Raw genomic sequence first — 55,536 nt, 5'->3', positions numbered from 1 at the left:
CCCGGAATGTTCGGTTCGCCGATCACAGCGGAATTCGCTGCCTGGCAACAGGATCAAGCGGACAAAGTCGTCGCCGACGCCGCTCGAATCGCACGCGACAGCGTGCCCGGCACGACCTTGGACATCAGCACAGAGGTGTCATTGACGACCGTGGTTCCGACCCTCATCGATCTCAGCAAGCAGGCGGCGATGGTCGTTGTCGGCAGTCGCGGCTTGGGCGCGGCGGGACGAATGCTCCTCGGGTCGGTGAGCACTGCCCTTATTCATCACGCACACTGCCCGGTCACCGTCATCCACGGCCCGGTCAGTGCGGAGTCCACCGGCGGACCGGTGGTCGTCGGTATCGACGGTTCTCCGGCCTCAGAGCGTGCGACGGCGCTCGCATTCGAAGAGGCCTCCTGGCGCCACGCCGAGTTGGTCGCCCTGCACGCGTTCAGCAATACGGAATGGCCGGAAGTCTTGCCGATGCCGTGGCCAGCCTTCGCGGCGGAAGCCGGAGAGACCCTGGCCGAGCGCCTGGCGGGCTGGCAGGAACGCTATCCCGACGTGGTGGTACGCAGGGTGGTCGTGCGCGACCAGCCTGTCCAGAATCTGCTTGCCCAATCCGAATCGGCGCAACTGGTGATCGTCGGCAGCCATGGCCGTGGCGGCTTCGCCGGCATGCTCCTGGGATCGGTGAGCTCGGCCGTTGTTCACCAAATTCATTCCCCGGTGATCGTGGTGCGCAATGACTAGCCAGATCGTTCGACATACTGAGTGGCTCAGTGAGCATGGCACGGCAGCACAACCTCACCACGCTCAGACCAATGGCAGCACGTCAGTGACCAAAGACTCCAGTGCACCGATGCGTCGCCTTGATTGAGTCATTCCCAAGCTCGACCCCGGTACGAGAGGACGCGAAATGTCAGAGCAAGCAACTAAATCGATCATCGTGGGTATCGACGGCTCAGTGCAGGCGCAACATGCGGCATCGTGGGCAGTTGACGAGGCGTTGCGGAGGCACTGCGCGCTGAGGCTGATCTATGCCATCCGCACCGACTTGACCGGCACCCTGTCGGCCGCCGAGTACGAGTCCGAGGTGGATACGGCGAAAGGCGCACTGGCAGCCGCACGTGCCGTGGTCACCGCACGCAACCCGAGCGTGACGGTGCAGACATCCATCACCCGGGGCTCCCCTGCAGGCAGTCTGCTGGCCGAATCCCCTGATGCCGCGCTCATCTGCGTCGGATCGTCAGGCATGGGCCGAATGGGCCGAACCATGCTTGGTTCGACAGCCGCCTCGGTAGCCGACGATGCTGCATGCGCTGTGGTTGTCGTCCACGGTACCGAAAGTACTGCTGCGCAGAATGATCCGTTGCGCTGGATCGTCGTACCGGTCACCCGCCATATGGAAGGCGACCGCACGGTCATCACCGAAGCAGTCTCCGAGGCGCGGTACCGGGGATGGCCCATGCTCGCCGTCGGTACACACACCTCGTCCGGCGGCAACACCTCAGGTGAGGAGCTCGACCACCTGGTTTCCGACTGGCATTGGCGGTTTCCGGACGTGCACATCTATCCAATCTCCTGCGACTCCGGCGTGACGCAGTTTCTCCGGGACAGTCCCGATGTCAATGGACTCATCGTCATGGACGCGGTCCATTCGTCCCAGTTGGCACAGATCATCGATGGGCAGACGCATATCGATCGAGATCTCGCGGTGCTGGTGGCACGCGCGGAGGCCGTTATCGCGGTGGGCGTGGACTCTCAGGGGACGACATGAACATCGGTTGGCTGGGCGGCGCCGCGGTCGTCGAGACCGTGGTTAACCACATCTGAGCACCCACTGTTCAAGCCCACGTTGGGGCATCTTTTCGATCGACATCGCTCACTCTGCGGGTACACGGGCACGTCTAAGACGATGCACTGGAGGCGGCCAGCGATGCCCTCCTACCTCGGTCTCACGCGGTAGATCCGCGATTTATAGCCCAGGGGCGGCCAGCTGGTTGTCATCGTCACGCCCGACTCCGAGGCTTAGGCTCGTTTTGGGAGGAGGTAGCAATGACCTCGAAAGCTGGTGGATTTGGCCCTGCCTGTTGGTGCAGCCTGCATGCAAGCGCTGTTGTCGGGTTTCCCTGGTGATGGCGGGCGAGATGCCCAGCCGAGATGAAAATCACCAGGTCGGGTCGCTCCCGCAGGAGGAAGTCCGTCGGCTGCGAGCCCTGCTGGATCGCCTTCCGGCGTTGATCGGCTATTGGGACAGCGACCTACGGAACGTCTTCGCCAACGTCGCCTACGTCGAGTACTTCGGCGTCACTCCGGAGCAGGCACGCGGACGTCACATCAGCGACATCCTTGGTGAGGAGGTCTATACGCTGAACCTGCCCTTCATCGAGGGCGCGCTGGCGGGGCAGCAACAGCTCTTCGAACGCACCCTCATCGACCAGCAAGGCGTGAGCCGATACACCCAAGCCTCCTATCTCCCCGACGTCGTCGACGGGCAGGTGCGGGGCTTCTACGTCCAGGTCACCGACGTCACTGCCCGGGTGGAGGCCGAACACTCCCGTGACGAGGCCATCCGGCTATTCGAAATCAGCATGACCAACGCCCCGTTCGGCAAAGCCGTGCTGACCACCTCAGCGCACACGTTGCAGATCAACCCGGCACTGTGCGCCCTTCTGGGCTATCAGCCAAAGGATTTGATCGGCAGGGACTTTCGCGAACTCGTCCACCCGGACGACCGCTCGTCCGCTGTCTCCGACCTTGCCCGCCTACAGGACGGCTCGGTGCGAGAAGTGTCTTCCGAACGTCGCTACCTCCGACGCGACGGCACGACAATCTGGATGCAACGCAACGCCGTTCTGGTCCCTGGCGCGCATGGCGGGCAGGACCTCCTCGTCGCGCAGTTCCAAGATGTCACCGCCCGCAGACACGCCGAAGCCGAACTCGCACGGCTCGCGCTGACCGACCCGCTCACCGGACTGCTCAATCGACACGCCCTGACCGTGCACGTCGACCGGTTTCGTGACACCAATCCCGCAGCGCCGGTGGGCATCGTCTTTGTCGATCTGGATAGGTTCAAGTTCATCAACGACAACCACGGACACGTCGTCGGCGACACTGTGCTCGTCCACGCCGCTCAATTGCTGACGCGGTCCATCGAGCCACCCGATTCGGCCTACCGTATGGGAGGTGACGAGTTCGTCGTGCTGTGCATCGACGCAGCCAGTGAAGAGGTAGAAGCGTTGGCCGACACCGTCCGCGTCTCGCTCACTGGTGGTTATCCCACACCTACTACGCCCGTCATGCTCAGTGCCTCGGTCGGATGGACACGTGGCCCCACCGACGACATCGATCTCCTTCTACGTCAGGCTGACGCCGCCATGTACCAGCAGAAGATGAAGCGACGGACACCCGGCGACTGAAGTGGCATGCAACGGAACGCGCCCTTGCCTCACGCCGGCAATGCATCCGACGTCGATGCCGCTACCTATCACTGAACTCCATGAACAACCTCGCCTACAACGACAACGGCTCGGTCACCGCTTGAACACGGGTAGCTTGGTCCTCACCTTGTTCAGCCGGTGTGGACGGCCGCGACGCCTGCCCGGCCTCGGTTTGCGCCGGGTCTGCTGTGAGGATGGCTCCGGATATTCAACATCCTCAGCAGTGGATGAGTTCTGAACAGCGAACGCGCATAGATGTCCGAAGATCACGACCGGCGGGGTCGACAAGATTCCAGTGGCCGGAATGACATTCCGGCGATGAGTGAGCGGAAGCGGGGCCGAGCGACTCCTGTGTGGACCCAGGTTCGACCTTCCGCGACCATCCGCCACGGCGATCCGCCACCTCGGCCGGATAATTTTGCCGAGCTTTGTCGGCTAAACCAAAGAACCCCACCTGAGTGGGGTTCTTGCGGTGGTCCCGGCTGGGATCGAACCAGCGACCTTCCGCGTGTGAGGCGGACGCTCTCCCCCTGAGCTACGAGACCGGGGAACGAGAGGGAAGGTTAGCACGGTGGTCACACCGGCTCCGAATCGCGGCGGCCGGACGGTTTCCACAGCCGTTACCCAGCCCGGGGGCCGGCCCGGCGGTAGCGTCTGGCCGATGAAGCGCCAGGCCCTCGCCGTCATCGCCTCGTGGTCGCTCCTGGTCCTGACCGCCCCGGTGGCCGGTGCCGAACCGGGCGATCTGGTGACGTTCATCTCACCGACAGGCAACGTCGGCTGCATCCTGGACGCTGACTACGCGCGCTGCGACATCATCGACCGGGACTGGAGTCCGCCGCCGCGGCCCGCAGACTGCGAGTTCGACTATGGCCAGGGCATCGGCCTGGCGCCGGGCGAGCGCGCGGCCTTCGTCTGCGCCGGCGACACCACCCTCGGCGGCGAGAGAGCACTCGCCTACGGCCAGTCGATCACCCGCGGACGGCTGAGCTGCGACAGCTCCGAGAACGGCATCTCGTGCCGCGACACGGGCACCGGTCACGGCTTCTCTGTCGCACGTCAGGTTTACCAGCTGTTTTAAGACCGATTGCCGTTCCGTTCCAAGTGATTTGTAGTTCGCCGCATGGTTGGACTAATGTTCCATCCCGCACCGGGTGACGATCTCACCCGAGGCACGCGGATGTAGCGCAGTTGGTAGCGCACAACCTTGCCAAGGTTGGGGTCGCGGGTTCGAATCCCGTCATCCGCTCGAAGGTGCAAAAGGCATCAACCCCAGCGGTGGAGTGGCCGAGTGGTGAGGCAACGGCCTGCAAAGCCGTGCACACGGGTTCGATTCCCGTCTCCACCTCCAAAAGTTGGACCCGGCGCGATTAGCTCAGCGGGAGAGCGCTTCCCTGACACGGAAGAGGTCACTGGTTCAATCCCAGTATCGCGCACCATCATAGCCCCTGATCAGGGGCTATTTTTTTGCCCGCAGCACGGCGGTCGTGAACTACTTGTGAACTGACCTGCAAATAGGCCCACGCTGTCCGGCGCCCACTCCCCTGGCCTGGCCCGCGCTGAATGTTGGTCGCCATGTGCGTTCGCCGCGATCTTCCGCTAGCCTCGGCCGCAACCTAGTGGAGCCCCATCCCCGGACGGCACCACGAAGTGAGCAGCACCCACGGAGCGCGTACCGGCGGCGGGAGCAGGACCAATCCGCCAGTACCAGTAGACACGCATTTCTCTGACTCCGGATCACCCCGTTGATTCGTCGTCGTCTGGAGAAATGCCGTGGCCACACGTACCGCCAAACCCCTTGTCCCCAACCGCGCACAACGTCGTCACCCCGACGCCCGACGCCGCTACGTCAGCCCTACCGATGCGGCGGACTATCTCGGCGTCACCACCCGAACCATTCGGCAGATGGTGGCTGACGGCCGTCTGACTGCCTACCGTTCGGGGCCGAAGCTAGTCCGCTTGGACCTCAACGAAATCGACGCCGCGATGGTCCCGTTCGGCGGTGGCATCTAGTGAGCGTGCTGTTCTCCGACACGACTACGGCCCCGCCGAAGCGAGGCCGTAGCGACGAGTCCATGTCCACCGGTCAGCAGAGTCAGGGGTCTCAGTGCCCAACGTAGTTGACAGCGAGGATTTCGCCGAGCGCCTAGACGTGGTCCGGTACACCCGCAGCCGTGGCTATGGCGGCATCCTGTGAACGCGCAATTGCCACCCAAGCCCGAAGGCTGGCCGGACGGCGATTGGCAGCCGTCAATCGTCAGACGGGCTGTTGCCGACGTGTTCGCAATGGAAGCGCACTTAGACATCGCCGTTGACACGACGCCCGAGCTGGTTGCAGCAGTAGAAAAGCTGAACAGCCAGCGCCACAGCGTTTCTCGCTCGATTGTTGACAATGGCGCGCCTGTGCCGCCCGGAGAGAATCCGGAGTACTCCACCGCGACGGTGAGCGGCGCGATATCCGATATCGCCAACGCGCGGTCAGGAACTCGAAATGACCTGCTGTTCAGGAAAACTGCCCGCGCAGCGGAGCATGCGCCATTCACATCCGAGGCGCGCGACCAGATACGCGCGGCGGCGCGCGATGCCTCAATAATCAACGGACACGCTGACGAGGACGGACTCCGGAAGGTTGAGGGCACCATCGACCGCGCCTTCGCGGCGGCAGACCGCAGCGGGCCTGCCGCAGTACCGGCACGGTCGATACCGCAAAAACACGGCGTAACCGTCAGACCTCGTGGGCATACCCAACAACCGCCTGTTCTCGCGTTGGAAGATGCCGAGGCCGGTTTCTGGGAGTCGCGCGAATCGCTGTGCAAGATTCGGGATTACGCGCTGGCGTGCATGGTGTCACCATGGGGCCTACTCGGCGCAATCCTGATCTATGTGCTCGATTTCATTCCGCATTACGTGGCGCTACCCGGCATCGCCGACGACGACTCACCGGGGTCACTGAACCTGTTTCTCGCGCTCGTGGGTCCATCTGGGGCGAACAAGGGTCGCACCTGCCGTGCCGCACGCCGGTATGTCGGCCGTAGCGAGGTGGACGTCCCGCCGGGCTCTGGCGAAGGCTTGGTGAAGTTGTTTGTGCGGCGTCCGACGTCGGACGAAATCAAACCACCGAAGGACCAAGACAATCCGCCGGTGGTGATTCACCAGGTCGGTGGTGATCAGTTCGTCTACACGCGGAACAATGCCGTTATTGACTGCGCCGAAGTGCAGTCGCTCGCGGCCCTCGGTAGTCGCACCGGATCGACATTGCAGACGATTCTGCGCCAGGGGTTTTCGGGTGAGACCCTAGGTTTTGGCTACTCCGACGAGTCCAAGCGTCTCCTTGTGCCCGCCGATAAGTATCGCCTGACCATGATTGTCGGAGTCCAGCCCGAACACTCCGATGTTTTACTCAATGACGCCGCAGGTGGTACCCCGCAGCGGTTCCTGTGGATGCCCGTCACCGACCGCAGGGTAAGCCGACACAATCGGCCACCAAAACCCAAGCCGACCGATTTAGTTGGTCCTACGGGTTTGTGGCCCTCGGTTTTCGGAATGTGCGACGCGGCGCGCGATGAGATCGAACAGTCCGCCGAGGCGCGCGCCCAAGGCGTTGGGGATGCGCTCGACGGGCACGCCTTATTCGTACGGGCGAAGGTGGCTGCCGCCGTGGCGGTGCTCGATGGTGGCCGAGCCACCATTACCGACGAGGATTGGCGGCTATCGGGATCGGTGATGGCCGTATCGGATCTCACGCGGGCCAGGTGCGGTGACGCCCTCACCCGCGCCGCTGCGAGGGCGAACGAGGCACGCGGCCGAGGCGAGGGTATCCGCGCATCCGTCGCCGAGGAGATGACGCACGAGAGGGCCACACAGCGCGTTGTCGGCGTCCTCGTGCGTGCGACCACGGCGCACGGTCCTCTGACAACTGCGGCCCTCCGCAAGCGGCTTGCCGCGCGCGACCGCCGGTTCTTCGAGGACGCCCTCGCGCGGGCCATGGAATGCAACCAGCTCATCACCCACGAGGACGGCCAGGTGAAAGTCCCATGAGAGCAAACTCGATCCGCCCGAATGCGGGGGTGGACAAGTGGACACGGTGGACATGCCCTGCGCGACCATCCGAAAGCCACTACCCGCGATTGGTCAAATTTACTTACTTACCTGGGGTTTTAGGTTTTGGCCGAGAATCGCCCGAATCGTGTCCACCTGTCCACCTTGTCCACTTTTGTCCACCTCGGCGTGTTCAGCGAACCGTGGCGAGCCGATGACAACTGACGTCGCAATCTATGCCGCCCGTCGTGCGGTGCTTCGCCTACTTGCCAGCGGCCCGCTGGCCGGTGCCGAGCTTCGCCGCCGGGTGAAGGCCACCCACCGACCGGGTCTGGTCTACGCACTGGGCGAGCTAACGGCATCCGGTCAGGTGGTCGCCGAGGCCGTCAACGGCGGCAGCCGGTACACCCTCGTTCACGCCGTGCCGGAACGGGCACCGGAACCGGCCGTCGACCCGAGGATGTGCACCCGGTGCCGGACACGTCGCAGGCGGGCGACTGGCCAGTACTGCGGCCACTGCCTCGCCGCACTGGCCCACGAGGTGCAACGGTGAGCGACCACGACGACGAGCTGACCACCAAGGCCCGGTATGCCTGTAGGCGGTCGGCGCTGGCCATCCTGCGCGCCGCGTTACCCGCCTCAATGTCAACCGGCGAAATTCAGGTCCGGATCTGGTCCAAGTGGCGCTTCGCGCTCGGTGCGGTGCTCGCCGACCTGGTTGCCGATGGGTCGATTCTGCGGCAACCCTCGTACACCGGGTACCGGTACCGGCTGAACGGCCGCCGCCACGGTGAGCGCTGGTGTCACCGGTGCCGCATCCGCCCACCGCTGGACGATGACCGGTACTGCCGCGCCTGCCGAATGGTGGTGGGTAATCCGCCGGCCATTACTGCCCGCACGATTTCGACTGGACTGCAACCCATCACGCTCGACAACGGAGAACATTGATGACGACCAACCCGAACGAACTCCCCCACGACCATCCCCTGCACTGGGCGGCCGGGGACGCGTTCCAATGGCTCCAATGGCAGCAAGAACAGTGGTCACCCGAAGATCTGCGAGCGGCGCGGAAAGTTCTGGCAGTCAGTGAGATTGCCGCTCTGCGCGATGCGGACGGCGTTGGTGCGGTGCTGGCCGCCTACGCCGACCAGCCAGCCCTGGCCCGCGCCGCCGTCTGGATTCTGGCGAAGGTGTTGTATGAGCACCCGGACGGCGCCGGGTTGGCGGTGGCGTGGCTGACCCCGGCGCCGGGCGCCGACGCCGACGCCGACGAGATGCGGTTAACCAATTACCGGGCACGCGCCGAGGCCGTCCAATTCGCGGTGGCGCTGATCAAGCTGATGACCGTTCCCGTCGACCAGATCGGCCAGTGCCATCCGTACTGCTACACCACGAATAGCCCGACGCCAATGCCGTTGCACACCATCGCCATTGTGGCGATGTTGGCCGAGCTATTCGAGGGAAACCCTTTGGCATTGGCCAAGATCCGCAACCAGATCAAAGGATGAGAGATGACATTGCACAACGACATAGGTCCGAGGATTGACGACAACGGGGTCAGGGGTTGGGCTTGCTTTGAATGGCTGCCCGATGCACTGCAACGGGCCGAAGACTCGACTCACGCCGCCGACCGAGCGCGCTGGGAAGCGGGATGGGCCGCCGATAGCGCGCTCACCTGGCGCACGGTGCGCATGGTGGTACCCGGTATCCGTACCGAAGGTGTCGACGCCACGCCTGAGCTTGTCCGTGTCTTCGACCGGGCGGCCACCGAAACGGAGCGAATGCTGCTGGAGCATTTGAGCTATGAGCTTCCCGACGAACTGACTACCCGCGTGACGTTCATCGGCCCCGCGCACAACCGGCGCTGGCCACAACTGGAAAGTGAGACACCGTAATGACCGCCCCCGCGCCCACCACCGCACCGCAGGCTGATCCGGCCGCCCCCGTCGTTACCCCCGATCTGATCGACACCACCGATGGCCAGTCGGAAGACACCGACCCGGCGGTGCGCGACGACCAGGCCGCCGCCGATGACGCGCGCGACGACGCTGCAATCGGCCGGGAGGCAGCGAGGTACAGAGTCCGTATGAGGGAGGCAAAAGATGCTCTAGCGCAAGCCGAGACGGCGCACTCCGAGCGCGTCACCGAGCTGGAGAACGCGCACGCCGCCACCGCGGCGCAGCTCGACGCACAACGTCTGGCGGTGGTGGACATGGCGATCCGGTCGGCCCGTTTTGAACCGGACGCGTTTCGGCCCCACCTGCTTGTCGCGCTCGGTGAGGGCGGGATCGGTTCCCTGGTGGATGCTGACACCGGCACTCTGGACGTGACCCGGTTGGTGGAGACTGTCCGTAGCACGGCAGCCGCGTTCACGCCGAAACAAGCCGCACCGCAGCCCAACCCGCAGCAGGGCAACCTATCGGCCACGCAGCGCGGCATCACCACGTGGAGCGAAGCGATACGCGAGGGCAGCAAGCGGCGGTAACCCTACGTGTAGAAACTCAGCACCGCGCCGAACGCTTGGAAGAACGTACCTACGATGGCTAGACGCAAGTCGATAGCTTCGTTTTGTTTGGCGGTGTCGGCGAATAATTGAAGTGCCGCAGCGCCTTCGGTGCGGGCGCGGTCGTCGCCCTCCCGCAGTTCTTTGCGCGTTGTTGCGTCCCTATGCACCAGCTCGCGGCGCACGTCGCGCACTTCGGTCTCTGCTGACGTCACCATCGCCTGCAAGTTCCTGGCGACCATGAGCAGAATGTCGGTGCGGGCGTGGAGCCGTTCGACGGGGTCGGCCAATTCGTCGGCAGCGGTGAAATCCTGATCAATGATGATGCTCATATTGAATGCTTGCGCCTGCGCCTCTGCGCGGCTGGCGTAAACCGTCGCCGGTATGCCGAGACCTCGAAGTCGGCGCAGAACATCTTTGCGCCACTTACGCAACGAGTCGTTGGCGCGTGCAACGGCATAAAGCACGCCCAAGAACGTGAATGAAGCGCCGATTGCGTTTACCGCATCGGCTATGGCCTTCAGGCCGGTGGGGTCCGCCCGCACGACGACGGCGATCAGTATCAGTGCGGTCGAGATGAGCCCCACTGCCGTCCACAGCGTCCGCGAGGGCATGCGAAAGAGCAGCGAGTCAGTGGTCACCCATCGACGTTAGGACATCGGGCGGCCCGACTTGGTACCTGACACGCGCCGTATTGCCGCCTCTGCGCGCCGGATGTCGCGCCGCGCTTCCCAGAGCATCCCGCCGGTCACCGGGGCCGCTGGCGGCGGTTGCGGTACCGATGCCTGCCCGTCGCGGCTGACGTTGTGGTCGCCGAGTCCGGCCGGGTCGACCACATACTCATGTTCGGGGTCGCGCGGGTGAGAGATGTAGGCCAGCAAGTGCTTTGGCTGGACGCTGGCTGTCCAGAGATGACTACCTGGCTTGCGGGCGAACCGTTCGGCGACGCGGCGCTCGGTCGACCACGCCAAACCGAACCGCCCGGCCTCGGTGGCACCGCGATAGAGCGCTACCGGCGCGTCCGGCCGCTGCGCGCGTGCACCGTTGACCGAGTACCCGGCGCGGGTGAACAGGTAAGCCCACTGGCTGGCCGACATGGCGGTAGCGGGATTCTTTGTCGCCCTCCACAACTGGGACACCATCGCCGGACTGGAGCCGTCAGGGTGGACCATGAGCGTGCGAAACGTGGTGTTCGCACCGATCACCGACGCGCTGGTGTGCATCACCGGCGCGGGCCAAACAGTCGCGGTAGCATGCGTTGACGGTACCGCGATATTGCGCCGCGCCACCGCCGTCAGGTGTTTGCTGACGCCGCATGAATGTTTGCTGGAATCGGAGTCGAGCAAACATTTTCCGGCCGATTTTGACGTGTTTTCACACGTTAGCTCTGAGCTGGATTTAGGGTGTTTCGGCGCCGGATTCGGCAAGCAAAAACACCCTCTGACCTGCAATTATGGGTCATTTCCAGTGCTCACAGGGCTCGATGCGAGCCGAAATCGGGGTTTGCTGGAGTATTTGCGCAGGTCAGAGCGTTGCTTAGCATTCGCAACTAAGCCCCTGACCTGGGGTTTTGAGCCTACCGGGAGCGTCGCGTCCCGCCGCCTTGACGTCCTCCACCAGGGGCGGGTTAACCCCCACCCCCGTTTAAAAGTTTGCTGGATTGCTCACCCGGTTTGCTGGCCACGCGCAAGCGAGAGGCCGCCCACCGAAGTGGACGGCCTCTGCCTCTGACCCCGACGCGTTCAGGTGGACGTCAGGGCCAAGCTCACTTACCAGCCGCCTTCCCACATGGGCACGTTGGCGGCGTATCGCCGGTTGTACGGTGCCAGCGTGGTTTTGTCGGTGCGCGACAACCACACTGACCCGACCACCACATCGGGACTCAGTTGCACTTGGTGCGTCAGCGGGCCGAGCGCTGACCCGAACGATTGGGCACCGTCGGGCAGGGTGCTGGTCGACGCACCCGTGAGCGCGCGGGCGACCACGCGACTGACGACTACCCGGACCGCGTCGGGCACGTCGTCAAGCGCCGTCCAGTCCCGTCGCAGATACCCGGCGACCAACGCGGACGCTTCGGTAAGCAACCCGGCCGCTGGGGTGGTTTCCGACTCGGTGAGTTCACGCCCGAGCCGGGCCGCCACGTCGGCGGTGGTGGCCAGCACTAGCTGCCGCCGTGCTCGATCTTCACCACGGCGGCCGGGTGGGGCCAGCCGAACGCCACACGCAATGTGGTGCGGATGGCCACGCGGTCACTGGTGAAGAACACCGAACCGTCGACGTCCAGCGTGGCGTCCTGCGCCTGTACGACGTAGGACAGACGGCCGCTCTGGTCCTCATCGTCGGGCGCGGTCACGTAGGACGCTGGAATGCCCCAAATTTCGTGATCCTCCACCGCCGGGGAGGACAGCAGCGGTGCTCCGAAGATCTGACGGCGACCGGGCTTGGTCGGGTCCGGCTGCAACAGAGGCTCATTCGAGCCGATCCCGTCGCGCTTCAACCTGGCCAGCGTGAGCACGGTGGTCGGGCTGGCCACCCAGTAGATGATGACGGCCCCGGCCATTTCGGCGAGGCTCTGCGCCTCGGCGAACGCGTCCAGCGTGTTGATGGTCCCGGCGTCCACCTCGGACACGCCCGCCAGCGCACCAAGGCCGCTGGGACCGTTGGCGGTGGTGGTGCCGAAGAACGCGGCGTCGATAGCGCGGGCGGTGTCGCGGGCCAGGGCCTGGCCTACAACGTCCTGCGCGGTGCCGTTAATGCTGTCTGTTGCAAGCTCTTTCGAGATCACCGACAGACCGGCGGCCTTTCTCGGCGTGACGATCAGCTCGGAGATTTCGGCGTCGTCGGCGGGGATCTCAGCGCCCTCTGCGACGAACGCGCTGGTCGGGTCCGCGTTCAGCAGCGGGATGCGGAAGTCGTGCGAGCCGATGACGACAACCTGCGAAACCTGGTACGCGACGGATAGGCGGCCGACCGGCTTGACGACAAGCTCGCCGACCTCTTCGTTGGTCAGGATTCCGGCGGCGGAAGGTGTGTACAAAGGCATGGGATTGCTCCAGACGTGAGGGATCGAATAAGGGATCGACCGGCCAGCACGGCTGGAAACCGGGGTGCTCACCAGGAGCGGCTTACCGCGCGGCCGGGCCTATACAGACCTCGGTGGTGTGCGGTGGGTGTTCACCTGCGCCGCCCGGTGTTGACGGCCGGGCGGCCAGGCGCGAAAGGAAACGTCGAACCCCGCCGCGCAGCTTGGAACACGTCGGTGCACCGATCCTGCCGCGCGGGCCAGGCGCTTCGCAAGTGAGGCGCATGATGGGCGAATGAAGATCAAGGGGAAGACCGCCCGCGCGCTAGCAGATGCGAGTCTGACCGACTCCGCAGACTTGAGGCGCGAGCTAATCCAATACGTGCAGGACCACGTCGACCCCGACGCCGTGAAAGTCACCATCATTATGACGCTGCCTGACGAGCCGCTCGACACGAGCCAGCTGCCGCACCGCGCATGGTTCGAGGTCGGTTACCAGTAGTCAGGCGCGGTACACCCCTACCCCAGCGCGATCTTTGACAACGCCGCCGCGATGGCTTGGTCTCTCCCCTGCGCCGCGTGCTGGTAGCGCATCGCGGCCTGCGGCGTCGAGTGGCCTAACCGGGCCATCAGCTCGGCCAATGTGGCACCCGTAGCCGCCGCCAGCACCGCGCCGCTGTGGCGCAAATCGTGGAACCGCAGATCGGGCCGACCAGCCGCGTCACGAGCGGTATAGAACCGCCGGTAGAGCGTGGAGGGCTGGAGGTGCCCGCCATTCTTCGCCGGGAACAACAGGGCATCGGCGTCGGGGCCGACGTGCTCGGCCAGGTGGTCACGGATGGCGGGTATCAGGTGCGGCGGGATGGCCACATCACGCGCTCCCGCTTCGGATTTCGGCGTGGTGATCTGAAACCCCTCATTAACCCGCACCACAGCCCGGTCGATGCGCAGCACGCCGGTATGGACCTCGGTGCCGTCATCGTCGGTGGTCGACAACAACACGTCCCGGCGGCGCAGCTCGGTCAGCTCGCCGAACCGCAGAGCGCACCACGAAGCGAGCAGAATCATGGCGGCGTACTGCTTGGGCATCGCCTCGGCCAGCGCCGCCAGCTCCGGAAGTGTGGCGGGCCGAATCTTGTGGACGCGCTTGGTCGTCCCAGCGCCGCGAATCACGCACGGGTTGACCCCGATTTTCCCGTCACTGGCCGCCGTGCCGAGAATCGTCCGCAACAGGCCGTAGGCATGCGACCGAAGCGTTGGGGTGCCGGTACCCCAATCGGCGTACCAAGCTCGCACGTCGTCGGGCGTGATCGACGCGAGCGGCAGATGACCGAATCGCGGCACGAGGAACTGATCTAGCGTCCGCTGGTAGTGCTCGCGGGTGCGCTGCTTGATGTCGCGCTGCGCCATCCACACCCGCGCGTATTCGCCGAACGTGGTCCGGCTGACCCTCACCTGCTCGGCCTGCGGCGGGGTCCACGCTTTGGTGATGATCTCGGCGTGGCGCAACGACAGCCAGCCGCGCGCGTCGCCCTTGGCGTTGAACGTGGTGGGTGCTTTATAGCGGCGGCCGTCCGGCCCGTAATACATGGCCCGATACCGACCGGACGGGAGTTGCTGCACCGTGCCGAACGTCCCGGCATCGCGTGTTTTTCGGCCTTCTCCGCGCGTCACTGGCTCATCCCTCTCGCGGTACTGGTCACAGCTCGGCGTGAACTAAACGTGAACTGACGATACCGACAAAGCTACCGTACAGCTCCGCAATATGCCATGTGTGATACTTTGTTTATCCGCAGGTGAGATGCTATTTTTGCTGCTCGCGCAGGGTTTCTCCAGCAAACCCAGATTCTCGTTCAATCCCAGTATCGCGCACCAAGTTTCATGCAGGTCAGAAATGGTATCTAGTTCAACTAGAGAGAATTTGCACCACTTCCGCACCACATCACTCCAGTGCACGAGCAAGAGCGAACTTCCGTAAACACGGAAGGACACAACGCCTTGACCACTCCCCTGATCGACACCGACGCATCTTGGGCGGCATATCCCGTCGACTCCACCACCCGCGCGTGCTGCGGCGGGATCGGCACCCACACCCGCGACTGCGAATGGGACGGGCCGGTCACCACGGTCGAACAGACCGAACCATGGTCGTGGTCGGCCACGGTAGGTACGTGCGGTTGGACACGGGACGACGGCACCATTTTCGAGGGCGTCACTTACAACGGTGAGGTGATCACCCGGGAGACCGCGCGACTATTGGGTGAAGCTCTGATCGCGGCGGCCGGCCAATGAGGGCGGTGTTCGCGGCGTTGCTAGCCCTGGCAACGGTAAGCCTCGTGCCATACTTCGACGGACTTTCGTCCATGCCGGTTATGGGAGTAGTGCGATGAGCGCGAATGAATCGATCCTGGCCTACGAAGAGTCAGGGCCTTTCGATCAGTGGGTGGCGCAAAGCAACCCGGGACGACTCCCCTTCGTTCAGCCGAGGGCTGACGTGCCGGACCATTCCGACGATGGCAGCCACCATCTCAAGTGGACCCTATGGCTGAGCGCCATCGCTAAGAACCGCGACGGAAGCGTTGAATACTACTACTGGCACAGCCATCCCGTGATAGCGCGCAACAAGACCGAAGCGATCGAATCTGCCCAGTGGCTGATCGACCGCCACCCCGCGTTACTGAACTTCCAGTAACAGCCTCAACTCGAACCACCCCCGGCAGCCCCTACGGCCGGGGGTGGTTCTTGTTTTGCAGGCTTTTCTTTTTGCTTCTACTGCCGCTTCTTGCCGGAGAGATGTCGGCCCAGCAGAATTTGGGCGTCCCGCGCAGCGGCTTCTTCACGGCTTCTCTGCGCAGCCGCCCAGCCGATGCAGTAGAGCAGGATGGCGGCGATGACCACGGCGACATATATTCCCGGCGTTCCGCCAATCAGCGCTCCCAGGATTACGGCCAAGGCGTACACCGGGAAGCCAACCACCATGGCGACAATCCCCATGGCGACATTGCCTTTCCCGGGCTTGACCGCGACATCGGCCAAGTTGCGCTGCGGTAGCGGCTGCGACTTATCGATGAAATCGCTGCCCATCCGCTTCGACGGCTCAGACGGCTTGGCCGGCCCCCACTCGGAGCCAGTCCAGTAGCGGTCAACACCCGAGGCGTCGGGATACCAGCCAGGGGCAGGTGATTCGCTCATCGGTTTCTCCTTCGGTCCATGCGATGCTCAGTAAAGCTGAACGCGCCCCGCAGGGAACACGATTCTCAGATCTAATTGAGCCGCGCACAGCGCCGGCTGTCCAACTGCACACGCGGTTCGGTGTCCCGCGCATAGACGGTGCCGCCGGCCTCCCCCGCGTGATAGGCAATACCTGTGAAGGTCACGCGCATCAAAATTCTCGAATTCCGAAATCTGCACGATGTCGACATGCAGATTGAGCCAGATGCTCCACTGGTATGCCTAGTCGGGGAGAACGGCACGGGCAAGAGCGCGATTCTTACCCTTCTGTCGGCCGCTGCACACAGTCTAGGAATTTCGGCCGGGCTGTACCCCCAACGTGATGTTTTCTCCGAGCCTTGCAAGGTCGAGATCGACGTTACCGTTTCACTCGACGCTCCGACATTGGAGAACGTTTTTTCCGGCGCCGGAATGCAGCAAAGTATAGATACGAATAGTTCGGAATGGCTACAAGCGAAAGAGACCTGGAGAGGTCAGCTCAAACTTGTGGCGGGAAACTTCCCTGTAGGACCAATGGTTTTCGCCAAGGGAGTTGCAGATAATTTGTCAAGAAGCATTGCCGATTTTGCCGTCTCAAACCTCAGATCCCGCCAGGAAACTCAGCACCTATTCCTTGATGCAGACCGGTCGTTTATTGGCTCATCGGCACAAGGAGAGCATCATTCGCTAGTTGCGCAAGACTGGAACGATCCGACAGTCACCATGAATTATGCATTCCAAGATTCCCGAACACTCTACACCTCGTGGTTGCAGTATCTTTATGCGCGTGAGCACGCAGACGGGGCAAACTTCCAGAAGGCAATGCGGGCAGCCCGCGATACCGGTGGTGTAGAACCAGAGTGGGCAGATTGGATGGCCGAGTATCGTGAGATGCTATCTTCCATACTGCCCCATCTCCGCCTCGCTGGGATGGGCGATCCCCAATCCGGACACAATGCGCAAACTCCGATATTTGAATCCGCCGGAGCAAAGCTCGATTTTTCGAGGCTGAGTAGCGGCGAGCGCGAGATCGCGTTTTTGGTCGGTCAGATCGAACGCTTTAAATTGAAGCGCGGATTGTTCCTGCTCGATGAACCCGAGCTGCACCTCAATCCGGACTTGCTGCGGAGTTGGCTGCAGTTCGTCCGCGACACAATAACTGATGGCCAGATGTGGATTGCCACCCACAGCATAGAGGCCGCAGAAGTTGCGACTCCTGAAAGCACGTTCGTGTTGGAGCGGAACTCTGCGACCGGAGCGGTTTCGGTCAAGAGGCCGGTCGCGAGCCGCCCTGTCCTACTACAACTCTCTGCCGCCTTGGGGTCTCCCGCGTTCGCGATACACAAACGTCGATTCGTCTACATCGAGGGCGAGAACCGAGGTGTCGAACGCCAGCGGTTCTATGACCTGATCGGGGACGCGAAGACGAACCGTTTTATCGAGGGCGGCGGGTGCCGCGACATTCTCCGAACCCTTGCCGCCATGAAGCTTCTCGCCTTAGAGACAGACGAGCAGCTAAGGGTGGGCGGCGTGATTGATCGAGACTTCCGCACTGACGCAGAAGCGAAGAAGCTAGAAACTGACAACGGCGTTCACGTTCTTGGTTGCCACGAGATTGAGAATCTCTACCTGCAACCCGACGCGGTATCCAAACTCCTTGCCCGTCAGGGCCGAAGCCAAGATGACCCAATCGTGGTGATCCGCGATTCTACCGACCAGGTTGCCGGGCTATGGGTTGTCCAACGCGCGCTTGCGCTCATACCCGGTTCCACTAAGCCCGCCAATGTGGGTCCGACCTGGGCCATAGTTAAGTACCCTCAACTCATTTCAGATTGGAATGCTCTGAAGACCGCGTCTGTGGCGACAGTCGGCACAGCCTTCCCCGATTGGGAAGCGCATCTTGTGACCGCCCACGCAGAGCTGAATCAGAAACGGCAGGCCCCTGACTGGTGGCGATACTGCTTTGGGAAGCAAGCTATTAAGGCCGTCATGCAGAACTTGGGCTTGAACTCGGTCTCGGCCTTTCAGCGTAGTGTCCACACCCTATGGGCCGATGGCGATGTCGCCGTTCCAGATGACCTGCGGAATCTGCGGAGTTACGTCAGTTCTCTTAGCCTCTAGTTGACGCGCTTCGCGATCACCGTCACCTTGAACGGACCGGCGGTGTTGTTAAACGCCCGGGGCAGACCGTCGATCTGATACGTCACCCCGTCCACCACAACCTCATCCCCCGCCTTCGCGGCCAGCACCGCTGACACTGGTGGGCACGTGGCCTTCCAAGGGTCGGTCACTACGTCGCCGGTCTCGCTGATCGTCTCGGTGGCCGGCAAGGGTCGCCAGTGGCACCCGGGGACATCCGTACTGACGCGGACCTTGGCCGGTTTCTTGTACCTGTCCAACACTGTCGGGTCTTCGGTGACCGAAACAAACTTGATGGTGGTTTTGCCGAATGGCCTCACGCGACCGCCCACAGCTTCCGGTAGTCAGTGATCATCCCGGCCACGTCGGCGTCGACCTCCTGACCGGTGGTGGCCGACCAGTCGCGCTGAATGTCGTCAACGCGTTCCGACGACAGAGGGCCGGATGGGTTGGTGCGCCGCTCCAAGTAGCGGCCGGCCTGGATCAGGGTTGCCGTCTTGACCGCTTCCGGTACCGCATTCCATCCCCACACCGCGGTAACCGCGACCTCGGGGCCGGCGTACCCGGCAACCTGAATCTGAGTGTACGGGCGCCCCTTGGGGTTACCCGGGTACAGCGTAAAAGTGGGAGCCCCTGTGACCGTGAGATCGATGTCAAACGTGTCATCTATGTCGACAATGGTTGTGCCGCGGTAGAAGTCGGCCGGGTAGTGCCACGTTTCGGCCGCATCGGTCGCTCCGAACTGCCGGCCTGTGGCACGGTCGATTGCGCGACTGGCTGCGTCGATGGCCAGGACCAGTTGGGGGTCTTCGTTGACCCCCAACCAGCCGGCCAGGTCGGCAGCGGTTGCGTAACTAGGCTGCCAACCCACGATTACGCTGCGTTCTTCAGAACGGAGTACGCGCGCGGCTGTCGGACCACACCACCAACGCGAACGTGTGCGGTGTAGCGCACCTGCCCCGTGGATGCGGCCGATGCTTCGTCAACGATGAGGCGGATACCGCGGACCTTGCGAATCCAGTAGCCGGTCTTCACCGAGCCGAACACGCCGAACTTGCCGGCGACGCCATCGGTGTAGGTGGCGAAACCCTGGTCGATAACCACGCGATGGCCCAACAGGGTGCCACCAATGGAACCTTCAAGGCCTGCCGATGCCTGCGGGGTCCACAGCGGGCGACCCGTCGAATCCTCCAGCTTACGAATCTGCTCCAGCGTCGAATCATTGAAGATCCACACCGCGTCTCCACGGTAGGCCGGGTCGACGTCATGCAACGCCGAGATCAGTTCGTCCTTGTCGATGGTGGCCGCGGTGAACGTCGATTCGGTGGTGGTGTTCGTGGTGATGCCGAACGGCTCACCGGTACCGGTACCGCTGACAAACGACTTTGCCAGCCCGCGGCCGAAGCGCTCGGCAATTGCATCGGTCAGCCAGGTAGCGACGTCGATAGCGCCATCCTGCAGCAACTGGAACGACACCGCCAGTGGAGCCTGGCCGGCGCCGCTGGTGGTGAACGTGTGAGTCTTGAACTCGATGTTGCCCAGCGTGAGGTCTGCGCCGCCACTGGCCGGCGCGGTGTTCTCGGCTACCGGGACCGCAGCGTTGGCGGTGTCGTCGCCGGTCGGCAGCAGGGTGGTGCGCCCATCGTCGGTGCTCTCGACACGCGCCTCATTTTCGACCCCACCAAAGGCTTTCAGGCGGGATTCGATCTGTGCGAGGAAGTTGTCGGGCACCAGATAGCCACCGGCTGCGTCGGTGCCGACGCTCTGGGCGCGCAACTCCTGCAGGTCGGCGTTCGCGACGCCGGAAGTCAGGTACGCGTTAAACGCGCGCTCGAGGGTGTCGTCGGCCTTCGGGGTCGTGACGTGCACGCCGGCCGCGACGCTCGCATTGGGGGCGACGTAGGCGGCCTGGCGCGAGCGCAGTTCCTGAGTCTTCTGGGCGGACTTCAGATCAGCCTCGAGGGTCTCGTATTCGGTGACCTCTTCGGCAGTCAGAGAACGGGTTTCGCCCTTGTCGGCGATGTCCTGCAGCTTGGTCAGGATCTCTTCGATAGTCAATTACTGTCCCTTCGTTAGGGTTACGTGGCGGGCCACGATGAGTTGGGTCCGACCGTCGATCGTCGAGTCGGTCGGTTTACTGCGGAGTGAAACCGACGTGCCGTCATAGGCCGGATAGGTCACCACGGAGACGTCGAGTAGCTTGGCCACTTCGACATGGGTACGAAGGTCTCGCCCCTCGTGAGTCGTCCATTCCTGTTGGTTCGGAATGAAACCGAAGCTGCAGCCGGTGATGAGGCCGCTATCCACCATGGCGCGGACATCGTTGCCTAGGGTGGTCTCCGGTAGGTCAAGCTCGAATTCGAGACCGTGGCTATCACTGGTGAGCTTCAGCGTCCCATTGGTCGTGCGGGCCAGCAGGTGGTTAGGGTCGTGATTGAGCAAGCCCCGCACATCAGACCTCAACACCGACCGAAACGCAGTAGGTGCAACCTGTTCCAGGTAGTACCCGATGTCCGTGATCTGCCGGTAGACCGCGGCATAGCCACCGAGCGTGCGGCCGGTAATGGTGGTCTGCAGGTCCACAAACCGGCGTTCGATCTCGGTCATTCGGCGGACTCCGGTTCTTTTGTGGGGGTAGTCGCGCTGGTCAGCACGTCCCCACCGTCGGTAGGTGGAAGGTTGCGAATCTTGCGGGCCTCGTTGGTCGTCAGAAGGCCGCCCTTGACCTGTTCGAGTAGCAACTTGATCTCGGTTTCGGGATCGGGTTGGACGAACACGGTGTAGTCGAATTCCGCCTTGCGATCAGGCGGCAGAAGCCGCGACAGACGCTGTTGGATACGGGTAGTCCACAATTCGAGGTTGTACCGGGCGAGGCCGCGATTCTGCTCTGAAACACCTGTGCCCCAACTGGTTTGCTTCTCCGTTTGGGCCAGCAAGTGTGGCGGCACGCCGTACCAGCGGGCGACCTCTTCAATCTGGAACGCTCGCGACTCCAGCCATTGGGCATCCACGGGCGATACCGACCACGGGTGAATGCTCACCTTGCGGTTGATCAGTGCGATCTGGCCGGCGTTGGCCTCGCCTGCGGCTTTGCGGTCCAGGCCCTCTTTGACCGCCTTGGCCTCTTCCTCGGTCATCGCTTCGTCAACCGTGGCGATAGCGCTCATCAGTGCGCCGTCCTTGAACAGGCGCGCCGCGGAGCGTTCCCCGGCGATGGACGTGGCGAAGCTCTGGCGCGCCAGGGTCAATGGCGACAAGCCCTTGACGCCATCCGTGGACAGCGCCGGAATGTGGACCATGGAACGGTCATCGAATAGCTGAGTCTTACCGTCGCTCATGCTGACCCGGTAAACCTTGGTGCCATCCTTCAGTTGCTCTACCGACACCGCGGATGGGTGGATCGGTTGCAGCCCGAGCACCTGGCCGGCACCGCCATAGATGTGGGCGCAGTAGGCATTGCCGTGAAGCAGCAAGTGGGCCAGGACCGTCTCTGTCCACTCGTAAGGCGTCAGACCGGTAGGGCCGCCCGGTGAGTCCAGCCACGATGGGACGCGCGATCTCGTGCCGTCTGGGCCGTCCTGCAGGGTGCGCAGTGGCAGCGTGGCGATAGTGCCGGCGATCAGCGAGACGGAGCGGTAGACCGCCGATAGGCCCAGTGCCGAGGTCTCTGTTACCGAGACGCCGGCCAGCGTTGGGGAACTTCCGAACAAGGCGAACGCGCCGGGATCGGCAATGCTGATCGAACGCTGTTCTGCGGGTGGTTCAAAAGGTGGATCGGGTGCGCGGAACATGCGCGGTAGAAAGTTCAAATGTGTTCTCCTATAGTACGAAAGCGGGGGCGCGTTTGGGTGCGGGCTGGCTTGCGCGGGCGTGCATCATGGCCAGCGCGGCGGCGGCGTCGATCTTGCCGCGGGACTTCTGTTTCGAGAGCATGAAGCCGCGTTCGTTGGGCCGCATTACGGCGTTCAGAATCTGTCGGGTGTACAACTCGTCGCCGTCGTGCGAGATGTCACCTTTGACGATGGCCTCATACAGCGCGACGTAAGCCGGCGACATCCGCTCAATCGACTGCGGAAACTCCACCATTGGGAGCCCTTCGTCGGCGAGCATCTGGCCGGGGATCTCGAATAGCCGCGGGTCGTAAGCGCATTCCTGTAGGTCATACAGCGCGTGCAAATCCCGCAGGTACTGCATAACCTCGGCCAGGTCGATTGACTCATCCTTGTTGGGAATCCAAACGCGAGCCTTGGTGTGCAGCTTCCCATCTGGCCGGCGTTGACCGATTACCACGGCGGTGGTGTCCCTCTTCAGACCGATGTCGATACCCGCCCACGTTGGCTCATCCGCTTTAAACCGATGGTGGCCGGTGAGGGCCGACCACACGGTGCGACCATCCGGACCGAGCCAGCAGTCGGTACCGTCAACCCAGCAACCCAGGTGGAATATCTGGAAGTGAGAAAGCGGTGACATTTCGATCGCCACTTGCAGCGCGTCAATGGATTGATAGCCGGCATCTAGTGCGGGACAGGCAATCCGCCACGTCTTCTCGTCGCGCGGGTCCAGTCCTTCAGGCGCGGCGTACTCGGTGAAGCTGAAACCGGGCGGGCGCTTGCCGTCCATCCACGCCTCACGCAGATGCCACAGCGCGGACTTCTCTTTATCGAATCCTGGCGTACCGATGCCGATACACACGGAGCGGGATCGCTTACCAGAGGCCAACACCATCGACGACCACGATTCAACCGGCTGGAATCCGATCTCATCAGTGACGCTGATTGGCCCCGGGTCGGCGCCCTGCAAGCCATCGGGGTCATTCGATACGGGGAAGCAGACGCCGCCGTTGTAGCCGACCGTGAAGCGGGAATCGCCAATCGCGGAGAAGATGATTGCGCGGTCCTCCAGTAGAGGTTCCGCGCGGACCATCGCCACCGCAACGTCGTACACCGAGCGCTTGGCCTGCTGCACGGTTGTGGCCATAACCGGTACCTGCGGGGCGCCGTCCTCGTACTTGTCGAACGTTGCCCACACCGCCAGGGCGGCGAGCAGGGTGCTCTTACCCTGACCTCGGGGGCAGGCCAAGATGCCTTGCCGGACACCGGGGGCCAGAACGTCGGCGATCCAGTCCTTTTGAAACTGGGCCAGAACTAGCGGCTTGCCGAATCCATGCCCCTTCGGGCTCCTGCAATACGTTTCGATGAATCTGATTGCGCGCTTGGCGACATCCTTCTCGCGCCACCGATACCACGGCGGTTCGGTCAGATCTTTGTATCGCGAGCGGGCGTTGCCGTTCTTTGCGACGGCTGCCATTTGTACCTCAATCTCAAATAGAACCGCCCGCCGGCTGCATGGGTATGCAGTGCCGGCGGGCGGTTGGGAATCGCTTTCTAAGCGTGCAGAACCGGGCCGCGTCGAACAGGTACAACAGGTTCCGAACTTTTGCGCCCTGACCTGCGGTTATGCAGTCAGTGAGTCGTTTAGTGTGCTGACCTGCGGTTAAGGCCGATGACTGACCGAACGACCGATGCATGGCCATTCATTGCCATGCATATCGTCGCGCTCGGTCAGCACCACCAATGTCTGCGACAGAACCGGCTCTCGCCGCCACCGTGCGGATGAGGCACGTAAGGGCGGTCGATGTCGGGAACCACAGTCACACCAGGCCCCGGTGTTGCAGGCGCAGGTGTGACGGGTGGGGGCGTAACAGGCAGCGGTGGTGGTGTCACCGTCTGAGTCACCGTGACCGGTGGTGGTGGGGGCGCTTGCTTGCGTGGCGAACTGCAGAGGCTCGCGAATGTTAGGACGAGCAGCAAGCACAACCCGCCGCCGGCCAGCACGCGCTTAGTCGGAATTGAACTGGGCGCCTTCGTGAGTATCGGCATTGCAGCCGTCGGCACCGAGAACGTCGCCGTTGTTGCGTACTTGGGTGTCTCGCGCACCTTGCGCCAAGCTCCCCATTTGTCGCCGTGCCAATAGACCTCGCGGGTTGGGTCGCCGGAGGGGTCGGGGTACCAACCCGCTGGCGGCATACTCATAGCGAATCGGCAGCTTACCTGTCGCGCTTGCTGGAGTTGCAGCGCCCACAGGCCGGGATGATGTTGCCCCGTTGATGGGTGCCGCCTCGGGACAGTGGAGTGATGTGCTCCCACGTGGTGGCCGGTGCACCGTTGCACAGGATCTGCATGCGGCACGTCAACCCGGTTGGCCGGCCAAGGGCGCGGTACTCCCTGCTGTCATACCCGGCATTGCGCTTGGCCCGGTGGCAGGTGTGACAGCGGCTAGCTTTGGTGAGCCGACCACAGTCAAGACAGGGCCGCTTGATCATTCGTCGGGTGGTGAGTTGAACATGTCCGCCACCCGATTCCAGATGTCGTATTTCGGCGTTGCCCCGTGTTCGTCGTCGGCGCTGCGCCCACTGACTAGGCTCTGCACTTTCGCCGGGTCATCGGTGCTGACGATTTTGGCGATACGGGTTGTCTTGCCCAGCTTGCGATAATTGACTCGCCGCGCCTCGATCGAGTTGATAAACGTGCCTTCATCCCGTGGGGCAAGGTCTTTCGCTGTCTCAGCTACCTCATCGGCGATGTCGTACAGGTTGGCGCGCACGTCGGGGTTCTCAGCCATCGAGGCGCGTAGATCGTTCAGAAGCTCTTTGGGCACCCCGTAGTGGAGTGCCCGCCCGTTTCTGATTGTCCTTAGCGGCGCGAGTCGATGCAGAACACCAACGGGTCAGAGCCGCCCGTGCTGATGTAGCCGCAGCCACGACCACAGGACGCGAACCACACGCGCTCATTCCCGAGCCAGTCACACAGACATATCGGGCACTCTCGCCACGTCCCCGGTGCGTAGCCGTATGCAGCGGCGGCTGTATCCTTGAGTGTCTGGATCTGCTTGGCCGTTCTCATCATCATCGCGGCATGTTCGCTTCGTAACCCCAAGCTGACAATTGGCTGGCCAGATCGCCGGCGGAGAGCTTCGGATTCTCGGCGCCCGACATGTGTTCGATATTGATCAAACGGGCCACCGCTCTGCGGATTGCCCTGCTGCCCGTTCTGCTGCGGATTGCCCTGCTGCTCTTGGGCTTTCTTATTCGCAGCCTTATCCGCCTGACCGGCGCCACCACTACCGATCGCAGGAGCTGCGCCAGCCAGTGAGCCCGCAGCACGCCAGAACCACGAGTCCTTCATCGGGTTTTTGCCCGTGTCCGGATTCGTGGGGAAGAACGTGTCCAGCGCACCCTCGGCCAGAATGCCGGCGCCCTGGCCGGCGAACTTGATGGTCCGGTTGATGGCTTGCATGGCCGTCTGTGCAGCCGCCGAAGCGGCCTGGCCACCGGGCATCATGCCGCCGGCGCTCATCGCGCCCTGGATAGCAGCGCCGAGCGCACCGCCACCGATACCGAGGCCACCGCCACCCTTGGGCTGCCAACCCGGGTCCTGGTAGTCGATCCCCTGGGCTTGGTACGGCATACCGAAAGGCAACCCCTGGGGCATCCCCATACCTGGACCGCCACCGCCACCACCGGGGAGTGATCCGGGGGCGGGTAGCGGGTTGTTAAGTCCTGGATTGGTATTGGCCGGCGAGTAGATGTCCACGGGGCTAGGTGCTGGCCCTGTCGACGATATGGACGGCACTACCGGCGGCGTCGCCACAGGGCGGTAGTAGTGAGACGTGAACGACGGATCATCCGCGCCAGTGCCACCCACACCACCCTGTGCCGCTGCGGCATTACTACCCCAGTTGAACGGCGTGCCGCCAGGCAAGGTGGCCTGCATGTGATTCGGGTTGAAACCAATCCGGAAGTCACCAGGGCCGCCCATGCCGGGTGCGAAACCCATGCCAGGCAAGAGCTGGCTGGCGTTGTGTGTCGTGAGCGACCCGCCCACCGTCGACTTGCCATCCATCAGGTTGACGAGATCTTCAACGGCGCTTGAGCAGTCAGCGAGACCGCGACTCAGATCCTTTGTCGCGTTGTCGTATGACCCGGCGGGAACGTGAGACAGCAGCGCTTGATCACCGGGATATCCGCCACGCGTGCCGTTGGCCGACACGTTCAGCCCCTGGGCAGCGGCGGTGGCTGTCTGGCTCGGACCACCGAACAGCATGCCGAGCGCGCCATATGCGCCGTTGCCTTGTCCCGCAATCGGAGCCAGCGCACCCATAAGGGGCGCTGCGGCCAGCGACGCGATGAACTTCACCAGGTTGTCCGCTAAGCCCGGAAGACCCTTCGAGAACCCGAGATCCTTGTCCAGGTTGGCACCGATGTCCGCCAGGTTGCTAGCCGCGTCACCCACCGTCTTGGTGAGCTTGTCCGTCGCAGACGTGGCGGAGTCATGCAGCGACATCAGCGCCTTGGTCTGGTCCTGCTGCGCCTTGAGAAGATCGTTGCGCTTGGCCACCAGGTCGCCCTGATCGTCAACGTTCGCCTTCTCCAACGTGTTGACGTCAGACTGCAACTGCGCCACGTGCTGCTGAGCATCCAGGACACTCTGCGCAGCACCAAAGGTAGACGACGTGACCGGAATGCCGTTCTGCTGCAGGAAATCCTGCGGTGCCGGCCCAGTGTTGGGCAGCGTGGGTAGTGTCAGTTTGTCGCTCTTGCTGCCACCGCTGCCGGCCAGTGAAGGATCGGTCAGCTCGTTCGGAGTGATCTGCGTGGGCGGGGGCGGGGGCGGTGGCGCCGCCAGCGGATACCACGCCTTGTAATCGACGCCACCGGGCAAGCCGCCACGGAGGATATCGAGCGGATTCCCGCCAGTCACAGCGGGTGCGCCGTTGACCGGCAACGTGATACCACCCTGAACGCCAGGTCCCTGAACGCGTGGCCCCGTGATCGGAACCCCGGGGGCACCGGGAGTCAGCTTCGGGGTGTCTGCGAGTAAATCGTTGAACGCCTTCGGGATTCCGGAGAACCAATCCGCGAAGTTCATGGACTGCTTGACTTTTGCCCACATCGACTCGATGTTTCGGCCGGCCGTGGCCCACTCGTTTTGGCTGGCTTTCAGTGCGGTGTCAGCCGCCGTCTGCGTCGCGTTCTGCACATCCTTGATGGAGCTAGCCGCGGTGGACAAGTCGATCTTTTTGAAGGCCGCGCCGAGATCTTCGGCTTGTGTACCCATCAGCGCCACAGCGATTTTCGATTGAATGAGCGGATCTTGTATTCCGCGAATCCTGTCGAGAACTTGGTCGAACGCATCCCGTGCGACGGTGCCACCCTGCGCCAGCTTGTCGGCGGTGTCGGTTGCGTTCAGTCCCAATGCCTCGAAAGCTTGCGTGGTTTGCTTACTGCCGTCCACGGCGCGGATGCTGAATTCCTTGAGCGCGTCGGCAACCACGTCGGTGTCGCGCGCACCGCCTTCCAAGCCCTGCTTAAGCAGACCAATAGCGTCGGCGCCAGTCAGGCCAAGCTTGCGAAACTGCGTACTGTATTCATCGATTGTGTCCAGCCAGTCGCCCGAGACGTTCAAGCCTTCACGCTGGCCAGCGGTGATGATGTCGAACGCCGCCTTGGCATTATCTGCAAGACCAGTCTTGATGAGCTGGCCAGCGGATCGCGACACGTCCGGAATCTCTTCACCGAGAATCTGTTTGATCGTCTGCAAGCCTTCGATTACCTCGGTTTGCTTGCCGGTGCCGTCGGTGGCCTTGAGTAGTCCGGACTGGATTGCAGTGGTGGCCGTGGTCATGTTGTCCGCGATGGACTCGCCGAAGTTGGCCGTCCAGGCATCGCCGGCAGCCTTTGCCACACTTGCCATCTGGGCGTCGTTAACGCCGAGCTTGGATTGATTTAGCTTGATGTCAGCCTGGAACTGCATAGCTTCCTGGATCATCGGCTGGATGGTCTTGACTGCGATTGCACCGGCAGCGATGATCGCGCCGGCAATCGGACCGCCCTTGCCAGCCAGGCGCATGATGCCGGCCGCACCGCTGAACCCATCTGCGAACTCATCGCCCGCGGACTGACCGGACTTCCGAGTCTGGCGAGTATCAATGTCAACCTTGGGGCGCGCGCGCTTCTCGAAGGTCATGCTGAACTCGCGGGCGGCGGTGGTGGCTGCGCCAGCGAAGTCACCCTTGGCAATCGATGCGGCGGCACTGTCGCCGCCGGCCTTGCCGGCTTTGGAACCCGCCTTGTCGAAGTCTGCCGGGTTCATCATCTTCGCGGGATCGACCCGCACGCCATCCATGGCCTTTGAGATGGCATCGGCGGCCCTGCTCGCGGTCTTCTGACTACTGGCCAGCACCTGCTGTTCGGACTTCTGTAGGGCGCGTTCGTCAACCTTGGCGGTGACGGCAACGCCGACTGTGGGCGTTTTTGCCAATGGATTCCCCTTTCGGGCATGCCAATTGCCGCCGCGTCAGGACGCTCTGAGAGCGACGACGGGGCGGTGATGGTGTGAATAGATGGGCGCGGGGATTCAGCGCCTCAGAAAGTTAGGTCCCCTGCCGCTGCCGACCGCCTCCCGCGGCGCGGATTAGTTGGCACTCGACGGCCGGCTGTCGTAATTCCACGACACGGCAGGGGTGTTTTGGCGAGAAAGAAAGAACTCGCCAAGCTTGGGGGCCGGGGAGCGGTGAATAGGAGGTCCGCTCAACCCGGCGCCCGGGGGTCCGCTGCCCGCGGGAAGGATGGGTCCCGGGCAGCGGAAGTGTTTAAGCGGTAATTGATTCGGCCGCGTCCACCAGGGCGTCGGCTACTGCCAGGGCGTCGTCGGGTGCGAACAACACACGAGTGCGACGGCTGTCCGATGTGCGGTCAAGAACAATCAGCCGACCACTGCGGCTCACTTCGTAAGGTCCCCCTGCCGTTGCGGGGACCGTCGTCATCGACTGACCCACTTCGCGGGTGTCACGGACTTCGGACCCGTGGGCGTTGCGGTCACGTGGATGATGTGCGGCTGGCCGTCGATGTCGATACGAGCGAAGTAGCCGGTGGCGTCGGCGGTCAGTTCGACGACGTTGGAGTCGAACGCAATGGTTGGTCTCATAGATCCTCGTAGTTCGTTAGTAATGCTAAGTTTTGGCGGAACCCTTGCGCTTGGCCGACCAGAGACTCACCAGGGATACAGCCATAAACCCACCGCGATAGCGGCCACCTCCCGGGCGGCGAAGCCGATCCGGCGCGTAGCTCCAGCCTGCCAAGGTGATTCGGTAACGACTAGAGAAGACCGTTCTTTGTTCACTTCACGCGACGGTTCTTTAGAACCTCGTATTGGTAACCCTGATAGGTGGTCACCCGTGACGGCAAACTTGCAGGGATTTCTTGGCTTTTTGAAGGGAAGCTTCCCTTCACCCGTGACGGGAAACTCTCAACTCCACGGATCTTCTCGCGGCCCCTGGTCGGCATGCTGATTGCGGCCGACTGGATTGTTCGCGCGCCTGGCTGGCTTTTGGGCTGACGGCGTCTTGGCTGACGGAATGACGATGTCGTAGGTCGACGGGCTATCGCCGTGCCGGCCGTTGTGACCGCGCTTGCGTTCGATCAGCCAGCCTTTGTCACGGAGTTCCTTGCGACTGCGCTGCAGTGTCGACACGCTGGTTTGCAGATACTCCGCCAACCGCGCCTCACTAACGCGCGAGTCTCGCCCATTGGCGTGGGTACCAAACTTGAGTTGAGCCATCAGCACCGTCCGCGCATTCAGGGACAGGTCAGACCCGTCCATCGCGTTCAGGAGCTGGATGGCATACGGAGGTTTACGCTCGGTCAATTCCTGTCGTCTCCTCAACCCGTACCGGGTCATCAAGATGGGTGTTCAGATCGCGAATGAGCGATCTGATTTCATCGCGTTGGAGCGTGACGTACGACCGGCCTTGCCTGATAACGACGCCACCGGCTTGACGATTCTGCAGACGATATGGCGTGCGGCTCACGACTGAAATTCCAGCGTTGCCGGGTCATAATCCGGCGCCGGCCGAATACCTTTGACCGCGCATTCTCGCAACGTCACGTAGTCGGCATGCTGCAGCACCGCAATAGCTTCAGATCCGGCCAGCCCGCGCGATTCCGCCGCGTGCAGTAGGGCCATCGCAAGCCGCTGCCGGCGCCGGTATTTCTTCTGCCGCTCGCGGGTCAGGGTGGCGTTTTCACCACTGACGTAATAGTCATAAGTCACATGCGGTCTCCTTTTCGAGACGATATCCATACGGGAAATGATCAAAAAATAGCGAGGCGTATTCACCCTCTGTCTATACGGTATTTAACACCCCATAAGAGGTGCAAATGTCAAGCATTCACTGAGTGAATTACGCCACATTCTTTAGCCGCGGTATCGCACCATTGGCGAGTCTTTTCGCACGGTCTCGCGCGTTATCAGCATCGGCCTCACATTTAGGTGAGCAATACTTGGGTGGCCGGCCTTTACCGCGCCGGTATTCAAGGCACCCGTTGCAGTGGCAGTACGTCCATATCCACGGCATCACGCGATAAAGAAGCGGATCGTCATCGAGTACCGCCTCCATCGCAGGATTGGTACTGCGCCATTCCCGAGGCCCATCGAATTCACAATCTGACCACGACCGCTTGATCGGCAGAGGCCATGACTCCGCGCATGTGCGGCACACCTCCGCGATATCCGTGGGAAGCGGCTTGCGCATTTTCTTCCCACCTACCAACACGTAGTCGCCCTCATCGAGCCACAGCTCGCCCACGTGCCCGCGCGACACCAGCGGCGACTCGGGATCAACCTCGACGTATTCGCCGTCATCGTCTGCGAGAAATTCGCGTTCGGGATCGGTCTGCGCGTGGTCGTGAGTGTCGGACAGATACTCCGGCCGGCCGGCGGTGCTGTGGCGGTCCATGGCCGCGAGCCAGATTCGCGCGTCGGGATCATCCTCAACGCCAACGCCCTGGTCGAACCCGGCGAGGAGTTCGCTCACTGGGCCTCGTGTTCATCGAGATCGACTACCACCTCGGCAATGGCGGTCACGCGGCGCGAACGGGCTGCCCGAGCTTCTCCACCGACTCACGCTCCAGCCGCAACAGCCGTGGACCCACTCGGTTTGCTTTGAGCAAGCCACGAGAAATGTAGCGCCGCACCGTCTTTGGGTCTACATTCAGGTATTCGGCGGCTTGCTGGATGGTGGGTCGCGCAGGTAGGTCGGTCATGGATTCCCCTGTTTTTGGGCATGACTCAGCACCGGAACGGCTGAGCCTGGGATTGCGCCGGCTGCAAGGGGTTGTATGTCCCCCAGCGTCACGCCTCGGTCGCTATGTCCAATCGTAAGCCCGGGGATGGCCCCCTACTTCTAGGTTGGGTTCCCGATTTCGGGAACTGCCTGTGACGTGCGTCATCGCTCGCCCACCATCGCCGACAACGCCGCCGCGATCTGCTTGTCTCTCCCCTGGGCGGCGTGCTGATAACGCATTGCGGCACCGGGAGTTGAATGTCCAAGGCGGGCCATCAGTTCGGCGATGGTCGCCCCAGTTTGGGCAGCCAACACGGCCCCGGTATGCCTCAAGTCATGGAACCGCAGATCTTCACGCTTCGCCGCCGTGCGGGCTTTGTACCAATGTCGGTAGAGCGTCGACGGCTGCAAGTGCTCCCCTGTTCGCGCAGGGAAAATGAGCGCGTCCTGTTGCTTGCCGACGTGACTGACAAGGTGCTGCTTGACGGCAGGGACGATGTGCGGAGGGATCGCAACATCACGGATGCCCGCGTCTGACTTCGGATCGCCGACCTTCCAGCCACCGGCAGTGCGCACCGCTTGCCGCCTGATACGGATTACTTCCTCATCCACGTCGATGTCTTTGCGGCGCAGCTCTACTAGTTCGCCGAATCGCATCGCTGTCCAGCTCGCCAGCAGCACCATCAGCCGCAAGTCCTCGGGCATCGTCGTGACGATGGTTTCCAGTTGTTCCAGCGTTGCCGGCCGCGTCTTCCCCTTGCGCGCAGCCGTCGCCGCCCCAGCAATCGAACACGGGTTGCGATCGATGATCCGATCGCGCACCACGGCATTCTCAAGGATCGTCTTCACTAGGGAGTACGTGTGTGCTCGTGACGTCGGCTTGTCCGTCAGCATCTTGGCGTACCACTTATCGACGGCATCCATCGTGATCGAGACGACGGGCTTGGTGCCGAACGTCGGGTAGACGTGTGCCTCTAGAAGTTTCTCGTAGTGGTCGCGCGTCCGGGGACGCAACGCCCGACCCCGGACCGTCCGAGTGTCCATCCACGTCACCGCGTAATCCTTGAACGTGACATCCGCGGCTTTCTTCGCGCGCTTCTGCTCTGCGGTCCCTGGTGGGCTCCACAGCTCCCGGTCGATCTCGCGTCGTCGGTCAGTCAGCCATGCCTCGGCATCTTCCTTGACCGCAAACGTCTGTGGATGCTCGTAGAGGATTCCATCGGGTCCGGTGTAGCTCGCCTTCCAGCGACCTGAGCGGAACTGTCGGAGTCGCCCGAAGCGGCGGCGGGTAGAGCGGGGATCTTTCGCCATCAGATCACCCGCGACGCGATACAGTTATCGAGGCGGATCGGAGTACTGTTGCACCACTTTTGCACCACATCAGTGTATGCCAGTGCCTACTTGTGTCTAGTCGTGCGACGCGATACAGTTCCGCTTATCAGCAGGTAAAAGCCTGTTGATGCAGGTCAAACAACTACATACGGAAGTTTGCTCAGACGGTTTCAATCCCAGTATCGCGCACCACAGTTCACACAGACGAAGCCCGGTTTCGACCGGGCTTTTCTCGTCTCCGCGTAAGCAACCCTGCCGCCACAGAGCTCACAGCCGCCACAACCGCCCCACTGGTGGGCCTAGAAACGTCCGGAGGAGCCTCCTGGACAAGCGAGGCCCCTCCGGGCGGTGCAGACAGATGAAGCGGCCTCAGTACAGCACCACGTCCGTGCTCTGGCTGAGGTAGTTCGGCGAGCACGGCGCGTTGGCGATGCACATGATGTAACTGCCGGTGGCGTTGGCCCGCATGTTCACGTGCCACGTCTTCCCGCCGTGCAGGGTCGAGATGACGGCTTCGGTCTGATGCCCACCCAGCACCCAGTTGTCGACGTCGAAGCCCATCGACTTGCCGGGCTCGGCGACGTAGCCCAGGTTCGGCCCACCGGTCGCCGGGTCCTCGTTGTAGGTGATGAACCGGACGGGTACGCCCGTGTAGTTGGTCACGGTGAAATGAGACGTCTGGCCGGTGATGGGATGAGCGCCCGTCGGCACGGCCCCGTGGGCAGGTGCGGCATTGGCGGCGCCGGCCAGGCCGACGACGAGGCCACCGACTGCGGCTACCGTGGCGACGGCGGAGGTGATGCGGGTCTTGTTCATGATTGAGCTCCTGATGATCGGTTGTGTTCTCGCTGTGTTGCGATGAACCAATCTTCTTCTGCCACAGATGCTTCGGGTGTCCACCAACCGCCCTGCAGGTCGGGGGAAATCATGTTCCCCCGATCAGGGGACAAATTCGATTGCGTGACAGCCTCATCCACGAGAGGGTGGATCCATGACAGATCTCCTCGAGGTGAGCGGCCCCGCGTCGCTGGCTGCCCTGGTGTCTGCCGYCGCCCCCGACCAACCGCGCCCGCTGGGCAGAATCGCAAGTTTCTGGCTGGACGACCAAGCGGTGTTCGCGGTCGCGCAGTTCGACACGACCACCGACCACGACTCGTATGTCATCTGCGTGCAGCCGACCAGCGTCGGCCGCTACAGCGACGTGCGCCGCCAGTCGCGGCGCATGACGCATCACTTCCGCGCCAACGGGTGGGCGGTGCGTCACGCAACCGCCGAAGACCGCGCGATCGCCTGAGTCAACAGCCGCAGAGGTCAATTTCGCGTAGCAGGCTCGGATCGAAGAGCTCAGCCCCCCGCAGTGCTCAATCGGCGGATGCACCCTAAAATGCGAATTGACCTCGGCGTCAATGCCGATCCCTGCCGGAATTACCGGCCACGCTGGAGACGAACAGAGTGAAACATCGCGCGCCCTCGACCAAGAGCGACCTTCGGTATCGACTGTGGCTCTTCGGACGTGAGATGCGTGAGCGTCAGCTGCACGCACACCCCGCGATCGGGTACGCCTTGATGGGTGCCCTGATGCTGGTGACGACGTGCGCGGTCATCTACACGCTGGTGTACACCTGAACGCTTGGGCCACTTCAGTTTCCGCCGCGCCGGGTGACCAACGCTACGCCGACGGAAACCTCGACGTAAGAGCGTCGGCCAGCCGTCCGAGCGTCGCGATCTCAGCCTCTTTCAGCTTGATGGCCCGGTGCAGCCGGCCAACACCGAAGTCGCTGCCCTCGCCTTGCACCCGGGCCAGCGCCGCGCGATGGTGCACCAACTCCTCGGCCACGGCGGCCCGCAATTCGTCGAGCAGGCCCCGGTAATACTCGGCCTGGTGCACATCGGCGAGCTGAGCGACCGAGGTCTGTACGGCGTACGCCGCGGACGAGCGCATCTGCATGCGTGCACCGTCGCACTCCGATGTTGCTCAGACACAGCCGCCGCTTCACGACGGTGTCACGATTTCTTCACTGCAACCGCCGCACCGGCGTGAGCACTATCGTGAGAACGTGCGAAACCCGCGCCGTCACTCCCCCGGACAGACCGCCACCGCGGTGGCCGAACTCGTCCTGCCCGAGGCCGTATTCAAGACATGCCCGTGGCAGCCGCGCGAACTCGTCGAAACCGGGCTGCGGCAATGGCTGCGGTGTTGCGGCGCCGCCTTGCGCGACAGCCAGCTGATCGGCATGCCGTCGCACGCGGTCGACGAGGCCTGGCACGGCCTGATCCTGTGCACCAACCGCTACGCCACGTTCTGCGACCGGGCGTACGGCCGTTTCCTGCACCATCACCCCGACGGGGACTCGCCCGCCGGCGGTGATCCGATGTCAGAACAGTTGCGCCGCACCGTCATTGCCTGGTCCTTGGTTGCGGAGCCGGGTGAGCAGTGCGTGCTGTGGGACCTGGACCGCCAGGTCGGGGTTGAGCACCCCTGGGGTGTAGACCCGGCCCGGGTGCACGAGATTCAGAGCGCGCTGGCCGCGCGCTAACGCCGCAAGCGCCACGCGTAGATCGCGATGCCGAGCCCGATCAGCGCCGTGATCGGCCCGATGATCGACCACGTGGTGGTGTTGCTCATCGGGCTGCCCTGAAGCGCCCCGAAACCCTGCAGTGCCCAGACCGTCCCGAAGAAGGCCAGCACCACGCCGATACCGATCACCAAATAGCGCACGTCTCCACAGTAGGCCCGAACGAGAGTGCCGGGTGCCAGACTGCAGCCATGACAGAACGCATCGAAGTGAGTCGCACCATCGCCGAGCCCGCCTCCGCCATCTTCGCGGTGCTGACAGATCCACACGGACACGTGGCGATCGACTCCTCCGGCATGCTGCAGGACGCCGAAGGTGAACGGGTGACCGCGGTGAACGACGACTTCACGGTGCACATGGACCGGGAGTCGCTCAACGACTTTCCGCTGGGCCGCTACGACGTCACCGTCCGTATCACCGAGTTCGACGAGGACAAGCTGATCGCCTGGACCATCCTCGGTCAGCTCAAGCCGCAGATCGGGCACGTCTACGGCTATCGCCTGGAGCCCGGTGCCGAGGGCACCGTCGTCACGTCGTTCTACGACTGGTCGCAGATCGACCCGAAATGGCGCGAGGCCGGCATCTTTCCGGTCATCTCCGAGGGCGCCCTGCGCGCCACCCTCGGCATCTTGGAGCGAGCGGTCCGCCGCGGTTACCCACGCGGCTGATCGTCAACTTTTGGTTGACGCAATCGAAAAGTCAACCTACGGTTGACGCATGAGCGACACCACCTCATCCGTCAGCCTCGACACCCTGATCAAAGCCATCAAATCGGTGCACGACGACGCGCTCGACCAACTCACCGACGCCATGCTGGCCGCCGAACACCTCGACGAGGTGGCCGATCACCTCATCGGCCACTTCGTCGACCAGGCCCGCCGCTCGGGCGCCTCATGGACCGACATCGGCGCCCGGATGGGCGTCACCAAGCAGGCCGCGCAGAAGCGTTTCGTACCCAAAGCCGACACCATCGACCCCAATGAAGGGTTCGCCCGCTTCACCCCGCGCGCCCGTGCGGCCATCGTCGCCGCCCAGGACGCCGCCCGCGACGCCGGGAACACCGAGATCACCCCCGACCACCTGATCCTCGGCCTGCTCGTCGACGAGGGGTCGCTCGGCATCGCCGTCATCAAGGCCCAGAACATCGGGCCCGCCCAGATCCGGGACGCGGTACGACTGCCCGCCGACACCGGCGAGAAGCTCCACCTGGTCCCGTTCAGCGGGCCAGCCAAGAAGGTGCTGGAACTGACGTTCCGGGAGGCACTTCGCCTGGGCCACAACTACATCGGCACCGAGCACATGCTGCTGGCCCTGCTGGAATCCGAAGACAGCGACGGTCCGCTGCGCAGCGTCGGCATCGACAAGGTGCGTGCCAAGACCGACGTGGTCACCCTGCTGTCCTCGCTGCCGGGAATGAATCCGGGCACCGCGGAGTAGAAACTGCTATGACACTCAACGACGCGGCGAAGGCACTCATCGGAGCGGGCGTCGACGCCACGCTCGTGACCATCAATCCGGACGGCAGCCCCCAGGTGTCGGTGGTGTGGGTTGCGTGGGAATCCACCCCCGACGGTGACGAACTGGTCGCCGCGCACCTGTCCGACAGCTACAAGAAGGTGCGCAATGTGCGCCGCGACCCCAATGTCGCGGTGACCATCCTGGCTCCGAGCAAGCCCGGCCAGCAGCGTGGGTACCTGTCGGTGAACGGCAGCGCGCGCATCGTCGCGGGCGGCGCGCCCGAACTGCTCAAGAAACTGGCCACCGAACTTCTCGGCTCGGCCGAACACTTCCCGCCGCCGAATGCACCGGAGGGGTTCCTGACCCGCATCCGCGTCGAGTCGATCGGCGGGCAGGGGCCCTGGGTGGAGTAAAGCTCCGTCGGGCGCGAAGCCATGTGCCAAGATGCCAAGCATGCTTCGTGCGATGTCGGCAGTGATTGCTGGAATGACGGCGGTACTGGCCTTCGGGCTGGCGCCACAGGTTTCGGCGACCCCTCAGTTCACCGATGCCGTCACCCCGATCGGCAATCTCGGTGACACGCTGCACGTGCAGTTCGAGGACTTCGCCGCCGACGTCACCGTGCACGACGTGGTTCCCACCGATGTGCCGCCGGGCTGGACCTGGAACGGTTCGCCACGCTGGCGGGCCACCGGTGGCCCGTGGAAGGCGCCGGTGACGTTGCACGTCCTCTCCGCACCCAACCCGTACAAGCTCGCGATCGCCACCACGTTCAACGGCGTCACCCCCTACGCCGACGCCTACGCCGCCAAGCACACCGACGCGCCGGACTCACTGGAGACCGCCCTGCTCAATGCGGCCCCGGGCTCGACGATCAACGGCGCGGTGTACTGGGACGTCTACCGCGGCCTGGTGACCAACGTCGTGATGCTGAACCCGCAGACGGGAAAGCACTTGGCGCAGTGGAACATCTGGCAGCCGGGGTCCGCGCTACCGTAGGACGCATGCGCGTCGAGCCGGCCACCCCGCAAGACCTGCCCGAACTGGCCGAGGTCGCGGCGACCACCTTCCCGCTGGCCTGCCCGCCCTCGGTATCCCCCGACAACGTCGCGGCCTTCATCGCCGAGAACCTGTCGGCAGAACGTTTCTCGACCTATCTCGACGATCCGGACCGGGTGGTCCTGGTGATCCGCGACGAGGCCCGAATCCTGGGCTACGCCATGCTGATCCAGGGGGTCCCCGACGATCCGGATGTCGCCGCCGCCGTCACCCTGCGTCCGGCGGTGGAGCTGTCCAAGATGTACGCCCTGCCCGACGTGCACGGCGCCGGGATATCGGCGGCGCTGATGGCCGAGGTCATCGCGCGGTCCGCGGCACTCGGGGCGGTCTGCCTGTGGCTCGGCGTCAACCAGGAAAACCAACGGGCCCAACGCTTTTACACGAAGTCGGGTTTCACTGTCAGTGGCACGAAGACATTCCGGCTGGGCGGCCACGTCGAGAACGACTACGTGATGGTGCTGGACTCAGCCGGCTTGGGCGGCGGCGGTCAGCGCCAGTAGCCGCGACGTCGCGCGCAGGTACTTCTTGCGGAACCCGCCTGCCACCATCTCGTCGCTGAAGACGGTGTCCAGCTTGGTTCCCGAGGCCAGGATCGGCACGCCCGCGTCGTAGAGCCGGTCGGTCAGCGCGACCAGCCGCAGCGCCACGCTCTGATCGGTGATCGGGTGCACCCCGGTGATGAACACCTCGGTCACGCCGTCGATCAGCGCGTGATAGCGCGACGGGTGCATGGTCGCGAGGTGGGCGCACAGCGCGTCGAAGTCGTCCAGCGTCGCCCCCGCCACCCCGACGGCCCGGCCACGCACGTCCTCGTCGGACAACGGTTCCGGAGCGGGCGGCAACCCACGGTGACGGTAGTCGGGACCCTCGACCCGCACGGTGGTGAAGATCGAAGCGAGCGTGTTGATCTCACGCAGGAAGTCCTGCGCAGCGAACCGGCCCTCGCCCAGTTGCTCGGGCAGCGTGTTGGAGGTGGCCGCGATCGAGACACCGCGCTCCACCAATGCCGAGAGCAGCCGGGAGATCAACGTGGTGTTGCCCGGGTCGTCCAGCTCGAACTCGTCGATGCACACCACCACGTACTCGGCGAGCAGGTCGATGCACTCGGTGAAGCCGAACACCCCGGCCAACTGGGTGAGCTCACCGAAGGTCGCGAACGCAGTCGGCGCCACCTGGGCACCGGAGAGCGCGTAGTAAGTGGAGGCCAGCAGGTGGGTCTTTCCGACACCGAACCCACCGTCGAGGTACACCCCGACCCCGGGCAGCACCTCCCGCTTGCCGAACATCTTCTTCTTGCCTGCGCGCCGGACCAGCGCCTGCTCACAGAACGAACGGCACTTGACGACGGCCTCGGTCTGCGACGGCTCGGCCGGATCCGGGCGGTACGTGTCGAAACTGACATCGGCGAACGTCGGCGGCGGTACCAGCCGCGCGACCAGCTGTTCCGGCGTGATCTTGGGGTGCCGATCCACCAGACCTTCGACCCCTGCGCCGCTTTGCATGTCGTGCACCCTATCGACGTGCTGCAATGATCCCCATGCCGGATGCCGCCGCTGGGACGGAACTCACAACACTGCAACCGGCCGGTGGCGCCACCGACGAGCAGTACGCCTACCCCGACGGGCTCACCGAATGCTGGGTGCGGGCCAACTTCGTCACCAGCCTGGATGGGGCCGCCACCACCGACGGCCGCTCTGGCGGGCTGGGCGGCGCCGGGGACCGGACCCTGTTCGGGCTCATGCGCTCACTCGCCGATGTCATCGTCGTCGGCGCGGGCACCGTCCGCACCGAGAACTACTCGGGCGCTCAGCTGGGTGCAGCAGAACGCGCCGGCCGCCAGCACCGTGGCCAGGCCGAGGTTCCGCCGATCGCGATCGTCACGAACTCGGCGGCGCTGGACAACGACCTGCTGGTGTTCACCCACACCGAGGCGACCCCACTGGTACTGACGTCCCACAATGCCGCCGTCGGGGCTCGTAGCCGGCTGTCCGGGCAGGCGGCTGTCCACGACTGTTCGGCCGGTGACCCCGACGCCGTGGATCCGCGCGCCATGCTGGCGACGCTGGCCGGGCTCGGGCTGACCCGGGTGCTCACCGAGGGTGGGCCCAGCCTGCTCGGCACCTTGATCGCCGCCGGCCTGCTCGACGAACTGTGCCTGACCATCGCGCCGTTCGTCGTCGGCGGCAAGGCCAAGCGGGTCACCGACAGTGCGGTCGAGGCACTGCACCGCATGCAGCGCCGCCACGTACTCACCGATTCGGAGGGCTACCTGTACACGCGGTACAGCCGTGCGGTGCACGGGTAGACCCGGTGACCATCGCTAGTGTGGTCGCCATGCGTTCCCTCGCGGCCCTGAGTCTCTCGGCTGCCACCTTGCTGCTGACCTCGTGTGCCCCGCTGCTGGCCGCAAACCCGCGCTACGCCACCGACGCCGGCGCAGGCCCGCAGGGCCAGCCCGCGACGACCAGTGCGGTCGCGGGGCCACCGCCGATCGCGGCGCCCAAGAATGATCTGACGTGGCGGGACTGCACCGCCCAGCAGTTCAGCCAGGCGTCCGTCCCGCCGGTGCCCGGCGTCAAGCTCGATTGCGCCGCCTTCGACGCCGACCTGGATTCGATCAACGGCGCCAGCGGCAACCTCAGCATCGGGGTGGTGCGGGCCACCGCGCCCACCACCCCCGCCGACGCCGGCCCCTTGGTGATGACCACCGGGACCGACCTGCCGTCGTCCACGCAGCTGCCGGTGTGGCTCACCCGCAGCGGCACCGATGTGCTCAAGACGCATCCCGTGGTCGCCGTCGACCGCCGCGGCACCGGCTTGTCCGCGGCCATCAGCTGCCGCGACTCCTATGACCGCCAGGAGATGATCGACCAGGCGCAGTTCGAGTCCGGCGACGATCCGGTGGCCAACCTGAGTGCGATAGCCCAGACCGCCACCACCAGTTGCACCGACACCATCGCCCCCGGCGACTCTGCGTACGACAACGCCCACGCCGCCGAGGACATCGAACGACTGCGCAGCACCTGGGATGTCGACACCATCGCCCTGCTGGGCGTCGGCAACGGCGCACAGGTGGCCCTCGCCTACGCCGGATCGCATCCGAACAAGGTCTCCCGACTGGTGCTGGATTCGCCGTTGCCGCTGGCGATCAACGCCGAGGCCACCACCGAGCAGAAGGTCAAGGGCCAGCAGGCCGCCCTGGACGCGTTCGCCGCGCAGTGCGCCGCGGTCAATTGCCCGCTCGGTCCGGACCCGAAGGGCGCTGTCGACGCGATCCTGGCATCGGCCCGGGCCGGTGACGGCGCCGGGGGCGCCTCGGTGGCCGCCGTCTCCGACGCGATCAGCACCGCGCTGGCCTTCCCGCGCGGTGACCGCGTCGCGGCGACCAACGCGCTGGCGGGTGCCCTCGCCGCGGCCCGCGGCGGTGACGCAAGTGGCCTGAACACCCTGATCAGCCAGTCCGATTCGATGCGCCAGACCGACGGGCAGTTCGTCAACGGCTGCAGCGACGCACTCAACCGGCCCACCCCGGACCGGGTCCGTGAACTCGTCGTCGCCTGGCCGAAGCTGTACCCGCAGTTCGGTGCCGTCGGCGCCCTGCGGATGGTGAACTGCCTGAGCTGGCCCAGCGGCACCGCACCGAAGGACCCGAAGGATCTGAAGATCCCCGTGTTGCTGCTCGGGGTGCAGAACGACCCCATCTCTGGCAACGAGGGCGTGGCCGCGGTGGCCGCCACCATCATCAACGCCGGCGCCACCAGCAAGCGGGTGATCTGGCAGGGCATCGGCCACGGGGCCACCATCTACTCGCCGTGCGCACTGCCACCGGTGCTCGGATATCTGGACACCGGCAAACTGCCGGGCAACGACACGTTCTGCCCCGCCTGAACGGAGCCCGGCGCACGCCGGTGTACGGTGCGCTGGTGGCGCCAACCGATACCATCCTGAGCGTCTTTCGGCCTCGCACGTCCGCCCCGACCACAGCCAATGTGGTGCGGACGGCACTGTGGCCGATCGCGATCATGTCGATCATCCACCGCAGCTACGTGCTCACCACCAACGGCTACATCACCGACGATTTCGGCGCGGTGTACCGGGCGGTTTCGAACTTCCGGCGGCACTGGGACATCTACAACGAACACTTCAATTACGTCGACCCGCACTACCTGTATCCGCCGGGCGGCACATTGCTGTTGTCCCCGTTCGGGTTTCTGCCGGAGTTCGCGTCCCGCTTCTGGTTCGTCGCCTTCAACTCGGTCGCCATCATCATCGCCGCCTGCATCCTGGTGCGGCTGTTCAAGTTGTCGCTGACCTCCGTCGCGCTGCCCGCCCTGCTGCTCGCCATGTACTGCACCGAATCGGTGACCAACACCCTGGTTTTCACCAACATCAACGGCTGCCTGCTGTTGGCCGAGGTGCTGTTCTTCTACTGGCTGCTGTCCGGCAAGGTGAGCCACCAATGGTGGGCCGGTGCGGCCATCGGCCTGACCCTGGTGCTCAAACCGCTACTGGCCGTGCTGCTTCTGCTGCCGCTGCTCAACCGGCAGTGGCGCGCGCTGGTGACGGCGTTCGCGGTGCCGCTGGTGTTCAACGCGATCGCCTGGCCGCTGTCGGCCGACCCGATGGGCTTCGTGCGCAACACCGTCCCCTACATCCTGGAGACCCGCGACTACTTCAACTCCTCGATCCTGGGCAACGGCATCTACTACGGCCTGCCCATGTGGCTGATCCTGCTGCTGCGGGTGCTCGCGGTGGTGCTCGCCGGGCTCAGCCTGTGGCTGCTCTACCGGTACTACCGGGTGCGCGATCCGCTGTTCTGGATGCTGACCTCCTCTGGTGTGCTGCTGATCGCCTCGTGGCTGGTGCTGTCGCTGGCGCAGGGTTACTACTCGATGATGTTGTTCCCGTTCCTGATGACGGTGGTGCTACCGAACTCGGTGGTGCGCAACTGGCCGGCCTGGCTCGGTGTCTACGGCTTCCTCACCATGGACCGCTGGCTGATGTGGCGCTGGCCCACCACCGGACGGTTCCTGGAGTACATGAAGATCACCTACGGCTGGTCACTGTTGCTGGTGGTGGTGTTCTGCGTGCTGTACTACCGCTACCTGGACGCCAAGGCCGACGACCGGCTGGATTCCGGTATCGATCCGCCCTGGATGACGGAGCGTCCTGCGCGCGCTAGCGTGGCGTCATGACCGAGTCTCCGCGGATTGAACTCACCGACGACCAGTGGCGCGAGAAGCTGACCGCGGCGGAGTTCGCGGTGCTGCGGCGCGCGGGCACCGAGCGTCCGTTCACCGGCGAATACACCGACACCAAGACCCCCGGCGTGTACGAGTGCCGGGCCTGCGGGGCCGAATTGTTCCGCAGCACCGAGAAGTTCGAATCCCATTGCGGCTGGCCGTCTTTCTTCGACCCGAAGGACTCCGACGCCGTCATCCTGCACCGCGACGACTCGCTGGGGATGACCCGGGTGGAGGTGGTGTGCGCCAACTGCCACAGCCACCTCGGCCACGTCTTCGAGGGCGAGGGCTACCCGACGCCCACCGATCAGCGCTACTGCATCAACTCGATATCGCTACGTCTCGTGCCTGCCGGCGCGCAGTGAGCAGGTCCAGCATCGCCGCGGCGGTCAGCGGCTCGCTGTACAGGTAGCCCTGCGCGTAGCGGCACCCGTAATCACGCAGTAGTGCAACGGTTTCGGCGTTCTCGACGCCTTCGGCGACCGTCGTCAGCCCGAGCTCGTGCGCCAAGGCGATGACGGCCCGCACGATCACCCCGGCCCGCTGGTCGCCATGCACCGCGCTGACGAACTCGCGGTCGAGTTTGAGCTCGTCGACCGCCAGGTCACGCACGTACGACAGCGTGGAGTAGCCGCTGCCGAAGTCGTCGATGGCGACGCGCACACCGTGCCCGCGCAACGTCTCGATCACCGTCCTGGTCCGCTCGACGTTGTCCATCAACAGATCCTCGGTCACCTCGACCGTCAGCGTCTCGCACGCCAGGCCACGCTCGCCGAGTGCCCAGACGACGCGGTCGGGCAGGCTCAGGTCGGCCAGCGACGGGGCGAACAGGTTGACCGCGATCGGCACCTCGAAGCCGTGGTCACGCCACCGCGCCGCTTGATCCAGGGCCTGGGTGACCACCAGTTCGGTCACCGAACGCATCAGCCCGTGCTCACGGACCAGAGCCAGGAACTCGTCGGGACCGAGCAGTCCGCGCTTGGGGTGGGGCCAGCGCACCAGGGCCTCGACACCGACGATGGAGTCGTCGTGCAGATCGAACTTCGGTTGGTACATCAGGGTGAGGTCGTCGTTGTCGATCGCCGCCCGCAACTCGCCGAGCATCTGCAGGGTCGCGGCCCCGCCCACAGTCGGACGGGTCTCCAGCCCCGCGGCGGCGCGCTGCATCTCCGGGGAGAACACCCGCACCTCACGCGCCCGGGCCCGCTTGGCCGAATACATCGCCACGTCGGCGCGCTCCATCAGCGCGTCGGCCGAGCACTCCGGGTCGTCGGCCGACGCGATCGCCAGGCCGGCGCTGGGGCGCAGCGGCAGGTCGTGCCCGTCGATGGAAAACGGCTCGTCGAACGCCGCCGCGATGCGCCGCGCCACCTCCAGGGAGTGGCCGGCATCGCCCTCCAGCAGCACCGCGAATTCGTCACCGCCCAGTCGCGCGACCGTGTCGCTGCTGCGGGCCGCGCCCAGGATGCGTTCGGCGGCCCGGGCCAGCAGGATGTCGCCCGCAGGGTGACCCAGCCCATCGTTGACGAGTTTGAAATCGTCGAGGTCCAGCGACAGCACCGCCACCGACTGCTTGTCCCATCGGTGCAGCAACACGGCATGGCTCAACCGGTCCTGGAACAACGCCCGGTTGGCCAGCCCGGTCAGCGAATCCTGCATCGCTTGAGCCTCGACCGCCGCCAACAGCCTACGGTTTTCCTGCACCACGATGGCCTGGCGGAACAACACCGCAGAGACCAGCACAACGAACGCGGCGATCACAGGGGGCAGGTCCGGCACCCACGCCAGGTTGGACATGGTGGTTGCCACCGCCAGTGTCAAGGGCACGTATGGCACCCACAGCGCGATGGTCGACGGGACCCCACCTCCGTCGACGCCACCATGCGGAAGCCGTGCGCTCAACAGTGCCCCGACACTGATCAGCAGCAGCCCGAACGCCCACCCGAGATCGACGACACTCACGGTGCGGTAGTCGTTGTGCGAGGTCAGGTAGGCCCACCCGGAGTCGGCGACGTAAATCAACCCGATGCCCGCGGCCAGCAGCACCAGCGGGGTGCGACTGCCACGGCGGGCCCGGGCAAGGACCATCAACGCCACGGTGACCACCACGAGATCGGCGAGCGGATAGGCGATCGACAACCCGACCTCGAATGTGCTCACCGCACCGACCGCGAACATCCCCCGGACCACGGAGAACCACGAGATCACGAACAGCGACGCGGCGACGATCACCCCGTCGAGCACCAGGCGGGTGTTCGTGTAACCCGTCGCTCCGACGGGCATGATCAGCAAACCGATACATACGAACACCGGCATCAACAGGTAGCCGGCGTCGGCGATCGACGGATACGGGGATGTGTTCAACCACCACTCGTAGTACGCCCACGCCGCCGACCCGGCAGTCCAGCCCGCGAGGCCGATACCGATGCAGACCCACGCCGCCCGCTGCCTTCCCTGCGAACGCCACGCGCCGTAACCCGCACAGGCCGCGGCGAACGCCGACAGCACCACGAAACCGAGATCATCGACCGCCAGCACCACGTCGGGGCCGCCCCATCCGGCGATCAGCCACACGCACAGGGCGACGGTGGACACCGTCGCCACGCTCGCGACCCATGCGAATCTAGGCATTTGAACGCCTAGGCTAGCAAACTTTCACCCATTTGCCCTTGTCGGACGACGACTGGTCAGGGCAGGCGGGTCAGCAAATCCTCGACGCCAACGCGCGGACCGGTGAAGAACGGGGTTTCCTCCCGGACGTGGCGACGGGCATCGGTGTAGCGCAGCTTCCACATCAATTCGACGATGCGACCCAGGTCCGGACCCTCGAAGGCCAGGATCCACTCGTAATCGCCGAGCGCGAAGGCGGGCACGGTGTTGGCCCGCACATCCGGGTATTCACGGCCCGCCATGCCGTGCTCGACCAGCATCTTGCGGCGCTCGTCGTCGGGCAGCAGGTACCACTCCAGGGACCGCACGAACGGGTAGACGCAGACGTAGTCGCCCGGGTCCTCACCTGCGATGAACGCCGGGACATGGCTCTTGTTGAACTCGGCCGGGCGGTGCAGAGCAACCACGCTCCAGACCGGATCGCTGATCTTGCCCAGCGTGGTGCGCCGGAACGCGCTGTAGGTGGCCTGCAGGTCCTCGACGCGCTCGGCGTGGGTCCAGATCATGAAGTCGGCGTCGGCCCGGAAGCCCGCGACGTCGTAGAGTCCGCGGACCACGACACCCCGCTCCTCCTGCTGCTTGAGGAAGGTGGCGGTCTCGTCAGCGACAGCCGCACGACTGTCGCTGTCCTCGCCCAGCACCTCGGGCTGCACGGCGAACACCGAGAGCATCATGTACCGGGTCATCGAGTTGAGCGCGTCGTAATCGAGCTTGGCCATAGAGCTATCGTGCCACGCCCGGGCTTACCAATTTCCCGGCCGCCCGGGTCGCGGCCGCCACGCACGCGGGCACCCCGATACCGTCGAGGTAGGCACCCGCCACCGCCAGCGTCGGCGGCAGCCCGGCGCGTACCTCGGCCACCAGATCGGCGTGCCCGGGCCCGTACTGCGGCATCGCATCGATCCACCGCGCCACCCTGCAGTCCACCGGATCGGTGACGATGCCGAACAGCCGGTCCAGGTCCTCCAGCGACCAGCTCAGCAGGCGGTCGTCGCCGACGCTGCGGGCCAGTTGGTCGCCGTAGCGACCGAACGACAGCCGTACCAGTTCGACGTTGCCGCGCCGCCCCCACTTCCGTGAGGTGAGCGTGATCGCCTTGGCGTGCAACGGTTCTCCGCCGGCGACGAGCACACCGGACTGCTCGGGCAGCGGCGTCCCGCCGGGCAGCGCCAGGGCGACGACGGCCGACGAGGCCACCGCGACCCGGCGCGCGGCCGCCGCACTGCGCGGCGCCGCATGCTCGATCAGCCGGCTCAGCCGCGGCGCGGGCACGGCCAGCACCACCGCGTCGGCGCTCCAGTGCCCGCCCTCGTCGTCCACCAGGTCCCAGCCGCGCGCCGAGCGCAGCACCCGCTCGACGCCGACCTGCATCCAGCGCACGTCGGCCCGCCGGGCCAACTCGTCGATGACGACGCCGTAACCACCGGCGACCGCGCCGAACAGCGCGCCGTCGCGGGGTGGCGGTATCGCCTCGCGCACCGCGTCACTGAGGCTGCGTGCGCCACGATCCAAGGCGGCGCCCAGGGTGGGTACCGAGGACCGGATCCCGATGGTCTCCGCGGACCCGGCGTACACCCCGGCCAGCAGTGGCTCGACCGAACGGGTCACCACCTGCTCGCCGAACCGGTCCCCGATCAACTCGGCGACCGACGGGTCCGCACCGGTGCGCCAGCGCAGCGGCCGCCCCGGTTCGGCCGCGATACGGGCCACCGTCGCGTCGTCCACCAACGTCGCCACCGAGGAGGCCTGCGCCGGGATGCCCTGCAGGGTGCCGGTGGGCACGGGATGCAGCTTGCCCTGGGTGAACAACAAGGGACGCGCCCCGGTACTGGCGACCTGCCTGCCCGCCAGGCCAAGCTCGGCCAACAGGGCGGGCATCTCCGGCCTGCGCGCGATGAACGCCTCGGCGCCGAGATCGACCGGCACCCCGCCGACCTGCTCGGTGCGCAGCACCCCGCCGAGCCGGTCGGCAGGGTCGAACAGGGTGATCGAGGCGTCCGGGCCGGCGGCGACACGCAATCGGTAGGCAGCAGTCAAACCCGAAATGCCGCCGCCGACAACGCAGTACGCCGATTTCACAATGAATGCACCAGCTCCACCAGGTCGGTGACCACACCCGGATCGGTGGCGGGCAGCACACCGTGACCGAGGTTGAAGATATGACCACCGGCGCCCGCGGCGATGGCCGCGCGGCCATCCTCGACGACGGCGCGCGCCGCGCGTTCGACCACCGGCCGGCCAGCCAGCAGCACGACGGGATCCAGGTTGCCCTGCAGCACGGTGCCCGGCCGCACGCGGGTGGCGGCGGCGGCCAGCGACGTGCGCCAATCCACGCCCACCACACCCGCCCCGGCCTCACCCATGGCGCCGAGCAGTTCGGCGGTGCCCACCCCGAAGTGCGTCATGGGTACGCCTTCACCCTTGAGCGCGTCGAACACCCGGGAGCTGTGCGGGAGCACCGAGGCCCGGTAATCGGCCAGCGACAGGGTGCCGGCCCAGGAGTCGAACACCTGGATCGCGTCGACACCGGCGGCCAGCTGCTCCCGCAGGAAGGCGATGGTCAGGTCGGTCAGCGACGTCATCAGCGCATGCCAGGTGTCCGGCTCGCCGAGCATCATGGCCTTGGTCTTCTCGTGGTTGCGGCTGGGCCCGCCCTCGACCAGATAGGACGCCAAGGTGAACGGCGCACCGGCGAAACCGATCAGCGGCACGTCGCCCAGCGCCGATACCAACAGCTTGATCGCCGCCGAGACCGGCGCCACCTGGTGGGGCTCGAGCGGTTTGAGGGCGTCGACGTCGGCGCGGGTGCGGATCGGGTGGTCGATCACGGGGCCGACGTCGGGCACGATGTCCAATCCGACACCCGCGGCGCGCAGCGGCACCACGATGTCGGAGAACAAGATGGCCGCGTCGACCCCGTGGCGGCGCACGGGCTGCAGGGTGATCTCGCAGACCAGCTCCGGGTCGAAGCAGGCGTCCAACATCTTGTGGTTGGCGCGCAGCTCCCGGTACTCGGGCAGCGAACGACCTGCCTGGCGCATGAACCACACGGGTATACGTGTGGGCGTGCGGCCGGCGGCGGCGGCGAGAAAGGGCGACTCGGGCAGGTCACGGCGGGTATTCATCGGGTCCCATGTTGCCACGGCCCAGAAATCCGGCGCGCCTGCGCACCCCTTGGCCAGGTTGGGTCTAGCGTCAATTGGCGTGACATCCGCCGAACCGGCCCAGTTCCGCACCGCGGTCGCGGCGATGAMCGCCGCGACGGTGCGGCCGGAGATCGAGCTGGGCCCGATCAGGCCCCCACAGCGACTGGCCCCGTTCAGCTACGCGCTGGGCGCCGAGGTCCGCCACCCCGAGACCGCGATCGTCCCCGAACGTTCCGAAGGGGATGCGTTCGGCCGGCTGATCCTGCTGCACGATCCCGAGGGCGCCGAAGCCTGGGACGGCACCATGCGCCTGGTCGCCTACATCCAGGCCGACCTGGATTCCACCGAGGCCGTCGATCCGCTGCTGCCCGAGGTCGCGTGGAGCTGGCTCGTCGATGCCCTCGGAGAGCACGCCGAGGCCGTCACCGCCCTGGGCGGCACCGTCACCGCCACCACGTCGGTGCGCTACGGCGACATCTCCGGCCCGCCGCGCGCCCATCAGCTGGAACTGCGCGCATCGTGGACCGCCACCAACCTCGAACTCGGTCCCCACGTGCAGGCGTTCTGCGAGGTCCTCGAGCACGCGGCCGGCCTTCCGCCGGCGGGAGTCACCACCCTGGGCTCCCGTACCCGCGCCTGATGACCGACCCTGCACCGGAGCCCGAGGCCGACGAGCCCGAAGCCACTCCCTTACTGGCGCCCGCCGACGGCGTGCCGGCGCTCGCGATCTATCCCAGCGATATCGCCCGCGCCGCCGAACAGTTGGCCGGCGGCACCGGCCCGTTCGCCATCGACGCCGAGCGGGCGTCGGGATTCCGCTACTCCAACCGGGCCTATCTGGTGCAGATCCGGCGAACCGGGGCGGGCACCGTCCTGATCGACCCCGTCAACCACGGCGGCGATCCGCTGGCTGTGATGGCTCCGGTGGCGCGGGTGCTCGGCACCGACGAATGGATCCTGCACGCGGCCGACCAGGACCTCCCGTGCCTCGCCGAGCTCGGGATGGCGCCGCCGAGCCTGTACGACACCGAACTGGGTGGTCGGCTGGCCGGCTTCGAGCGGGTCAACCTCGCCGAGGAGGTCCGCCGGCTGTTGGGGCTGGGCCTGGTGAAGGGCCACGGCGCGGCCGACTGGTCCAAGCGACCGCTACCCGCCGAATGGCTGAACTACGCCGCACTGGACGTCGAGGTGCTGGTGGAACTGCGCGCGGCGGTCGCCGCCGTCCTCGAAGAGCAGGGCAAATCAGACTGGGCCGCACAGGAATTCGAACATCTGCGCACGCTGGAGGCGACTCCGACCCGGCGCGACCGGTGGCGCCGTACGTCGGGCATCCACAAGGTGCGTAACCCGCGGACACTGGCCGCGGTGCGGGAGTTGTGGACCACCCGTGATCACATCGCCTCCCGGCGCGATATCGCCCCCGGCCGGATCCTGCCGGACGCGGCGATCATCAGCGCCGCCACCGCCGATCCCGACACCATCGAAAAGCTCACGGCGCTTCCGGTTTTCGGCGGCAGCCGGCAACGCCGCAGCGCGCAGGTCTGGCTGGATGCGCTGGCCAGGGCGCGTCAGGATCCCGACCCGCCGACGGGGACCGAACCCGTCAACGGTCCGCCTCCGACGTCGCGGTGGTCCAAGCGCAAGCCGGAGGCCGCCGAGCGACTGGAGAAGGCGCGGGCCGGACTCACCGAACTGTCCCAAACGGTGTCGGTTCCCGCCGAGAACCTGCTGACCCCGGATACGCTGCGCAGGTTGTGCTGGGACTGGCAACCGGCTGCGGACGTCGGTGCCGCCGTCGACGAGTTCCTGGCCCAAGCCGGTGCCCGCCCGTGGCAACGTGAGTTGACGGGGCCGGTGCTGACGGTGGCCCTAACCCCCGACGTGAGCTAAAAACGCCTCCAGCACCGCGGCGGGCGCCTCGATCTGCGGCCAGTGCGCGATGTCGTCGGCGAGCAGGTACACATCAGGATTCGGGATGATCTCCGAATAGCGTTGCGCCATATGCCGTCCCGAGTTCGGATCGGCCGGCCCGTCGATGAAACGCATGGACACCGACGTCTCCCGCATCGCCCGCACCCAGCGATTGCGGTACACATACCGGTCATTGACGAACCGGCCGAGTTTGTGCGTGACCCGCTTACCGTCGTTGTAGTCCAGGATCTCGTGGAACTGGTCCATCATCGTCGGCGTCGGTTTGGTGTGCACGCCGAACATCTCGTTGATGGTGGGGTCGAACAACCGCCGGGACAGTGGGCTGCCCTGCAACGGACTGATGAGGTCGCCCAACGGGGTTCGCGACAGCAGCTTCTGCATGAGCCGGGGCTCGTAGGCCTCGACGAACAGTCCCCCGTTGAGCCAGGTGATCGAGTGGATGCGCAATGCGCCGTAGACCTGATCGCCCCGTTCGTGGCGAGCCAGAAGTTCCTGACCGACGGACACCCCGAGGTCGTGGGCCAGGATGTGCGCCGACTCGACACCCAGATGAGCCAGCAGCGCCTCGTGCATGTCGGCGTGGTCGGGCACCGAATAGCCGTAACGCACCGGTTTGTCGGAGAACCCCATCCCGATCATGTCGGGGGCGATCACCGTGAACCGCGCCGTCAGCTCCGGCCAGATCTGGGCCCAGTCCCAGGAGTTGAACGGATACCCATGGATCAGAAGCAGATTCGGACCGGAGCCCTCATACCGGTAGAAGATCTCGAAACCCAGGTAGTCGAACGACTTACCCGCGGCTTTCCACTGCGCAAGTTCGGCGTCCATGGCCCGGGATCAGTCGATCTGTTCCCGGACGTGGTCGCCGACCGGACTGCCCAGCGCCGCCACCCATCCGGTGATCTGGCGGGCCAGATGCTGATCGGTGAGCCCGATCTCGGTGAGGATCTCTGAGCGCGACGCATGCTCCAGGAATTCCTGCGGCACCCCGACGTCGCGGCACGGCACGTCGATCTCGTTGCGGCGCAACGCCGCCGAGATCAGCGAACCGATGCCACCGTTGACACCATTGTCCTCAAGGGTGACGACGAGCTTGTGCGCGGACGCCATCGCGTGCAGCGCCCGGGGCACCGGGATGACCCAGCGCGGATCGACGACCGTGACACCGATGCCTTGCTGCTGCAGGCGTTCGGCGACGGCCAGGCCCATGACGGCGAACGATCCGACGGCGACGAGCAGCACGTCGGCCGACAGACCGTCTGCGGGCACCGCCAGCACGTCCACCCCGTCACGCCGCTCGACTGCCGGAATGTCTTCGCCCACTGCGCCTTTGGGGAACCTGATGGCGGTCGGGCCGTCCTTGACGTCGAGCGCTTCGCCGAGTTCCTCGCGCAGCCGCGCCGCATCCCGCGGGGCCGCCACCCGGATGCCGGGGACGATGCCCAGCATCGACAGGTCCCACATGCCGTTGTGGCTGGCGCCGTCATTGCCGGTGACACCGGCGCGGTCCAGCACCATGGTGACGGGCAGCTTGTGCAGCGCGACATCCATCATCAACTGGTCGAACGCGCGGTTCAGGAAGGTCGAGTAGATGGCGACCACCGGGTGCATGCCACCCATGGCCAGCCCGGCCGCCGAGGTCATGGCGTGCTGCTCGGCGATCCCGACATCGAAGAAGCGGTCGGGATAGTGCTGACGGAAGGAGCTCAGGCCCGTCGGACCGGGCATGGCCGCGGTGATCGCGACGATGTCGCGGCGCCGGGCGGCCTTCTTGATCAGCTCGTCGGAGAACACCGCTGTCCAGCCGGGCGCGGCCACCGACGTGGGTTGCCCGGTGTGCGGGTCGATGACACCGGTCGCGTGCATCTGCTCGGCCTCGTCGTTCTCGGCGAACGAGTAGCCGTTGCCCTTGCGGGTGACGACATGCACCACGACGGGGGCGTTGAAGCCGCGGGCATTGCGCAGGGCCGCCTCGACGGCGCGTTCGTCGTGACCGTCGATGGGGCCGACATACTTCAGGCCCAGGTCGGTGAACATGACCTGCGGGGACAGCGCGTCCTTGATGCCGGCCTTCACGCTGTGCATGCACTGATAGCAGAGCTCGCCGATGAGGGGCACGCCGCGCACGGTGTCGCGGCCCTTTTCCAGCAGTTTCTCGTAACCGGGCTGCAGCCGCAGGGTGGCCAGGTGATCGGCAAGTCCACCGATGGTCGGCGCGTAGCTGCGCCCGTTGTCGTTGACGACGATGACGATGGGCCGGTGTGCGGCGGCGATGTTGTTGAGCGCCTCCCAGCACATGCCGCCCGTCAGTGCACCGTCACCGACGACGGCGACGACGTGGCGGTTGCGGTGCCCGGACAGCTCGAAGGCCTTGGCAAGCCCGTCGGCGTAGGACAGCGCGGTGCTGGCGTGGCTGGACTCGACCCAGTCGTGCTCGCTCTCCGCGCGCGACGGGTAGCCGGACAGGCCGCCCTTCATCCGCAGATTCGCGAAGTCCGCGCAGCGGCCGGTGAGCATCTTGTGGACGTAGGCCTGATGGCCGGTGTCAAAGATGATTGGATCGTGCGGGGAGTCGAAGACCCGGTGCAGCGCAAGGGTCAGTTCGACCACACCCAGGTTCGGGCCCAAGTGACCGCCGGTTGCAGCAACCTTGTGAATCAGGAATTCACGGATCTCACCGGCCAGATCGTTGAGCTGTGACTGGGAAAGGTGCTGCAGATCTGCGGGTCCGCGGATCTGTTCAAGCATCCCGTCAGTTTACGCACGCAACACGTGTCAGTCCCGTCGAGACTGATAGATGTCGGGCACGCCATCGTGGTCGTCGTCGGCGGTCTCGAGCGCATGGATGCGTCGGTACGCGGCGTTGCGGCTGACGAGCACCACCGCGGCCAGCGCTCCTGCCAGCACAGATCCGCACAACACCGCGATCTTGGCATCGACGTCGGCAACGCTGCCGTCCTCGAAAGCCAGTTCCCCGATGAGCAACGACACCGTGAACCCGATTCCGGCCAGCAAGGCCACGCCGAGCACATCTCGCCAGGCCAGTTCGTCGTCGAGGCTGGCCTTGGTGAATCGGGCCAACAACCATGTGGTGCCGAACACACCGATCGGTTTTCCGATGACGAGCCCCGCCATGACGCCGATGGTGACCGGATGGGTCAGCGCATGACCGAGGCCGCTGAGCCCGCCGACGGTGACGCCGGCGGCAAAGAATGCGAACACCGGGACGGCGACGCCTGCCGACAGTGGCCTGATGGCGTGCTCGATCTTCTCGGCCGCGGCGTGCCGTCCCAGCGCCGGCACGGTGAACCCGAGCAGCACGCCCGCCACCGTCGCGTGCACGCCACTCGCGTGGACCAGCGCCCAGGCGGTGACGGCCAGCGGGATGAGCAGGAGGGGATGTCGTATCCCCTTCTGCACGGCGAGGCCGAAGAGCGCGATGGGAATCAGCGCGGCCAGCAGCGGCCCAGGCGCGAGGTGCTCGGTATAGAAGGCGGCGATGACGATGATCGCCAGGAGATCGTCGACCACGGCGAGGGTGAGCAGGAACGTGCGCAGGGCCGTCGGGAGGTGGGTGCTCAGCACGGCGAGGACGGCCAGCGCGAACGCGATGTCGGTGGCAATGGGTACCGCCCAGCCGCCGAAGTTGTCGCGGTGGTTCATGTTGACGGCGATGAAGGTGGCTGCGGGGACGATCATGCCGCCGACTGCCGCGGCGATCGGTAAGACCGCGCGGGCGGGATCGCGGAGGTCGCCGGCGACGAATTCCCGTTTGAGTTCGACGCCGACGACGAAGAAGAAGATGGCCAGCAGGCCGTCGGCGGCCCACGCGCTGACGGACAGATTCAGGTGCAGTGCCTCCGGGCCGAGCACGTAGTCGGAGAGCTTTTCGTAGTTGGGCGCCCAGGGCGAATTGGCCCAGATGAGCGCAGCGCCGGCCGCGACGAGGAGCAGAACGCCGCCGATGGTCTCGCTGCGCAGAGTCTCGGTGAGCCGCTTGGCTTCCGGCCATGAGCCGCGGGTGAACAGTCTGATCATGAGGTGATCACGTTATCGCGGGAACAACGCGGTATACATTCACATTCGAACGGCACAACAATTGCGACGCCCGGGGGGACGGCCATTGGTGACATTCAGCGAGCTTCGCGGTGCCAAGCCCCAGCTATGGCTGGATGCGGCCAACGACCTGCGTAGCGCCGCCGAACAATGTCAGCGAGTCGAGGATGACATCCACAGAAATGGCGTCCAACCACTCACGACGGACTGGCCCGATCATGTCGGCAAGCTGGCCTCGGATGTTCTGACGAAGATTGCCGACCGGGCAAATGTGTCGTCGATTCTCGCACGAGCCGGCGTCGAGCCTGTGGACGCGTTGTCGCACGCCGTCACGATCGCGCAGAACGAACTCGAGAACGGAGTCCGCTTTGCGGAGTCCAACGGGCTTATCGTCAACCCACAATCCGGCAGTGTCTCGCTACCCGCGACCCTGCAGGATCACGATCCCATGGAGTTGATGCTCCTGGCCGGCCAGGCACAACAGCTGATCGACGACGCCGTGGAAGCAGCCACCCAGGCCGACGACATCTGCGCCGGCGAGCTGCGCGCCGTCTCGGCGAGCGAATCCAACCCTGAGACTACCGTCGACCAGGCCAAAGAAGTTC

Annotated in this window: 61 protein-coding genes and 4 tRNA genes (2 of these 65 only partly in view); 32 read left to right on the top strand and 33 right to left on the bottom strand. The window is 64.9% G+C overall.

Features of this window, described 5'->3' with window-relative positions; all coding sequences use genetic code 11:
- The 3 genes from AC1DY7_RS10845 to AC1DY7_RS10835 all read left to right on the top strand — a co-directional run.
- Positions 1 to 735 carry the 3' portion of a universal stress protein gene (locus tag AC1DY7_RS10845; RefSeq protein ID WP_477493810.1) on the top strand. 162 nt of this gene lie to the left of the window's left edge, so only the last 735 of its 897 coding nucleotides appear in the window; the start codon falls outside the window, past its left edge; it ends in the stop codon at positions 733 to 735.
- Between the two features lie 166 nt (positions 736 to 901).
- Positions 902 to 1,762 carry a universal stress protein gene (locus AC1DY7_RS10840; RefSeq protein WP_477493679.1) on the top strand — a complete coding sequence of 287 codons (861 nt, stop codon included), beginning with the start codon at positions 902 to 904 and terminating at the stop codon, positions 1,760 to 1,762.
- Between the two features lie 358 nt (positions 1,763 to 2,120).
- The gene (locus AC1DY7_RS10835) at positions 2,121 to 3,404 is read left to right on the top strand and encodes a sensor domain-containing diguanylate cyclase (protein ID WP_477493809.1); all 1,284 of its coding nucleotides are present in this window, start codon (positions 2,121 to 2,123) and stop codon (positions 3,402 to 3,404) included.
- Between the two features lie 494 nt (positions 3,405 to 3,898).
- Here the strand turns inward: AC1DY7_RS10835 and AC1DY7_RS10830 are convergent.
- Positions 3,899 to 3,970, bottom strand: a tRNA-Val gene (locus tag AC1DY7_RS10830).
- Positions 3,971 to 4,086: 116 nt separating this feature from the next.
- On the opposite strand from AC1DY7_RS10830, the gene AC1DY7_RS10825 reads away from it, so the two are divergent.
- The 11 genes from AC1DY7_RS10825 (at position 4,087) to AC1DY7_RS10775 (ending at position 9,948) form a co-directional block, all read left to right on the top strand.
- On the top strand, positions 4,087 to 4,506 hold the full coding sequence (locus AC1DY7_RS10825; RefSeq protein ID WP_477493678.1) for a DUF6636 domain-containing protein: 420 nt from the start codon (positions 4,087 to 4,089) through the stop codon (positions 4,504 to 4,506).
- Between the two features lie 95 nt (positions 4,507 to 4,601).
- Positions 4,602 to 4,674 (top strand) — tRNA-Gly (locus tag AC1DY7_RS10820).
- Between the two features lie 28 nt (positions 4,675 to 4,702).
- Positions 4,703 to 4,776 (top strand) — tRNA-Cys (locus tag AC1DY7_RS10815).
- 13 nt (positions 4,777 to 4,789) lie between these two features.
- Positions 4,790 to 4,864, top strand: a tRNA-Val gene (locus tag AC1DY7_RS10810).
- 334 nt (positions 4,865 to 5,198) lie between these two features.
- Positions 5,199 to 5,438 carry an excisionase family DNA-binding protein gene (locus AC1DY7_RS10805; RefSeq protein WP_477493677.1) on the top strand — a complete coding sequence of 80 codons (240 nt, stop codon included), beginning with the start codon at positions 5,199 to 5,201 and terminating at the stop codon, positions 5,436 to 5,438.
- 180 nt (positions 5,439 to 5,618) lie between these two features.
- A complete protein-coding gene (locus AC1DY7_RS10800; RefSeq protein ID WP_477493676.1) occupies positions 5,619 to 7,463 on the top strand; it encodes a hypothetical protein in 1,845 nt (614 codons plus the stop codon).
- Between the two features lie 214 nt (positions 7,464 to 7,677).
- Positions 7,678 to 8,016, top strand: coding sequence for a hypothetical protein (locus AC1DY7_RS10795; protein ID WP_477493675.1), 339 nt, complete (start codon positions 7,678 to 7,680; stop codon positions 8,014 to 8,016).
- Positions 8,013 to 8,411: a hypothetical protein gene (locus AC1DY7_RS10790; protein WP_477493674.1), complete on the top strand. Its 399-nt coding sequence runs from the start codon at positions 8,013 to 8,015 to the stop codon at positions 8,409 to 8,411. The genes AC1DY7_RS10795 and AC1DY7_RS10790 overlap by 4 nt, the downstream gene beginning before the upstream one ends.
- On the top strand, positions 8,411 to 8,971 hold the full coding sequence (locus AC1DY7_RS10785; protein WP_477493673.1) for a hypothetical protein: 561 nt from the start codon (positions 8,411 to 8,413) through the stop codon (positions 8,969 to 8,971). Before AC1DY7_RS10790 ends, AC1DY7_RS10785 begins: the two co-directional genes overlap by 1 nt.
- A gap of 3 nt (positions 8,972 to 8,974) precedes the next feature.
- A complete protein-coding gene (locus AC1DY7_RS10780; RefSeq protein WP_477493672.1) occupies positions 8,975 to 9,358 on the top strand; it encodes a hypothetical protein in 384 nt (127 codons plus the stop codon).
- Positions 9,358 to 9,948 (top strand): hypothetical protein, encoded by a 591-nt coding sequence (locus AC1DY7_RS10775; RefSeq protein ID WP_477493671.1) that lies wholly within the window; start codon positions 9,358 to 9,360, stop codon positions 9,946 to 9,948. The genes AC1DY7_RS10780 and AC1DY7_RS10775 overlap by 1 nt, the downstream gene beginning before the upstream one ends.
- A gap of 2 nt (positions 9,949 to 9,950) precedes the next feature.
- Here AC1DY7_RS10775 and AC1DY7_RS10770 read toward each other — a convergent pair whose 3' ends face one another.
- From AC1DY7_RS10770 to AC1DY7_RS10755, 4 genes are all read right to left on the bottom strand, one after another.
- On the bottom strand, positions 9,951 to 10,607 hold the full coding sequence (locus AC1DY7_RS10770; RefSeq protein ID WP_477493670.1) for a hypothetical protein: 657 nt from the start codon (positions 10,605 to 10,607) through the stop codon (positions 9,951 to 9,953).
- 9 nt (positions 10,608 to 10,616) lie between these two features.
- The gene (locus tag AC1DY7_RS10765; protein WP_477493669.1) at positions 10,617 to 11,063 is read right to left on the bottom strand and encodes a hypothetical protein; all 447 of its coding nucleotides are present in this window, start codon (positions 11,061 to 11,063) and stop codon (positions 10,617 to 10,619) included.
- A gap of 672 nt (positions 11,064 to 11,735) precedes the next feature.
- Complete coding sequence (locus AC1DY7_RS10760; RefSeq protein ID WP_477493668.1) at positions 11,736 to 12,128, bottom strand: hypothetical protein; 393 nt, start codon at positions 12,126 to 12,128, stop codon at positions 11,736 to 11,738.
- Positions 12,128 to 13,081, bottom strand: coding sequence for a phage major capsid protein (locus tag AC1DY7_RS10755; RefSeq protein WP_477493667.1), 954 nt, complete (start codon positions 13,079 to 13,081; stop codon positions 12,128 to 12,130). Before AC1DY7_RS10755 ends, AC1DY7_RS10760 begins: the two co-directional genes overlap by 1 nt.
- 202 nt (positions 13,082 to 13,283) lie before the next feature.
- On the opposite strand from AC1DY7_RS10755, the gene AC1DY7_RS10750 reads away from it, so the two are divergent.
- Positions 13,284 to 13,490: a hypothetical protein gene (locus tag AC1DY7_RS10750; protein ID WP_477493666.1), complete on the top strand. Its 207-nt coding sequence runs from the start codon at positions 13,284 to 13,286 to the stop codon at positions 13,488 to 13,490.
- Between the two features lie 17 nt (positions 13,491 to 13,507).
- On the opposite strand, the gene AC1DY7_RS10745 is transcribed toward AC1DY7_RS10750, so the two are convergent.
- Complete coding sequence (locus tag AC1DY7_RS10745; protein WP_477493665.1) at positions 13,508 to 14,662, bottom strand: tyrosine-type recombinase/integrase; 1,155 nt, start codon at positions 14,660 to 14,662, stop codon at positions 13,508 to 13,510.
- 324 nt (positions 14,663 to 14,986) lie between these two features.
- On the opposite strand from AC1DY7_RS10745, the gene AC1DY7_RS10740 reads away from it, so the two are divergent.
- Positions 14,987 to 15,280 (top strand): hypothetical protein, encoded by a 294-nt coding sequence (locus AC1DY7_RS10740; RefSeq protein ID WP_477493664.1) that lies wholly within the window; start codon positions 14,987 to 14,989, stop codon positions 15,278 to 15,280.
- A gap of 94 nt (positions 15,281 to 15,374) precedes the next feature.
- Positions 15,375 to 15,680 (top strand): hypothetical protein, encoded by a 306-nt coding sequence (locus AC1DY7_RS10735; protein WP_477493663.1) that lies wholly within the window; start codon positions 15,375 to 15,377, stop codon positions 15,678 to 15,680.
- Positions 15,681 to 15,757: 77 nt separating this feature from the next.
- Here the strand turns inward: AC1DY7_RS10735 and AC1DY7_RS10730 are convergent, their stop codons facing one another.
- On the bottom strand, positions 15,758 to 16,180 hold the full coding sequence (locus AC1DY7_RS10730; protein WP_477493662.1) for a hypothetical protein: 423 nt from the start codon (positions 16,178 to 16,180) through the stop codon (positions 15,758 to 15,760).
- 174 nt (positions 16,181 to 16,354) lie between these two features.
- Here AC1DY7_RS10730 and AC1DY7_RS10725 point away from each other — a divergent pair, with 174 nt between their 5' ends.
- The gene (locus tag AC1DY7_RS10725) at positions 16,355 to 18,319 is read left to right on the top strand and encodes an AAA family ATPase (RefSeq protein WP_477493661.1); all 1,965 of its coding nucleotides are present in this window, start codon (positions 16,355 to 16,357) and stop codon (positions 18,317 to 18,319) included.
- Here AC1DY7_RS10725 and AC1DY7_RS10720 read toward each other — a convergent pair.
- From AC1DY7_RS10720 to AC1DY7_RS10645, 16 genes are all read right to left on the bottom strand, one after another.
- Positions 18,316 to 18,456 (bottom strand): hypothetical protein, encoded by a 141-nt coding sequence (locus tag AC1DY7_RS10720; RefSeq protein ID WP_477493660.1) that lies wholly within the window; start codon positions 18,454 to 18,456, stop codon positions 18,316 to 18,318. The two genes, AC1DY7_RS10725 and AC1DY7_RS10720, sit on opposite strands and share 4 nt — an antisense overlap.
- A gap of 197 nt (positions 18,457 to 18,653) precedes the next feature.
- A complete protein-coding gene (locus AC1DY7_RS10715) occupies positions 18,654 to 19,208 on the bottom strand; it encodes a hypothetical protein (protein ID WP_477493659.1) in 555 nt (184 codons plus the stop codon).
- 2 nt (positions 19,209 to 19,210) lie between these two features.
- The gene (locus AC1DY7_RS10710) at positions 19,211 to 20,395 is read right to left on the bottom strand and encodes a phage major capsid protein (RefSeq protein WP_477493658.1); all 1,185 of its coding nucleotides are present in this window, start codon (positions 20,393 to 20,395) and stop codon (positions 19,211 to 19,213) included.
- Positions 20,396 to 20,944, bottom strand: coding sequence for an HK97 family phage prohead protease (locus AC1DY7_RS10705; RefSeq protein ID WP_477493657.1), 549 nt, complete (start codon positions 20,942 to 20,944; stop codon positions 20,396 to 20,398).
- Entirely contained in the window at positions 20,941 to 22,128 is a 1,188-nt protein-coding gene (locus AC1DY7_RS10700; protein ID WP_477493656.1) for a phage portal protein, read from the bottom strand. The genes AC1DY7_RS10705 and AC1DY7_RS10700 overlap by 4 nt, the downstream gene beginning before the upstream one ends.
- A gap of 28 nt (positions 22,129 to 22,156) precedes the next feature.
- Complete coding sequence (locus AC1DY7_RS10695; protein ID WP_477493655.1) at positions 22,157 to 23,644, bottom strand: terminase TerL endonuclease subunit; 1,488 nt, start codon at positions 23,642 to 23,644, stop codon at positions 22,157 to 22,159.
- 739 nt (positions 23,645 to 24,383) lie between these two features.
- The gene (locus AC1DY7_RS10690; RefSeq protein WP_477493654.1) at positions 24,384 to 24,518 is read right to left on the bottom strand and encodes an HNH endonuclease; all 135 of its coding nucleotides are present in this window, start codon (positions 24,516 to 24,518) and stop codon (positions 24,384 to 24,386) included.
- Between the two features lie 137 nt (positions 24,519 to 24,655).
- Positions 24,656 to 24,958 carry a hypothetical protein gene (locus AC1DY7_RS10685; RefSeq protein ID WP_477493653.1) on the bottom strand — a complete coding sequence of 101 codons (303 nt, stop codon included), beginning with the start codon at positions 24,956 to 24,958 and terminating at the stop codon, positions 24,656 to 24,658.
- Between the two features lie 71 nt (positions 24,959 to 25,029).
- The gene (locus AC1DY7_RS10680; protein ID WP_477493652.1) at positions 25,030 to 28,656 is read right to left on the bottom strand and encodes a phage tail tape measure protein; all 3,627 of its coding nucleotides are present in this window, start codon (positions 28,654 to 28,656) and stop codon (positions 25,030 to 25,032) included.
- Between the two features lie 501 nt (positions 28,657 to 29,157).
- On the bottom strand, positions 29,158 to 29,322 hold the full coding sequence (locus tag AC1DY7_RS10675; protein ID WP_477493651.1) for a hypothetical protein: 165 nt from the start codon (positions 29,320 to 29,322) through the stop codon (positions 29,158 to 29,160).
- 321 nt (positions 29,323 to 29,643) lie between these two features.
- Entirely contained in the window at positions 29,644 to 30,042 is a 399-nt protein-coding gene (locus tag AC1DY7_RS10670) for a hypothetical protein (protein ID WP_477493650.1), read from the bottom strand.
- A gap of 159 nt (positions 30,043 to 30,201) precedes the next feature.
- The gene (locus AC1DY7_RS10665) at positions 30,202 to 30,447 is read right to left on the bottom strand and encodes a hypothetical protein (RefSeq protein WP_477493649.1); all 246 of its coding nucleotides are present in this window, start codon (positions 30,445 to 30,447) and stop codon (positions 30,202 to 30,204) included.
- 130 nt (positions 30,448 to 30,577) lie between these two features.
- Positions 30,578 to 31,210, bottom strand: coding sequence for a hypothetical protein (locus AC1DY7_RS10660; RefSeq protein WP_477493648.1), 633 nt, complete (start codon positions 31,208 to 31,210; stop codon positions 30,578 to 30,580).
- 46 nt (positions 31,211 to 31,256) lie between these two features.
- Positions 31,257 to 31,439 carry a helix-turn-helix domain-containing protein gene (locus AC1DY7_RS10655; protein WP_477493647.1) on the bottom strand — a complete coding sequence of 61 codons (183 nt, stop codon included), beginning with the start codon at positions 31,437 to 31,439 and terminating at the stop codon, positions 31,257 to 31,259.
- A gap of 182 nt (positions 31,440 to 31,621) precedes the next feature.
- Positions 31,622 to 32,770, bottom strand: coding sequence for a tyrosine-type recombinase/integrase (locus AC1DY7_RS10650; RefSeq protein ID WP_477493646.1), 1,149 nt, complete (start codon positions 32,768 to 32,770; stop codon positions 31,622 to 31,624).
- Positions 32,771 to 33,160: 390 nt separating this feature from the next.
- Complete coding sequence (locus AC1DY7_RS10645) at positions 33,161 to 33,607, bottom strand: hypothetical protein (protein ID WP_477493645.1); 447 nt, start codon at positions 33,605 to 33,607, stop codon at positions 33,161 to 33,163.
- A 175-nt stretch (positions 33,608 to 33,782) separates the two neighbouring features.
- Between AC1DY7_RS10645 and AC1DY7_RS10640 the strand changes: the two genes are divergently transcribed.
- The gene (locus AC1DY7_RS10640; RefSeq protein ID WP_477493644.1) at positions 33,783 to 34,085 is read left to right on the top strand and encodes a hypothetical protein; all 303 of its coding nucleotides are present in this window, start codon (positions 33,783 to 33,785) and stop codon (positions 34,083 to 34,085) included.
- 375 nt (positions 34,086 to 34,460) lie between these two features.
- Here the strand turns inward: AC1DY7_RS10640 and AC1DY7_RS10635 are convergent, their stop codons facing one another.
- Positions 34,461 to 34,739, bottom strand: a complete 279-nt coding sequence (locus tag AC1DY7_RS10635) for a hypothetical protein (RefSeq protein ID WP_477493643.1) — start codon at positions 34,737 to 34,739, stop codon at positions 34,461 to 34,463.
- Between the two features lie 109 nt (positions 34,740 to 34,848).
- On the opposite strand from AC1DY7_RS10635, the gene AC1DY7_RS10630 reads away from it, so the two are divergent.
- A complete protein-coding gene (locus tag AC1DY7_RS10630; protein ID WP_477493642.1) occupies positions 34,849 to 35,328 on the top strand; it encodes a glycine-rich domain-containing protein in 480 nt (159 codons plus the stop codon).
- On the opposite strand, the gene AC1DY7_RS10625 is transcribed toward AC1DY7_RS10630, so the two are convergent.
- Complete coding sequence (locus AC1DY7_RS10625; protein WP_477493641.1) at positions 35,325 to 35,510, bottom strand: hypothetical protein; 186 nt, start codon at positions 35,508 to 35,510, stop codon at positions 35,325 to 35,327. The two genes, AC1DY7_RS10630 and AC1DY7_RS10625, sit on opposite strands and share 4 nt — an antisense overlap.
- Positions 35,511 to 35,558: 48 nt before the next feature.
- Between AC1DY7_RS10625 and AC1DY7_RS10620 the strand changes: the two genes are divergently transcribed.
- From AC1DY7_RS10620 to AC1DY7_RS10600, 5 genes are read left to right on the top strand one after another with little or no spacing between them, the layout of a single operon-like run.
- Positions 35,559 to 36,035, top strand: coding sequence for an SRPBCC family protein (locus AC1DY7_RS10620; protein ID WP_477493640.1), 477 nt, complete (start codon positions 35,559 to 35,561; stop codon positions 36,033 to 36,035).
- Between the two features lie 49 nt (positions 36,036 to 36,084).
- Positions 36,085 to 36,804, top strand: coding sequence for a Clp protease N-terminal domain-containing protein (locus AC1DY7_RS10615; RefSeq protein WP_477493639.1), 720 nt, complete (start codon positions 36,085 to 36,087; stop codon positions 36,802 to 36,804).
- Between the two features lie 8 nt (positions 36,805 to 36,812).
- Entirely contained in the window at positions 36,813 to 37,238 is a 426-nt protein-coding gene (locus tag AC1DY7_RS10610) for a PPOX class F420-dependent oxidoreductase (protein ID WP_477493638.1), read from the top strand.
- A gap of 52 nt (positions 37,239 to 37,290) precedes the next feature.
- Complete coding sequence (locus tag AC1DY7_RS10605; RefSeq protein WP_477493637.1) at positions 37,291 to 37,824, top strand: hypothetical protein; 534 nt, start codon at positions 37,291 to 37,293, stop codon at positions 37,822 to 37,824.
- Between the two features lie 5 nt (positions 37,825 to 37,829).
- The gene (locus AC1DY7_RS10600; RefSeq protein ID WP_477493636.1) at positions 37,830 to 38,384 is read left to right on the top strand and encodes an N-acetyltransferase family protein; all 555 of its coding nucleotides are present in this window, start codon (positions 37,830 to 37,832) and stop codon (positions 38,382 to 38,384) included.
- Here the strand turns inward: AC1DY7_RS10600 and zapE are convergent.
- Positions 38,349 to 39,386 carry a cell division protein ZapE gene (gene zapE / locus AC1DY7_RS10595; protein WP_477493635.1) on the bottom strand — a complete coding sequence of 346 codons (1,038 nt, stop codon included), beginning with the start codon at positions 39,384 to 39,386 and terminating at the stop codon, positions 38,349 to 38,351. The two genes, AC1DY7_RS10600 and zapE, sit on opposite strands and share 36 nt — an antisense overlap.
- Positions 39,387 to 39,421: 35 nt before the next feature.
- On the opposite strand from zapE, the gene AC1DY7_RS10590 reads away from it, so the two are divergent.
- From AC1DY7_RS10590 to msrB, 4 genes are read left to right on the top strand one after another with little or no spacing between them, the layout of a single operon-like run.
- Complete coding sequence (locus AC1DY7_RS10590; RefSeq protein ID WP_477493808.1) at positions 39,422 to 40,189, top strand: pyrimidine reductase family protein; 768 nt, start codon at positions 39,422 to 39,424, stop codon at positions 40,187 to 40,189.
- 29 nt (positions 40,190 to 40,218) lie between these two features.
- Positions 40,219 to 41,772, top strand: coding sequence for an alpha/beta hydrolase (locus AC1DY7_RS10585; RefSeq protein ID WP_477493634.1), 1,554 nt, complete (start codon positions 40,219 to 40,221; stop codon positions 41,770 to 41,772).
- 20 nt (positions 41,773 to 41,792) lie between these two features.
- Positions 41,793 to 43,079 carry an arabinofuranan 3-O-arabinosyltransferase gene (gene aftC, locus AC1DY7_RS10580; protein ID WP_477493633.1) on the top strand — a complete coding sequence of 429 codons (1,287 nt, stop codon included), beginning with the start codon at positions 41,793 to 41,795 and terminating at the stop codon, positions 43,077 to 43,079.
- Entirely contained in the window at positions 43,076 to 43,492 is a 417-nt protein-coding gene (msrB, locus tag AC1DY7_RS10575; RefSeq protein ID WP_477493632.1) for a peptide-methionine (R)-S-oxide reductase MsrB, read from the top strand. Before aftC ends, msrB begins: the two co-directional genes overlap by 4 nt.
- On the opposite strand, the gene AC1DY7_RS10570 is transcribed toward msrB, so the two are convergent.
- Genes AC1DY7_RS10570 through hemE form a run of 4 tightly spaced genes read right to left on the bottom strand, consistent with a single transcriptional unit; the run spans position 43,449 to position 48,922 of the window.
- Positions 43,449 to 45,758 carry a putative bifunctional diguanylate cyclase/phosphodiesterase gene (locus AC1DY7_RS10570; protein ID WP_477493631.1) on the bottom strand — a complete coding sequence of 770 codons (2,310 nt, stop codon included), beginning with the start codon at positions 45,756 to 45,758 and terminating at the stop codon, positions 43,449 to 43,451. The genes msrB and AC1DY7_RS10570 overlap by 44 nt on opposite strands.
- Before the next feature lie 56 nt (positions 45,759 to 45,814).
- Positions 45,815 to 46,516, bottom strand: coding sequence for a hydrogen peroxide-dependent heme synthase (hemQ, locus tag AC1DY7_RS10565; RefSeq protein ID WP_477493630.1), 702 nt, complete (start codon positions 46,514 to 46,516; stop codon positions 45,815 to 45,817).
- A gap of 4 nt (positions 46,517 to 46,520) precedes the next feature.
- Entirely contained in the window at positions 46,521 to 47,876 is a 1,356-nt protein-coding gene (locus tag AC1DY7_RS10560) for a protoporphyrinogen oxidase (protein WP_477493629.1), read from the bottom strand.
- A complete protein-coding gene (hemE, locus tag AC1DY7_RS10555; RefSeq protein ID WP_477493628.1) occupies positions 47,873 to 48,922 on the bottom strand; it encodes a uroporphyrinogen decarboxylase in 1,050 nt (349 codons plus the stop codon). Before hemE ends, AC1DY7_RS10560 begins: the two co-directional genes overlap by 4 nt.
- A gap of 124 nt (positions 48,923 to 49,046) precedes the next feature.
- On the opposite strand from hemE, the gene AC1DY7_RS10550 reads away from it, so the two are divergent.
- Both AC1DY7_RS10550 and AC1DY7_RS10545 read left to right on the top strand, forming a co-directional pair.
- Positions 49,047 to 49,583, top strand: a complete 537-nt coding sequence (locus tag AC1DY7_RS10550; RefSeq protein WP_477493807.1) for a DUF3000 domain-containing protein — start codon at positions 49,047 to 49,049, stop codon at positions 49,581 to 49,583.
- Positions 49,583 to 50,833, top strand: coding sequence for an HRDC domain-containing protein (locus AC1DY7_RS10545; protein WP_477493627.1), 1,251 nt, complete (start codon positions 49,583 to 49,585; stop codon positions 50,831 to 50,833). Before AC1DY7_RS10550 ends, AC1DY7_RS10545 begins: the two co-directional genes overlap by 1 nt.
- Here AC1DY7_RS10545 and AC1DY7_RS10540 read toward each other — a convergent pair.
- The 3 genes from AC1DY7_RS10540 to nhaA are packed head-to-tail and all read right to left on the bottom strand — an operon-like array spanning position 50,813 to position 54,913.
- Entirely contained in the window at positions 50,813 to 51,703 is an 891-nt protein-coding gene (locus AC1DY7_RS10540; RefSeq protein WP_477493626.1) for an alpha/beta fold hydrolase, read from the bottom strand. The genes AC1DY7_RS10545 and AC1DY7_RS10540 overlap by 21 nt on opposite strands.
- Before the next feature lie 9 nt (positions 51,704 to 51,712).
- Positions 51,713 to 53,623 (bottom strand): 1-deoxy-D-xylulose-5-phosphate synthase, encoded by a 1,911-nt coding sequence (gene dxs / locus AC1DY7_RS10535; protein WP_477493625.1) that lies wholly within the window; start codon positions 53,621 to 53,623, stop codon positions 51,713 to 51,715.
- Positions 53,624 to 53,650: 27 nt separating this feature from the next.
- Positions 53,651 to 54,913, bottom strand: coding sequence for a Na+/H+ antiporter NhaA (nhaA, locus tag AC1DY7_RS10530; protein WP_477493624.1), 1,263 nt, complete (start codon positions 54,911 to 54,913; stop codon positions 53,651 to 53,653).
- 88 nt (positions 54,914 to 55,001) lie between these two features.
- Here nhaA and AC1DY7_RS10525 point away from each other — a divergent pair, with 88 nt between their 5' ends.
- On the top strand, positions 55,002 to 55,536 hold the 5' end (the start) of the coding sequence (locus tag AC1DY7_RS10525) for an amidase domain-containing protein (RefSeq protein WP_477493623.1). Its footprint extends 731 nt past the window's final position; 535 of the gene's 1,266 nt are visible here — the first part of the coding sequence; the start codon lies at positions 55,002 to 55,004; its stop codon lies beyond the right edge, outside the window.

It is taken from the genome of Mycobacterium sp. P2_H7 (assembly GCF_056403275.1).
This window is presented reverse-complemented; position numbering and strand designations above follow the sequence as displayed.

What these genes read in the sequence shown, in the direction of transcription:
- AC1DY7_RS10705 (WP_477493657.1), bottom strand. Translation starts at nt 20,944, where the DNA reads ATGACCGAGATCGAACGCCGGTTTGTGGACCTGCAGACCACCATTACC.
- AC1DY7_RS10730 (WP_477493662.1), bottom strand. Translation starts at nt 16,180, where the DNA reads ATGAGCGAATCACCTGCCCCTGGCTGGTATCCCGACGCCTCGGGTGTT.
- AC1DY7_RS10605 (WP_477493637.1), top strand. Translation starts at nt 37,291, where the DNA reads ATGTCGGCAGTGATTGCTGGAATGACGGCGGTACTGGCCTTCGGGCTG.
- hemQ (WP_477493630.1), bottom strand. Translation starts at nt 46,516, where the DNA reads ATGGCCAAGCTCGATTACGACGCGCTCAACTCGATGACCCGGTACATG.
- AC1DY7_RS10750 (WP_477493666.1), top strand. Translation starts at nt 13,284, where the DNA reads ATGAAGATCAAGGGGAAGACCGCCCGCGCGCTAGCAGATGCGAGTCTG.
- AC1DY7_RS10545 (WP_477493627.1), top strand. Translation starts at nt 49,583, where the DNA reads ATGACCGACCCTGCACCGGAGCCCGAGGCCGACGAGCCCGAAGCCACT.
- AC1DY7_RS10835 (WP_477493809.1), top strand. Translation starts at nt 2,121, where the DNA reads ATGGCGGGCGAGATGCCCAGCCGAGATGAAAATCACCAGGTCGGGTCG.
- AC1DY7_RS10570 (WP_477493631.1), bottom strand. Translation starts at nt 45,758, where the DNA reads ATGCCTAGATTCGCATGGGTCGCGAGCGTGGCGACGGTGTCCACCGTC.
- AC1DY7_RS10695 (WP_477493655.1), bottom strand. Translation starts at nt 23,644, where the DNA reads ATGGCAGCCGTCGCAAAGAACGGCAACGCCCGCTCGCGATACAAAGAT.
- AC1DY7_RS10735 (WP_477493663.1), top strand. Translation starts at nt 15,375, where the DNA reads ATGAGCGCGAATGAATCGATCCTGGCCTACGAAGAGTCAGGGCCTTTC.
- zapE (WP_477493635.1), bottom strand. Translation starts at nt 39,386, where the DNA reads ATGCAAAGCGGCGCAGGGGTCGAAGGTCTGGTGGATCGGCACCCCAAG.
- AC1DY7_RS10765 (WP_477493669.1), bottom strand. Translation starts at nt 11,063, where the DNA reads ATGTCGGCCAGCCAGTGGGCTTACCTGTTCACCCGCGCCGGGTACTCG.
- AC1DY7_RS10675 (WP_477493651.1), bottom strand. Translation starts at nt 29,322, where the DNA reads ATGAGACCAACCATTGCGTTCGACTCCAACGTCGTCGAACTGACCGCC.
- AC1DY7_RS10825 (WP_477493678.1), top strand. Translation starts at nt 4,087, where the DNA reads ATGAAGCGCCAGGCCCTCGCCGTCATCGCCTCGTGGTCGCTCCTGGTC.
- msrB (WP_477493632.1), top strand. Translation starts at nt 43,076, where the DNA reads ATGACCGAGTCTCCGCGGATTGAACTCACCGACGACCAGTGGCGCGAG.
- AC1DY7_RS10780 (WP_477493672.1), top strand. Translation starts at nt 8,975, where the DNA reads ATGACATTGCACAACGACATAGGTCCGAGGATTGACGACAACGGGGTC.
- AC1DY7_RS10775 (WP_477493671.1), top strand. Translation starts at nt 9,358, where the DNA reads ATGACCGCCCCCGCGCCCACCACCGCACCGCAGGCTGATCCGGCCGCC.
- AC1DY7_RS10685 (WP_477493653.1), bottom strand. Translation starts at nt 24,958, where the DNA reads ATGGCTGAGAACCCCGACGTGCGCGCCAACCTGTACGACATCGCCGAT.
- AC1DY7_RS10795 (WP_477493675.1), top strand. Translation starts at nt 7,678, where the DNA reads ATGACAACTGACGTCGCAATCTATGCCGCCCGTCGTGCGGTGCTTCGC.
- nhaA (WP_477493624.1), bottom strand. Translation starts at nt 54,913, where the DNA reads ATGATCAGACTGTTCACCCGCGGCTCATGGCCGGAAGCCAAGCGGCTC.
- AC1DY7_RS10615 (WP_477493639.1), top strand. Translation starts at nt 36,085, where the DNA reads ATGAGCGACACCACCTCATCCGTCAGCCTCGACACCCTGATCAAAGCC.
- AC1DY7_RS10600 (WP_477493636.1), top strand. Translation starts at nt 37,830, where the DNA reads ATGCGCGTCGAGCCGGCCACCCCGCAAGACCTGCCCGAACTGGCCGAG.
- dxs (WP_477493625.1), bottom strand. Translation starts at nt 53,623, where the DNA reads ATGCTTGAACAGATCCGCGGACCCGCAGATCTGCAGCACCTTTCCCAG.
- AC1DY7_RS10785 (WP_477493673.1), top strand. Translation starts at nt 8,411, where the DNA reads ATGACGACCAACCCGAACGAACTCCCCCACGACCATCCCCTGCACTGG.
- AC1DY7_RS10585 (WP_477493634.1), top strand. Translation starts at nt 40,219, where the DNA reads ATGCGTTCCCTCGCGGCCCTGAGTCTCTCGGCTGCCACCTTGCTGCTG.
- AC1DY7_RS10620 (WP_477493640.1), top strand. Translation starts at nt 35,559, where the DNA reads ATGACAGAACGCATCGAAGTGAGTCGCACCATCGCCGAGCCCGCCTCC.
- AC1DY7_RS10840 (WP_477493679.1), top strand. Translation starts at nt 902, where the DNA reads ATGTCAGAGCAAGCAACTAAATCGATCATCGTGGGTATCGACGGCTCA.
- AC1DY7_RS10655 (WP_477493647.1), bottom strand. Translation starts at nt 31,439, where the DNA reads ATGACCGACCTACCTGCGCGACCCACCATCCAGCAAGCCGCCGAATAC.
- AC1DY7_RS10610 (WP_477493638.1), top strand. Translation starts at nt 36,813, where the DNA reads ATGACACTCAACGACGCGGCGAAGGCACTCATCGGAGCGGGCGTCGAC.
- AC1DY7_RS10690 (WP_477493654.1), bottom strand. Translation starts at nt 24,518, where the DNA reads ATGCAGATCCTGTGCAACGGTGCACCGGCCACCACGTGGGAGCACATC.
- AC1DY7_RS10540 (WP_477493626.1), bottom strand. Translation starts at nt 51,703, where the DNA reads ATGGACGCCGAACTTGCGCAGTGGAAAGCCGCGGGTAAGTCGTTCGAC.
- hemE (WP_477493628.1), bottom strand. Translation starts at nt 48,922, where the DNA reads ATGAATACCCGCCGTGACCTGCCCGAGTCGCCCTTTCTCGCCGCCGCC.
- AC1DY7_RS10645 (WP_477493645.1), bottom strand. Translation starts at nt 33,607, where the DNA reads ATGAACAAGACCCGCATCACCTCCGCCGTCGCCACGGTAGCCGCAGTC.
- AC1DY7_RS10700 (WP_477493656.1), bottom strand. Translation starts at nt 22,128, where the DNA reads ATGTTCCGCGCACCCGATCCACCTTTTGAACCACCCGCAGAACAGCGT.
- AC1DY7_RS10590 (WP_477493808.1), top strand. Translation starts at nt 39,422, where the DNA reads ATGCCGGATGCCGCCGCTGGGACGGAACTCACAACACTGCAACCGGCC.
- AC1DY7_RS10650 (WP_477493646.1), bottom strand. Translation starts at nt 32,770, where the DNA reads ATGGCGAAAGATCCCCGCTCTACCCGCCGCCGCTTCGGGCGACTCCGA.
- AC1DY7_RS10635 (WP_477493643.1), bottom strand. Translation starts at nt 34,739, where the DNA reads ATGCAGATGCGCTCGTCCGCGGCGTACGCCGTACAGACCTCGGTCGCT.